Consider the following 57,671-nt stretch of genomic DNA (forward strand, 5'->3'; position numbering starts at 1 on the left):
CAGCCCCATTCTCAAGAACCAACGGTAAGCGACGTTAACTTCGATTTCTTTGATGAGTTTACGCTCACTTGGAATACCAAAAAGGTAACCCAATAACATGATTTTGAAGAGTCTGACGGGGTCGACCGGTGGGCGACCATTATTAGGGCAATAGAGGTGGGCAACTTCGTCACGAATAAACTCAAAATCAACGGACTTATCGATGAGACGAACGAGGTGATTTTTGGGAACAAGTTCCTCAAGGGTCACCATTTCTAATTCATATTGTTGTGGACTAGGCTCTCGAAGCATGATGATAAACTTGGTTATTATCTGTACTTCTATTAGATCAAAGCCCTAGACGAATGTCTAGGGCTTTGTCAGCAGTCTGAACAGCGCCTATGGCGCTGTTTTTTTTTATTTCTTTGTATTGATTAAAGATGGTATTGATTAAAGATGGTATTGATTAAACACCGTATTGATTAAACGTGGTATTTTACAGATATCGGATAACTGTTAATCATCACTAAGTGATTTTGAATACTTTTAATAAGTGATTTTAAATACTTTTAATAATTTACGATAGCCAACGATAATCCATTAAAATAGCATCTTCTTTTACCTTAGTTTCAGCTGCTAAAGCTTGTTGATTATCAGCGTTTACAATAGCGCAGGGGTAGTAATTCTTACGTCTTCCCGTTTCAACAAAACCTACTTTCTCATACAAGTATTTAGCCGACTCATTAGACTCGCGCACTTCCAGCATGACCACCACAGCATCATGACTTTTTGCATCTGAAAGCACATGATTAAGCAATTGCTTGCCTAAGCCTTTTCCTTGACGATCAGACGACACACAAATATCTAATAAGGTCACTTCATCAACAATTTGTTGAATCACAGCAAACCCCAATAACTTAGACTCTTCAAATATCCCAAATACGCGATATAAGCGGCCAAAACAGTCTTTTAAGCTCGATAAGCTCCAAGGATGACTATGGGCATCAGATTCTATTGTAAACATCTCAGATACTGAATCTTCGGCTAAGACTTTGATCGTAAATGAATCGCAAGCAGATTGAATTGAGGTCATTAAGGATAGTTTCCAGAAGGTATTAACGTAAGTATGCACTGACAATAAAACAAATAGTGTTTTGCTTGTTTATCGTTTTTAGCTTTTCGTTATTGTGCTTTCGATATTGTGTTTTCGCCAGTGTAAGAGTAAGTGTAAGTGTATTCACAAGCTTTTTATTGGCTTTAAATACACTAAGCCGCTGTTTTATCTTGGTGTAAACAAAGCTGTTGCCATAACTCTCGCTTAGCTTTGTGACCGATTTCAAGCTCTTTTAATGGCGCGGACACCAGCCAAGCAACGCGAGGGCGAACGCGTAACTTACGCATATCCCACACCACTTGCATACCTTTAACCATCTCAGTATCAAAATCACAGTCGGCAAGTTCAATGTTAAGCAAAGCTAAAATATGGGAAACAATCGGATGCTGGCTAATATCAGATTCAGTATCATGAATGATCAAATAAGGTTTTCCTTTTGCATCAGCACTGCGCCAACGAGTCACGCCCATAGCATCTAAAAAAGCTGACTTTTCCAAAAGAGTTCTCCCACTTTGAAAGGTTTGATTAACACGACTTGATAACAGAACAAGTAGAATAGCAGCTCATGAACGGGATTGTTAACCAAAAATAAAGCGATTGACGCTTTTCAGCGTAATCGCTTTATCTATGTTCAATTATGATTATTTAATGAATCAATATTTAAGAGTCATTGTTTAAGAATCAGCGCCCAAGAATAATTGCCCAAGAATAATTGCTTAAGAATAATAGCTTAGCCGTAAAATTAAATCACCACCGATTCAGCATCATTTTTGGCTACGACATCGGCATAATTGCATACTTGGTTACGACCAGTATCTTTAGCAAGATACATGGCATTATCGGCATGGCCAGTTAACGCTTCAAGGCTGTAACCTGACTGGTGACTATCTGTCACCCCAAAGCTTGCAGTGATCGGGAAAGTATTACCACTTGGCGCGCTATCAATCTCAGCAATCGCTTTACGATAATCTTCTGCAATTTTCATCGCCGTATTGGCATCACAACGAGACAAGATAATACAAAACTCTTCACCACCTAAACGGGCAAAGATATCATTCTTACGGCCAATACTTTTACAAGTGCTAGCAACGGTTTTTAACACCCTATCACCACATGCATGACCGTAATCATCATTAATAGTTTTAAATTTATCTAAATCAAACAAGATACAACTAATGTCATCTTGGTTAGTTTGACAAGCTACCATCGCATCTTGTGCAGCAGAGGTGAAATGACCACGATTATATATTTGAGTCAAAGAGTCGTACTCAGCTAAATGTCTTAGGCGCTTTTGATTGCGATTAGAACGAATGGCCGCAATAGCAAGCAAGCTGATCACCATGATTAATAACGCCATAAACAAGCGGTTATTTTCGGTTTCACTGTCAGCTAGACGCTGGCTCGCTTTTAGTAATTTATTTTGTTTATTCAGCAGTTCAATTTGAACTTTTTGCTCAACCGCTTTGTGCTGCGCAAGCTGGAAAGCGAGGTATTTGGTTTTTAAATCATCAAAGTAAGTTTTATCAGCTTCTGCAAATTTTATATAATATTTTAATGCATCTTCAAAGTCATTACTTTCTACTGCAACTTTATAAAGAGCCTCATAGGCAATCATTTCAGGCTCCATATTATTCATTCCAGAGCTCAATGCTATTGTCTTTAGCCCAAAATCTTTTGCTTTTGTATATTCACGCTCTTCAATATAACTACTCGCGAGTAATGAGTAATAATGTGAAAGCGTTGGAACATAGTTAATATCCTCAATTGGTGCTAGGTTATCTTGCAAAAGTTTAATGGCTAGATCACTATCCCCATTATCAAGATGTAAGCGTGCCATAAAAGTATAAATAACACTCAACCAAACTATTTCATTATCTATAGTACAGGCTGAAATAGCAGAATTTATTTCAGGGGAATTTAATTGAAGGGCATTTAAATAAAATTTTGACTCCAAGATTAGTTCTTCCGCAACACAACTTCCTTGTCCTTGAAGGTTAATAGCATTCAACTTCTGAGCGTATTGAAGAGCCAATTCATACTGACCAATTTTATTATAAAAGTATGAAATAACTGAAATTGCCATTTGACTGAGAGCAGGATCTTTAACCAAATGTAAATCAGCCAGTAATTTTTCTATATAAGTTAAACCTTTGCTCCATTGTTTTGATAACGCCATAGTATTTAAAAGTGAAACATTTGCTCTCAGTTTTACTTCTATAGTAGTGTTCGACTCACTTAGGCTTTGCCAGATTTTTTGAGCCTCAACAAAATTACCTTTAAAAGCAATTTGATATGCTTTTAAATACTGAAAGTAATCACTTTGTTCTGGAGTAAAGCTAGGTTCGAGGTAGTCTAGATCGAGTAAAAGCTTATTAAATTGGATAGCATCTCGACTTCTTACGGAATCAGCTTGTGACAAAGCTTTATCCACATCAACCCTGCCATCAGCCCAACTTGGGGCTATGACAAGGAGTAATAATGCAAAAATCAGATAAATAACTAATTTCATTTTTATATAAATTTATAGAGAAATTTCTGACTTATCTTCAGATGGAGCTTCCTCAGACTCTTCGTTTTCATTTTCATCCGCAGGGAAAAGTAAGCAGTATATATCAGGGCAAACATCCATTTGTTTAATCACAGCATTTGTATCTTTGTTCATTAAAGCTGTTTTTAATTCAGAGCTTAAATTAGTTTCATTAATTGCTGAATGGAACTCTGTTAAGTTAGTTAAAATTGCATCATTTCCCATTCGTTCTAATAATTTAATAATTGTTGACATCTTGTCTCCTTAAGTTTGCTAAAGTGCCGATTTAACGACGTTTTTTTTAGTTATAATGCAGCAATTGCCATATGCTAATACACTATTTAACTGCGTGATATCCTACTACGCTAATTCTTGTTCAATTTCAGCCAAACGTGCTACAAGCTTTTCATTTGGCAGCATTTTTTCACTAGGTGGAATAACTAGAGTTGTGTGCATATGAATATCTGCACCCACTAACTCTGAAAGCGAGATTGTTTCAATACGAATATTGTCAATTGGCAATACTGCAGCTTCATATAAAATAACTTGATGCTCTAAAGGATATTTTTCAGATAGTAACTCTATCAATACCAGTCTGTAGGCAGCACCTGTAGAAAATTTTGTTAAAGATCTGTCACCCGCCGATCCAATTTGCCACAAAATCAGATAGCTTGAAGGATCATACTGGCGCTTATAAAACATAAACTGGCTTGCTTCGAATTGTTGACATCCAAAACGACCAGGGTCTATACCTAAATCTGCGATTAGACAATCTTCAGCAGATATGCCAGGAATCATTTTGGCAGGAAACCCTTCAGCCTTTGCCATTGCAATAGACTTATGGGGAGCTTGTGCAAACACTCCTGGATGACCGTAAAAAGCACCGACAACTTTTTTGCCAGCCCTGACTTCGGTCATCATCGCAGTAACCATTTCGTTATAGGTTATTTGGCGTGATTTACCTTCTTGATAATACTTTTGTAAACTACGTACATCTTGATGCATTTCTTGCAACCATAACTCAGTAATACCATGAGATACAGCAGAGAAAACAACATCAGCTTGTTCTATATAGCTCTTACTCAGAGGACAAATGTGTGCACCAAGAGTCATACCGATACCTACACAAGCTAAACTTCCAGACATATTGAATCTCTTATTCAAGTAAGTGACATACCCACAGCTCAACAAAAAAGACTAACCATTTACCAACAAAGTCACAACAAAAAACTTTCAGATTAGAGCATAAATATATGTAAACATAAATGTTTAACTAATTTAAGTTTAAACTTTGAATAGTTATTTTTTCTGAACAGAATAAGTTAGATTATCGTCATCATTAATTACCAATTTCTTAAAACCAGATAGTCGCAATACTCTTTGTGGAGCGTAATTTTTGAGACTACACTTAGCATAGATAGTTTGTATGCTTAAATGGTTAAACCCATATTCGATAAGCCCAACTAATGCTTCAACAGCGTTGCCTTTTCCATGAGAAAGCCTATCTAATATCAAACCAGCTTCCGCTTCGCCCTCTTGATAGTATTGAAAATTCAAACTTTCAATACCTAAAAATTTATGTTCACTTTTTGAATATATTGCCCAAATCATCATTTCAAAATTTTTCTTTGAATACTTGACCAAAGTAGCTTCAAACATTCTATCTGAAAATTCAAATGTTAATGGTTCTGCAATATTTTTCATAATCTTAGGGTCAGTATATAACTTATTAAAACTAGCTCTATCTTTGTTATTTATAAGCCTGATAATCAAGTTTTCAGTTTCAAACTCATGCATAGAGAAATTACCTTCAGAAATTAATTGCTAACATGTTTGCTCAGCAAATCGAATTACGCCCGTTTCATGAGCTGAGCGATCAAATATCACATAATAGTCATTCAATAATGGCGTTCCTAATAAGCATTGATTCGGCCATTGAGGTAATTGACTTAAAATTTTAAAACACGCCTTACCAGGTTTTGGGGAATTGAGCTGCCAGTAATGCTCTGGCTTGCAACTGATGGTTATCGCTTTATCGATGACTTCGTTTTTTCTATCAGGACATTCGTGGGTGATTTCACCATCAAAAGTGAAGTGCAGTGTCGGCCAATGGCTTAAATCATCTGGGTGGTGGCCAGTCATGTCTCGGCCTTTAAATAGCTCAGTCATATCAATCCCCTCTTCTTGCAAGCGGATATCTTTAAACGGGGTGACTAACTCCACAAACTCTTCTGACACATTGTTAAAGCCTTTCAACATCGCTTCATACAATAAGTTGGTGAGCAAAATCCCTGAAACACCGGTATCAATAATGGCGTTACTTTTATGGGAAGCAATGTACTTTTCTTGTAATGCTGGGGCGGCTACAGGCTGTTGGTCGCCGACACTCATGGAATACAATTTGACGTTGTAATAGCGATTATGAATCACATCAATGGTCTTAAATTTACCTTGGTACAGCTCGGTGTGCTCTTTGCCACCGCCTAAAATCAACCAGCCTTTGTTAAGTGGATCGGCTGCGATTTGCTCTTGAGTATAATCATCTTTGGCAATATGAATACTTGAACGCTTTGAGTGAAAAGCAAAACGATTATCCGTTAAGCCATTATTTTTCAAACGGGTAAAATACGGTACGACGGTCTGCTGAGGCTGCTTTTTAAGAAACTTCCTAAAGCGTTTTAAATCTTCGCCACTAAAGCGTTCTTGCTCGTCAGTTTCATAGCTCTTCGCTTCATGATCACTATGTGCTGGGCACACAGAATTTGGCTCAGAAAATGGCCATGGGAATGTCGATGCTGGATTGATTTTATGCTCTTCAATATAGGCTGTTAAATCGTAGCTCTTGTTCAAGCCATAATAAGCCAGACCCAATATTCCATCTGCATCGGCAAAAGTTTTTTGATGTTCTAATGAGGGTACAATTGCTACCGGGCAGCCTTCTAAATCAAGCGGCTGATGAGCAAGGTTAAGATGCGGCAAATGGGTTGTTGTATTTTTATCTAAGGAATCTTGCGCTAACAAATCATGTTTTAGCCCATCTTGGCTAACACTCACCTTAGTATGCACTAAAGGGCCGTCCCAGCCACCAGCGCCATAAATGACCTGCTGTGCAAAAGTGCTAGGTTCTAAGTATTCATCTTGATGTGGTTGATACACCTGCTTTTTAACTACTAAAGTACTGCTACCAGTATCAACGATTAGATTTGCAGGGCTAGCTTCACTGCCAAGGCGCATTTGCACGCAGTAACCGCCTTTGGCAAACACGTTCACTAGGGGTAACTTTACTGTACGGGTTTGAGTTCTAACGGTATCAGTAGCTGTATCAATAGCATGAGCAAATTCAGTTTCAAGCACTGAATTAACTGCAGATTTAGCAGTCTGTTTAGCATCTTCAAGATGCTGCTGCATTTGATTATGATGATGACAGTGGCCTAATAAGTGTTGATGATGATCATCATTTGAGGCTTGAATAGCGGCTTGCTGATTGAGCGCTTGCTCTTCTAATATTGCTGTTTCTTCAGCGAGGGAAACCCTGTTATTGTCTTGCTCACTCATTAAGCTTTTGCTTCCTTGCTATTGATACATTTTCTACTGTATCGATAGATATATCACCATATTAAAATTTACGGCATGTAATTCATTACGTTAGGCCCTTTACTTTAAATTAACATTGTTACAGTTGTCACGAAATAGATCAGTAGAATAGCAATTTTTATCTCTCACTTTCACTAGCCAGCTGTAAATTTATCGCGCCAAATAAACTGAAAACTGCCAAGAGTTAAAATTCAGGCATAAAAAAAGCCTCAACAATAAGGCTTATTAGGGAATTTAATTGCAAGCATATACAAGCAAAAATTTAACAGTGCGTATTCAGAATAGCCAGACACAACTAAAAGCGAGTTTGATCTATTTCTAAAACGTAATGGGAGAATTGAGTTAAAGTTAAATGAGATTGAAAATATTGGTGAGAAATTTCATTGCGCTTAGCATGATACATCGCAATATCTGCATTCTTCATAAGTGACTTTCTGTCTTGACCGTCTTTTGGGTATTGGGCAATGCCAATGCTGGCGCCAATAATAATCATATGGCCTGAACAAGGTATATCAATTAATAGTGCTTGCTCGATTTCTTTGGCTATTTTAGAAATGTCACGCTCTTGTGCATCAGGAATAATAATCGCTAATTCATCACCACCAATACGTGCAGCAAGCGCATCAGTTGGTAATACGCTTTCTACCCGTTCTGCTACGATTTGCAGCACACGATCTCCCTCAGCGTGACCAAAGGTATCGTTAATCATTTTAAAATTATTAATATCTAACATTAGGCAATAAAAAGAGTCAGGTTTTTGCGCGATGATTTTATCCATATGACGATAATATTGCTGTCGATTAGGCAAACCCGTTAATAAGTCGTGATTTGCTTGATGGTTTTTCTCTTGCAGTAGGCTGTCCATACTCGAGATAGTTTGCTTACTCAAACGAGTCACTAAGTACACAAACCACCCTCCCGCAAAAAAAATACCCGCCACAACTAATTGAATAAAATTAATCGCTTGCTGGCTTTTTAGCAGTAAAGATAAGTAACTTAAATAGCTCACAATAAATAATACGATTAGCATCAATAATGTCAGCCAACCTTTACTACTAAATTGAGAATAGGCACAAATTTGATAGGCAGGTTTTAAAGAAAGGCTGAGCCCAATTAGCCCCAAGAGCACTAATATTGATGCTGATAAATCCATTGGCTTTCCACTTTCATTTAATAACAAAGGGTAGTTATTTTATATTAATTAGTATTAATTTGAATATCACCTCAATAACACAAGTGCTTAGGGCCTGTTGATCTTTGCTGGTTAAGTTTTGTTCGAAATAAAAGCGTTTTAATTGAGGCGGATGGATTGATGCCTAGTCATCTAAGCGGCTTTTATTCACAACGCTGCATCCAACAAAGAGTAAAACGCTTTTAGTCGAACCCTTTGGGCAGCGTTTGTTGGCCATTTTTACTGCGTTATCGACTTTTTATGTAGAATAATTACACCACAAAGTCTCTGCCTTGTATAAATGACCAACAATTCGCTGCAAAAACAACCTTGAAAGTTCAATAGGTCCTATTCATTTTTAGTGTAGCAGTTACATGATGATTTGCCTTTAAAGACACCCATTTAGATTCTAAACCGTTTATAAGGCAGGGTTAATCTTTACTCTTAAGCACTCTCGTTTTTCCACTCAAAAACAGTTAACATAAAATCAACAACCAAAATTAAATATTGTTCAATCACAATAAAACAAAAAGAACTAAACAAAACAATAAGAACATGGAACGATCAAAGACATGATAAAGACCTACCAAAAGCTGCTTATCACTTGTATCTGTTTAGCCAGTTTTCCTGCACTGAGTCAAAGCCAATTAATCAGTAATATTCACGGTTATACTGTTCAAGATAATCGTCTAATTCAATTTAAAGCTTTGCAGTTTAATGGCGATACCATCGAAAAAATTTATACCGAACAAGATAACCTCCCATATAAAACCGAGGCCAATATTAATCATATCGATGGTAAAGGCCGCACTTTATTACCTGGACTCATTGATGCCCACGGGCATGTACTAAGTTACGGTTTAAGCTTAATGCGCGCTCAATTACGTGATAGTGAATCAGAAGATCACGCTGTCAGAATGGTCGACAAATTTAGACAACAGCAATCATCTCTTGACTGGGTTCAAGGACGAGGTTGGAACCAAGTTTTATGGCCTAGTAAGCAATTTCCTAGCGCAGCTTCACTTGATGAGGTTTTTCCTAACACTCCGGTATGGTTAGTGCGCATTGATGGTCATGCTGGTTGGGCTAACTCGGCTGCAATGAAAGTAGCAGGCGTAAATGCTAGTTCAAAAAGTCCGTCAGGTGGCGAGATCATTCGAGATTCAAATGGTGAACCTACTGGTGTGTTTATTGATAATGCGATGAGCTTGATCACCAATAACATCCCTAAGCTTTCTATTGATGAACAACAAGCCGTGTTAGAAACAGCATTAACGTCTTTAGCGCAACTTGGTTTAACGAGTGTTCATGATGCTGGGATCCAATCCGATACGATTGCAGCCTATAAAGCGTTAGATTTACGCAGTCAATTACCAATTCGTGTTTACGCTATGGTAGATGCTGAAGATCCAAAGTTTGATGAAATCATGGCTGCTGGCCCTTATCGTATCAATACCGATAAGTTGCGTGTCAGCAGCGTAAAAATATCTGCCGATGGCGCATTAGGTAGCCGTGGTGCTGCGTTAATTGAAGATTATAGTGACTTAAAAGGTCACAAAGGCTTGTTGTTATATTCTAAGAAAACCTTGGGCGAAACGATTGAGAAAGCGATGCAAGCGGGTTTTCAAGTTAATACCCATGCCATTGGCGATCATGCAAACCAGATTGTACTGGACCATTACCAATCGTTAATTGCCGCCAGCAAAAGCCGTCATTTACGTCACCGCATCGAACACGCCCAAGTGCTGCAGCTCAGTGATATCTCGCGATTTTCAGAGCTTAATATCATTGCTTCAATGCAGGCAACCCATGCCACTAGCGATAAAAACATGGCGGTAGACAGAGTTGGCAACGCGCGTATTGAAGGAGCTTATGCTTGGAGAAAACTGATCAATGCCGGTGCGGTTATTGCTGCTGGTTCTGATTTTCCTATTGAATCGCCTAACCCTTTTTATGGCTTACATGCATCTGTGACCAGACAAGATCATGATAATCAGCCGCTTGATGGCTGGTACCGCAAAGAAAGCATGACATTAACTGAGGCCCTCGCCAGCTTTACTAGTAATGCCGCTTTTGCTGCTCATCAAGAGAAAGAGATTGGACAACTTATACCTGGAATGAAAGCAGACTTTATCTTGGTCGAGTCTGATATTTTTTCGATGCCTGCTGAAGAGATTTGGAAAACCAAGGTCAGTGAAACTTGGGTTAATGGCCAACGAGTCTATTAAGCTAAACATTAACTACCATAAATCAGCCACTAACCACCCATTATTCAAAAGATGGCATGGCAACACAGTTACCTATATGAGTCGACAGGCTAAGTCTTATGTCGACTCATCCCTCTCTTGTTTGTCCTTAGCTGAAGCTATGATTTAAATAACTAAAGTAAAAACTAAAATAAAATATGAAATAAATAACCCTTTTTCAATTTGCTTGCGTTTATAGCAATAACACCGAATCAATTTACCGTTATTGCTGGAGCATTTATGACTCGTTTAAACAAAACTATTCCCCTAATAAACAAAGCTAATCCCCTAAAAAAAACCATCTTAAATACATTAATTGCATCTGGGCTACTTATTGGTTTTGCTGCTAATAGTGCTGTTGCTGCTAATTATGATTTCCCACACTTAGAAACCGTTGGTACCAGCCAAGTTAATATTGCACCTGACATGGCTGAAATCTCAGTTCAAGTTAGCTTAAGTAAAGATAATGCTAAAGAGGCTAAGACTGCGGTTGATGAAGCTGTGAGCAAGTTTATCAAGCGCTTAAACCAAGCTGGGGTCAACAAACAAGACATTCAAAGTGCCAACTTGCACATTCAACCTCAATATCACTATCCATCAAACCAGCCTAAAGAATTAACAGGCTACAGCGCGAGTAGACAAATTACAGTGAGTGTTAAGGACTTAGCAAAGCTGAATGACATTCTTGATTCCGCCTTGGAAGAAGGCATTAATCGTGTTCAAAACATTGCCCTAAAATCATCTGACGAAACCAAGGCAGTTGAGCAAGCAAGACAAGCCGCAATAAAAGATGCCAAACAAAAAGCCCAATCTTTAGCCCAAGGTTTCGAACGTGAATTGGCAGGTGTTTGGGAAATTCGCTATTTAACTCAGCATCCAGTTCAACCAGTCATGATGCGGATGAATGCCATGCAAAGTGATATGGCAGAAAGCTACCAATATGGTGAAGTGAGCGTACAAGAACGTGTAGAAGTCGTTTATCGCTTAAAGTAGCTAGTAATCACAACTTAACAGCATTAAAGGGTGGCCTAGCCCATGCTGGCCATCTTGTTTGTTTGCTCTAGTTAACACTATTACAATTTTATTATCTCTTTTGCTTTTTTCTTGTTTCTAATCAAAGTCTCTATTGTCTTGCTGAATAAACTATGGCGCAATTTGGCGGTGAACCTTTCTAAAATCTCTTATCACCACAAAGCGGTCGTATTGTTTTATCCATACTAATTCAGTCAAGAGGACGCTTCATGAAAATCGATTTATCCACTCAAATTGCTGGAATACAGTTAGACAGTTATTTGATGAATGCCTCTGGCCCTAAATGTACCACTTGGGATGAACTGCAAACTATTGCTCATTCAGCTTCAGCGGCAGTGGTGACAAAGTCTTGTACTATTGAACCACGGGAAGGAAACCCTGAACCTAGATATCAAAACTTACCTTTAGGTTCTATCCAATCTATGGGGTTACCTAACTTAGGTTACAAAGCCTATTTAGAAATGGTCCCACAATTAAAAGCGCTAGGTAAACCAGTCATCGTCAGCGTTTCAGGTTTCAGTGTTGAAGACAATATTGAAATGGTCAGTGCATTTCAAAACAGTGATGTTGACCTAATTGAAGTCAACTTCTCTTGCCCTAATATTCCCGGCAAGGCTCAAGTGGCTTATGACTTTGAGCAAACCGATAAAGCACTCGCAGCCATTACTGCATTAGGCAATAAGCCTATCGGGATAAAACTAGCACCTTATTTTGATATGTCACACTTTGTGGCTGCGGCAAATGTTATCAAAAAATACCCTGTAAAGTTCATCACTTGCATTAACTCTATTGGTAATACATTGGTGATTGATCCTCATACAGAACAACCTATTATCAAGCCTAAAGGTGGGTTTGGCGGTTTATGTGGCGACTACATTAAACCGATTGGCCTTGCTAATGTGCGCGCATTTCGTGAGTTACTGGATGACGATGTGCAAATCATTGGTGTTGGCGGCATTAAAGCTGGTATCGATGCGTTCGAATATTTACTCGCTGGCGCTGATGCGGTGCAAATAGCCACCTGTTTTGAAAAAGAAGGTGAAGCTTGCTTTGAGCGAATTGAAACTGAACTTGCTGAGTTCATGCAGTCTAAAAACTACTTAAAAATTGCCGATGCAAAAGGTAAGTTAAAACCGCTATAACCCCACTTTAGCAAATCAATTTACATTTAGGGCCTGTTGATCTTTCAAGGTTATTTTTGCAGCGAATTGTTGGCCATTTGTACAAGGCAGAGACTTTGTGGTGTAGTTATTCTACTTAAAAAGTCGATAACGCAGTAAAAATAGCCAACAAACGCTGCCCATAGGGTTCGTCTAAAAACGTTTTACTCTTTGTTGTATGAACTTTGCTTAGATGACTAGGCATCAATTCATCCGCCTCGATTAAAACGTTTTTAACTCGAACAAAATTCAACCAGCAAAAATCATCAGGCCCTAATAGCCAGTTCATGTGTCCTGGCTATTTTTAAGGCCAATAACAAGTAACTATCACCAATACCTACCACCAATATTCCTCATTCCTCACCATTTAATTAGCATTTGCTAAGCTAATTTATCGCTAAAAATTATTCTACAAAATATGCCTAATCAATAATAAGACTGTTAATATTGATTTAAATTAACAGCTTCACTACTTAAAACCTGTTAATTGATAAACTTTCAGTAACCTACCATGCAATAAATACAGCGCTTAATGAGCCTTAAGACTCAAACGCCGCAGGCACAACATAATAAATGGATACGACACGTGTTTAAAAAATTACTTGCGATGACCAGTTCAACCCAAATGTTAATAGCCATGTTTGTTGGCTTTGCTGTGGGCATTTTTTTCGGTGAATCAGTTGGATGGCTGAGTACTATAGGTAATGGCGTTATCTTATTAATGCAGATGACCGTATTGCCTTATATTGTGGTTTCGCTCATCGGCGGTATTGGTAAACTGCAAAAAAGCACTGCTATTTTAATATTCAGTCGTGCTGGATTGATCATGTTATTGCTCTGGCTTGTGGGTCTAGTGCTAACAGCATTAATGCCTCTGTCCTTTCCCTTTGTAGAGTCGGCATCATTTTTTAGTACCAGTATTATTGAGCCGGTAGAGCCAATTAATTACTTCAAACTCTATATTCCCTCAAACCCATTTGAGTCTATGGCTGCCGGCTACGTCCCTGCGATGGTGGTGTTTAGTATTGCAATGGGCTTAGCGTTAATTGGGATGGAAGGTGATAACAAGTCCCAAGTGCTGTCTTTTATGCACACGATTACAGAAACGTTCTCTCGCATCACTCAAGGCTTAGTTAAAGTTTTACCTATTGGTATTTTCGCCATGTCAGCCGCGGCGGCTGGCACCATGGGCGTAGATGAATTTGCCAGTATGCAGGTTTATTTAATCAGTTATTTTGTACTGTGTTTATTGCTCACCTTTGTTATTTTGCCTTGGATTGTGTGCTCATTAACCCCTATTACTTATGCGCAAACCGTTAGAATTACTAAAGCAAGCTTAGTGACCGCTTTCGCTACGGGTAACATCTTTATCGTTATTCCCGTGATTATCGAAGAGTGTAAGCAAATTATGCGTGAGCATAATAATCTCAGTGAAGATGGCTTAACCCTAATCGAAATCTTAGTTCCAATCGCCTTTACCTTCCCTAATATTGGCAAGTTAACCGTTATTCTGTTTGTCTATTTTGCAGGTTGGTTTAATGGCACGCCTGTCGATCTTAGTGCCATACCTTCATTATCTATCAGTGGACTGCTGTCTTTGTTCGGCAGTGTTTATGTCGCCATCCCCTTTATGCTCGACTTAGTGCATTTACCTTCTGATTTATTCCAGCTATTTGTCATGTCAGGGTTTATTACGGGTAAGTTTAATTCGATTGCAGCGGTGATGAACTTATTCGCGCTGACATTATTAACAGTTTGTTTATTCCAAGGCTGCCTAAAGCTACGTGCGCCGCAGCTGATAAAAATGTCAGGTGGTTTGCTCGTCAGCACTGTGGTTACCATTTTAGTCTGTCGCATTGGGATGGGAGTGTTTATTACTAGCCCAGAAATAACCAGCGGTGTGATTGCCAATATGAAAGTGGCAGATAAAGTCCCCACTAAGGTGAGCCGCCAATTTCCTGAAGTTGGTAAAACGCCAAACCAACCGATTGCTGACGTACAAAGTATCCGCAAACGTGGGGTACTGAAAGTAGGCTATATCCCAAGTAATGTTCCATTTAGCTACTATAACAATGCTGGTCAATTGGTTGGTTTTGACTCAGCAATGGCGACAAAATTGGCTGAAGATTTAGGTGTCGAGATAGAGTTCATTCCCTTTCATAAAGATAAACTTGCAGTTTCACTGCAAGCTGGGTTCTTTGACGTGGCCATGTCTGGGCTTGCAATGGATATTAAACAAATGGATCGTTTAAGTTACAGCGATCCAGTGCTTGAACTTAATATTGCTATTGCAACCAAAGATCATCGCGTCAACAGCTTTAAGTCTAATGAATCTTTAATGGCCATGGAAAATACCACTGTGGCTTATGTGGAGCACGATGACAAAATTAAAGAAGCCAAAAAGCAGTTACCTCATCTTACATTCGTCAAAATAGACGGCTACAAAGACTTCTTTAGACAGAAAAAAGATAAATACGATGCAGTAGTGATTAGCGCTGAAGCAGGTTCGGCTTGGACCTTGTTTTTCCCAGGTTATGGCATTGCAATTTTAGAAGATAAAAACCGTTATCCTGTGGCTTATGCTGTGGCTCAATCAAACCAGTCACTGCTTAACTACATCAATAACTGGCAGAAACTGCGTAAAGTCGATGGTCATCAGCAAGAATTTTACGATTATTGGATGTTAGGCAAAGGCGCCACCACGCCTCAACCTCGCTGGTCAATCATTAGAGATGTTTTGCACTGGGTTAAATAGACACCTCTTGCAAGTTTAAGCCGAGCAAAAAGCCTAATAACTCTGACTTTATTAGGCTTTTTTCTCGCTAACTTTTATGCCTCATAAACCCAAATATTGCCACACCTTAAGTTGTCACAAAGCCTGTTTACAGTACAAAATTATGATTTTTGGCAGATCTCGCCTATTTTTCATTATTCTGATTGTAAAATTAGACTAATTGATAGAAACGAAAAGTTTGCAACATTCATTCAGTTAACCTAAAAGTAACCCATTGAATACATATTTTTAAACTCAACACCATCCTTAAACGTATATGTGTTGTACTCAAATTAGTAAGGATACTAGTTACGAATGATGAATAAGTTACGTATAGGGATAGTCTGCCACCCAAGCATTGGTGGCTCTGGGTTAGTGGCCACTCAATTAGGTATTGGACTAGCGAGATTAGGCCATGAAGTGCATTTTATTGCCCATAAACGTCCTTTTAAATTATTAAGTCACCATGACAACGTCTTCTTTCACCAAGTGGATGAAGTGAACTATCCACTATTTGAAGGGCCGTTACATACTTATTCGTTAACCGCTAAAATTGTAGAGGTGGTTGAACAAGCCAAATTAGATTTAGTGCATGCACACTACTCTATCCCTCATTCTCTTTGTGCATTTTTAGCCAGCAACATCTGCAAATATTCATTTCCGATTGTTACCACTATTCACGGCACTGATGTCACCATAGTAGGCCAAGACGATGCGATTAAACGCCTGAATACCTTTAGCATGAATCAAAGCACACTGCTCACAACCGTCTCTCATTTTCAGCGGCAATATATCCAACAAGAATTTGAGGTTAACCAGCCAATTAATGTGGTTCATAACTTTATCGATACGGATGACTTCACGCCCAAATTAGTCGATAAAACGCTGCGAAAAACGCTTGCTGATGATGATGAAAAAATCTTGATGCACGTGTCTAATTTCAGAGCGCTAAAAAATACTCAAACTGTTGTGAACGCCTTTAGCCAGCTAAGTGATGATACTAAATCAAAGCTAGTTTTAGTCGGCAGCGGCCCTGATATCGACAAAATTAGAACCCAGTGTCGACAACTTAATATTCTCGATAAGGTAACTTTTACCGGCTCGGTTAAGAATGTCGAACGATTCATCGCAAATGCTGATTGTTTAATCCAACCCAGTTATCGAGAGTCATTTTGCATGGTGATTTTAGAAGCAATGGCTTGTGGAGTCCCGACGGTTAGTAGCAATGTAGATGGCATTCCAGAAGTGGTTGATGAAGGCACTACCGGTTTTATGTTTCCGCCAGAAGATGCTGCCAATATGGCTATGGCGATTAATAAGATTTTTGCCGACAACCATTACCAACACCAACTGGGTCAAGCAGGTAGAACGCGTGCTATGAGTCATTTCAATACTGAGGTAAAAATTAGTCAGTATGTGGATTGCTATCACCAAACACTGGCTATCCATGGTCACAGCGCTACAGCGTGTTAGCTCAAAACTTATTTAGCTGATGATAAAGAGAAGTTAACTGAGCATAAAAGAAAAACAGTATAAGAATTTAAAAGGATTAATATGGCAACTGCCACCAAAGGGACACAAAAAAACACTCAACCACCCTCTTCAGAGCCTGCTCAAGAAGCGCCGAAAAAGAAAAAGCTCAGTATGTCGAGTTGGGTGTTGCTGTCGTTTGCAGGCGGTATCATTGCTGGGCTATTTTTCGGTGAAATGCTCGCCTGGATGTCGGTTATTGGTGATGCATTTATCAAGCTGCTGCAAATGACCATTATTCCTTATATCATAGTGTCACTCATCTCTAGCTTAGGTAGCTTAACCCTAGCGCAAGCTAAATCTTTAGGAGTTAAAGTCGGTAAGTTGATGTTAGTCATCTGGCTATTTGGTTTACTGAGTATGTACCTTATCAAGTACACTTTCCCTGATTGGCAAGCCGGTGAGTTTTTCAGTTTAACAGCATTACAAGATCCTAACTCTGTTAACCTTCTCGACTTATATATTCCATCTAACCCATTCTTTTCATTATCAAACAGTTATATCCCTGCCATTGTTCTATTTTGTGTCGCAACAGGGATAGCCCTGATTTCAATTAATGACAAAGAATCGTTAATGCGACCGCTGCAATTGCTCGGTGAGTCGTTTAACAAGGTCACCCAAAGTATTGTTATGCTGATGCCTATAGGCATTTTTGCGATGACCGCAGCCACAGCTGGCACCATGGATTTTGATGAGTTTCAAAAACTGCAGGTTTACTTTGTTGCCCACGTTGTCATGACCATTATTCTGACTTATTGGGTACTGCCAGCAATTATTATGGTTATTACGCCTTTCTCGTACCGTGATATCACAGGGATTGCCAAAGATGCCATGATTACGGCTTTTGCTGCAGGTAATATTTTCATTATCTTACCGCTACTGATCCAGCGTACTAAAGAGCTTTTTCACAAGTACAAAATTGGTGACTCGCAAACCGACGATTACGCCAACATCATCATTCCCGTGGTATTCAGTTTTCCAAACTTAGGTAAATTACTCACGATTGTTTTCGTGCTATTTGCGGCATGGTTTTCTGGAAAAGAGTTGGATTTCATTAGTTACTTCCCCATGTCAGTCAACGGATTAATTAGTCTATTTGGCAGCGTATATTTAACCATACCAATGTTATTAGACTCACTTGAGTTATCGTCTGATTTATTTCAGCTGTATATGGTGTCTAGCCTGTTCACCAGCCGCTTTACTTCACTTTTAGCTGCAATGAATATCTTTATTCTCGCCATTGGCGGCACTGCGATGCTAGCTGGGATTGCTAAAGTCAGTATGAAACGACTGATTCTATGTAGCGCGATTACACCCGTTGTGTTTGGAGTGACATTACTCGCCACAAGTTGGGTGCTCAGTAGCATAGTAGATACCGAATACAACATGGATGAAGTCGTGGCGCAAATGAGTTCTGCAGCAGAAGTACCTGAAGAAGTCATCACTTATAATTGGTCTGAAGAACTTGAAGTAAACGGCCCAAGAAGCATTGAGCAAATTAAACAAAGCGGCTTATTGCGTGTCGGCTATAACCCGGTGCAAGTGCCTTTCTCATTTTTTAATGCCGAACATGAACTCGTTGGCTTTGATGTCGAATTAATGAAGAAACTAGCAGCTGAGCTTGGGTTGAAAATTGCCTTCATACCTTACAACAGTGGCAATGCACTTGAGTCGATTAATAATGGCTTATTTGATATTACTATTTCAGGTTTGCAAATGACCACCACTCGAATTGGCTTAGTCGATTTCACTAATCCCGTGCTTAATCTGCATTACTCATTTGTAGTGAAAGATTATCGCGCAGATGAATTTAAATCTGATGAGTTAATTCATCAAGCAGAACAAATACGAATAGCCTCTGTGGGTGATTACTCCATTATTCCTTACCTAAAAGAGAAGTTTGATAATCTCGAATTTACCACGATTGACTCTGATAAAGCCTTCTTCGAGGATGATGGAAAAACCTGGGATGGTCTGCTTATTAGCCTTGAAGCGGGTAAAACCTGGACGATTCTTTACCCTGAATATACGACCTTATATAACCGTGAAGAAATAAAATCCTTTCCAGCCTCCTACGCCGTAGCAAAAGGGAATACTTCACTGCACACCTTCTTAAATAGTTGGCTGTCGATTCAACAATCATCAGGTTATGTTGATACCCTTTATAGCTATTGGATTTTGGGAGAAAACGCCCAACCTAAAAAGCCAAGATGGTCTGTCATCAAGGATGTTTTACATTGGGTAGAATAAGCCTCAAATGATATTCAAACGAGATAAAAAACCTTACTTAGTCAGTAAGGTTTTTTCATGCCTTAGCTTTACAGCTCACTATGCTTTTCAATGACTAGGGCGTGTTGATCTTTGCTGGTTGAATTTTGTTCGAGATAAAAGTGTTTTAATTGAGGCGGATAGATTGATGCCTAGTCATCTAAGCGAAATTCATCCAACAAAGAGTAAAACACTTTTAGTCGAACCCTTTGGGCAGCGTTTGTTGGCCATTTTTACTGCGTTATCGACTTTTTATGTAGAATAACTACACCACAAAGTCTCTGCCTTGTATCAATGGCCAACAATTCGCTGCAAAAACAACCTTGAAAGATCAACACGCCCTGACCATTAGTCAGTCTTTTCGCGTAAATCCATCCGCCTTTTTAAAGCACAAGTTTAACGCTTGTGTACAGCTCCAGACTTCATTACAAACTGCACATCAAGTAATGCATCAATTTGTCTTAATGGGCTCATTTTCATCGCGATCACATCAGCTTGCTTACCTGTTTCAAGGGTGCCTAAACTGTCAGACATACCGATTAAGTCAGCGCCATTAATGGTGGCAGAGATAAGAATATCCTGATTAGACATACCCGCTTGATGCATCAACACTGCCTCTTTGGCATTGTCACCATGACGAGACACTCCGCTATCGGTGCCAAATGCGATATTAACTCCTTGTTTGTACGCATTACCAAAGTTGTTTTGCATATCATTACCCACACGAATCGCTTTCGCTTTAATCGCATCAGACATAAAATTGCCTTTCGATTTCGCCATTTGCACTACAGTATCACCAGCCAATAAAGTCGGCACTAAATAAGCGCCAGACTGTTTAAATAACTTAATTGACTCTTTATTGGCGTAGCTACCGTGCTCAATACTATCGACCCCGGCTCTTAGTGCTGCATTAATCCCTTCAGCGGCATGCGCATGGCTGGCAACTTTTCGACCTAACGCATGGGCGGCATCAATCACTTCTTTTAATTCATCGTTAGCCATTTGCTGACCAGTGCCGGTATTGGTATCAGACAACACCCCACCAGTAGAGGTTATCTTAATCACATCTGCGCCGTATTTTATCGCTCGGCGAGTGGCTCGGCGACAATCATAAGGCCCATCACAAATAGTTTTTGACGTCAGCATATCAAGCAAATCGGGACTCTTACCGTCCACATCGCCATGACCACCAGTAACCGAGACCCCGCCAGAAGCAATAATTCGAGGCCCACTCAACCACCCTTTCGCAATAGCATCACGAAGCGCATATATTTGCTCAGGCTTAGCACCTAAATCTCTGACGGTAGTAAAGCCTGCCATTAAAGTTTTATTGGCAAAATAAGCACTTTTCATCGCGACATCGGCATCAGACATTCGCAATGATTCACTGTCATTTTTGGGGCCGAGCTCACCTTGTAAATGCACATGCATATCCATCAAACCCGCCATGACGAAACTGTCTTTTAAGTCGATATATTCAACAGTATCCGTTGATAACACTTGCTGTTCAGACAATGTGAGGTAGCCCTTTTTAACCTCTGTAATTTTTTCATCAATAATCACTAACGAATATTGCTGCAGCGGTTTCTCACTGGCATCTGTTAGCAACTCCCCTGCATGAATAACCTTATAATCAGCAGCTTGAGCATGGAATATCATAGTGGCTAATGGAAGTGTGCAAAACAATGTTAATGCTTTGGTAAATGAAGTTTTCGGTGATGTTCTGCAAGATAATTGCGACATAATATTCCCTGAAGTTATTATTTCCTTATGTCTAACATGCCTAAATTATTCGATAGTTACAATATCGCAACACACCCATTTGTCGATAAAATCCATTTGCGAGCGAAAACTGATAACGTCTTAGACAATTTTTAGAAGTTACAAATAAATTCAGCGGATTAAAAAGTAAAATCAATTCCCCAATACACTTGCTCGGCATCATTAACAGATAAAGAAATCGCATCGATTGTTTGACCTGAAGAGGTAAAATTATGCTTTAAATAGCGAAATCCAATTTCTGATGTAAAGGCATTGCCAAAATCAAACATCAAACCAGTTTGGCCGCCGTATACGTAACAAGTGTTTGAGTCATAATAGGTTTGATCAATGTCAGTCATTTGAAATTCATGGTCACTTAACCCAGCAGATGCCCCTATAAACCAACTGATTTGGTGGCTTTCATCTAAAGAAAACAATCGATCATAAGACACCAATAGCCCTTCATGCTGAATCATATCTTCAGAATTAAACGAGTAAGTGCCATAAAGTCGGCTTACATCACTCAGCTTAAAACCATTTTTTATTTGATAATTAATGCCACGCTCTTGAGCACTGGATAAACCTGAAGCCGATGAAGCCCCGTGAGTTTGATAACCCACTGTTCCTCCAATAATGGTATCTGCTGCATGTGAAACACCAGGAAGTAAACACATCACGATTACGTTTGTTAGTAAGGTTAATCGAGCCATTTATCCTCCGGCTTTAGCAATAACTACTTTATTATTTACCGAACTAAGTTAAGAAAATGCCGTTTAGCTCAAACTTTCACCTTATTAAATACCCAAAAAGTAAAATTGATCGCAAATTGTGATCTGCTTAAAACTTGTTCAATGGCAACCGTAATGTAATTGACTTAATTTCTTTGAGACACAAAAAAGCCGCCTATCAAGTTTAGATGGCGGCTTTAAAACAATAACGATTGTTATAAATCAAACAATAGCATTAGCTTAGTTTGCGATTTTTAAGTCAGCTTTGTCTGAAATTAGATTTAAGTCAAAATCAAACTCATCAACACGAATAGCACGTTCACGCTTTAGATTATAATCTTGTAATTGCTTGTGCTCATCACCTGTAATGACATTAGCTTCAAGAGCATTATCAAGTGTAATAGAGAAGCGAACACCCGCTTTAAACACACGTTGTTTAAGCGCTTTTTTCACTTTTGAAAGTAATGGTAAACACGCCATTTTAGCAAGATAAGCTTGCTCATTAATGTAGTTACCATCACCTGCAACAGGTTTAATCAAATGAGTCAGTTGCTTCTTAAACGCGGTATCAAGTTGAGCTTGCTCAGCAAGTTCGCGCACTAAGTCATCATTCACTTTTACCATTTTACCTGAGTAAGTCATGGTGATTAAACGCATGAAGTGACGAGTTGGCTTAGATGGGAAGTTTTCTAAAAACGCCAATATGGCTTCTTCAGCTTTACATAATGACCAACGAGTAGCGTACTCAAAATATGGCTTAGCTTGGCTACGCTCGCCAGCAGACACTTTTTGCTCGTAAAAACGAATCGATGCCATTGCTGCATATAAGTAACTCATCACATCACCTAAACGGGCAGATAGCATTTCAGCCTGCTTAAGTTTACCGCCAAGTACCAGTAGCGAGAAATCGGCATAAACAGCCAATTTTGATGCAAGCTTATGAACAGATTTTTCATAGCTAATCACTTCTGGGAGTTTTGACTGAGCAGGCGCTGTAAATGGCAATAAACCTAATTTAAATGCGCGTAAGCTGTTACCCACACTGTAGCCGATAGTTTGTCTAAAGATGCGGTTGAAGGTTTTATCTGCATCACTTGCATCGCTATGGATAGACTCAACCATGCTTTGTAAGTGTGGATGACAACGCATTACTCCTTGACCAAAAATCATTAAGTTACGCGTAAGGATGTTGGCACCCTCAACCGTAATAGCAATTGGCTGAGCAACATAACCTGAAGCTAAAGTATTTTGTGGACCACGTTGAATCGCTTTACCCGCTTGAATATCCATCGCCGAATCTAAAATATCACGACCCAGTTCAGTCATGTGGTACTTAGCAATCGCGGTAACAACAGACGGCTTTAATCCTAAACCTAAACCTTCGGTAGTTAACACGCGCATGGCTTCTTGCAAGTATGTTTTACCTGCAATATCAGCAAGCTTTTCTTGGATACCTTCAAACTTACCAATAGATAAACCAAATTGTTCACGCACTGCAGCATATTCAGCAGAAGACTTAAATGAACACTGACTGACTGAAACACCCAATGCAGGTAATGAAATACCACGGCCAGCACCTAGACAGCTCACTAGCATCTGCCAACCACGACCAATTTTCTCTTGGCCACCAATAATAAAGTCCATTGGAATAAATACGTTTTCACCGCGAGTCGTACCGTTATAAAAACGACAGCCCATAGGATCATGACGGTTACCCAATTGCACACCAGGATGCGCTTTAGGGATCAACGCACAAGTAATACCAAGTTGTTCTTTACCGCCTAGTAACCCTTGTGGATCTTCAACTTTAAACGCTAAGCCTAATACGGTCGCGATAGGCGCTAAGGTAATGTAACGCTTGTCCCACGTGACCGATAAACCTAATACTTCTTTGCCTTCGTATTCGCCCATGGTGACAGTCCCGATATCAGGGATACCACCAGCATCTGAGCCTGCTTCAGGACTGGTAAGCGCAAAACAAGGGATTTCTAAACCATTAGCTAAACGAGGTAGCCAAAAATCGCGTTGGCTATCTAAACCGTAATGCATCAATAACTCACCTGGTCCTAGGGAGTTAGGTACCATTACGGTAACTGCTACAGCTGAACTTTTGGCAGCAATAGTCGCTACAATCGTTGAGTTCGCGTAAGGGCTAAACTCTAATCCGCCGTATGATTTAGGAATAATTAGCGAGAAGAATTTATTTTCTTTGAGGAAGGTCAGTACATCATCTGGCAAGTGCTTACCATTTTGAATATCAAAATCATCGACCATTTCAATCAATGTTTGCACAGGACCATCTAAGAAAGCTTGTTCATCAAGACTCAATGTTGCATTTGGAATATCACGCAATGCAGCGAAGTCTGGAATACCTTGATAAATTGAGCCTTCTAACCAAACATCTCCCGCATCAAGCGCTTCTTGTTCAGTCGTTGAAATACTCGGCAATACTTTTTTAAATGTTGTTCTTATGCTCATAGTTCTACACTCATCAGACCAGAATAATAGTGTGCATTACGTCACAAAAATTAAATTAGATCAAATATTCTAATTGAGAAATAAAGCTAATATTTACAGTAACAAAGCACACCATAAAAATAATTATCGCCAATTCATGAACTTACACATGTACGCTGAAGATAAAAATAATTAAAAAATTTATACGCTCGTTTGAATTTTTATAAAAAATAACCAAAAATGACATCAATTTCGAATAAATTGCTTCAATGTTTTTCGTAAAAAACGGTTAAATTATGAGGTTAAATTTTTGGCGTATAATCAATAGTCATTCAATATGTGTAAAAGCTAATAATAAAAAAGAAGGTTTTACTATGTGCGGTAGAATGGAAGTATTACTGGGTGGAATGAAAGGCTTGCTTGACCAAGTGTTTGATGAACCTTTAAGTATCCAAACTAACCTTGATTTAAGACCCACTGATCCTGTTACTGCTCTGAGTTCTTCAGAAGGCAAACTTATTGCCACTCAACAAAGCTGGGGCATACAACCCACATGGTCTAAAAAACTTATCATTAATGCACAAGCTGAAACCGTTGCCGATAAAACCACTTTTGCCAGCGCTTTTGAGCAACATCGATGTATAGTGCCTTGCAGTGGTTGGTTTGAATGGCGGGATGAAGGACAAGCTAAAAAACAAAAATATCGTTTTTCACATGCTGCCGATAAGCCTTTGTTCATGGCTGGTGTTATTTACCCAGAGCTACAGCAATTGGTTACCCTAACGATTACCCCGAATGAAAAGTGCGCCCAATATCATCATCGCATGCCTTTGTTTATTCCTTCTACCGCCATTAATACTTGGCTTAATGACAAGCCACAGCAACTTGCCCCATTAATGCAAGCCCTACCCGATAAATGGATTAAGGTGACAGCCGTCTAAGTCATTATTGTCAATTGCGTTCATCTTGTGTTCATCTAATGACACATATACTGCTTTTACTCTTAGATGATGTCGTGTTTTTCGCGATCGTCAAAACCAATTTAAAAAAATTAGAATTTTATTAAGCAGATCACAACCTTGAGAATTATCTATGTTAGAAAATGCAAAAAGGTGGCTTTAAGCGCTAAATTAAGTTCCAATTAACATAAATCAATAATATGGTATTTAAGTAAAGTAATTTTATATTTGAAGATCTGTCCTTTCAAATTTAAAGCTGCGTTACATATACTAAATTTAAAATGTGCTAACCAATATTCAGTGTCCTTAGTTATTAAGTAACGGATTTCTTTGCATTAAGAGATATGATCATTGAGTCAGCGCGAGTTGTTAGGTTATTACACCTAACATGGGCGATACTGCCCCTTAACTGATGATGGAGTTACTATGAAATATTTAGCTATGATTGCTGCAATTATGTTTGCAAGTTCTGCTTTTGCTGTTGACTGTGTTGATTGTCATAATTCAATCAATGTTGAAGAGCATGTAGAAATGGATGCAAACCTTCAGACATGTGATGATTGTCACGGTTTTACTGACCATCACGAATTAGATGCTGACTTACACACGTCTGATCTAACAATCACTGATTGTGCTGATTGTCACGGTGTAGACTAAATACCTCCGGGTATTTTAGTCCTTTAACCTTGATTTAAGCACTGCATTTGCAGATTGACCATTACCAGATTTGGCCAAGCTAGTTCACTAAATCAAGCGTTAAACTCTCTATAAAGAGAATAAAACCAGTTGTTCGCTCAACTGGTTTTTTTGTACCTGCTATTCAGTAAACCTTTCAGCCTCTAATCACTGGCTAAATTTAGTCTATTGCTTTCACGATGGCATCAAAGCTAGTTTGCGGGTTTGTATAATCTAAAGGAATACCAACTGCTTGACCGTTCACTTCAAGTACCAAAGATGGAAAACCTCTAATTGGCAATTGATGCACTGTCTGTAATTCCGTGATGAATTTTTGATTAAGTTCAGTCGACAATAATCGCGTTTTAAATGCGTGCCCATCCATGCCGATACTCACCGCAGTATAAATCAGTGTATCGATATCTGAAGGGTTTTTAGCTTGTAAATAATAAGCCTGTTGAATGGCTAATATCATTGCTTGCTCAAGTCCAAATTCACGCGCTATTAAACACGCACGGCAAGCAGGATATGTTGAACGTCTCGGCTGACACTCTTGCCAAAATGCGTGGTTAAATTCAGTTCCTAATTGAGCAGAAATCTTATGCCAAGTTTGCGATAAAAACTGCTGCATATCTTGTGGCATCGCAGCATCAGAGTCCGGAGCTAACCCTCCGAGACGATAATCAATTTTCAGCGATGGAATTTGTTCATTTAGCTGTTGCTGCAGCGCAAGCCATGCTGGCTTATAGCCCCAACACCAACTACACATTGGGTCGTAAACATAGATGAGTCGTGCGGATCCAGTGGTCATTTTTCTCTCTTTAGAATCATTTTATGAGTGCAAAAATCAGCATCCATCTTATCCCAATAAAGCAAAATTAACTGACTTTAGCTAAAGCTATATTTATTAATTTCATCTTAATGGCTAGTTACATTTACTCGCTATGGCTTGCAAACAGGGAATCACGTTATAATTAGCGCCAACATTTTTGGAGAGTAACAACATGGCCAGAACAGCCGCAGCATTACACATTTTAGTTAAGCACAGACAACAAGCTGAAGATCTCATTAAACAACTTGAGAATGGTGCAAAGTTTGACGTTCTCGCTAAAAAACACTCTTCATGTCCATCAGGTAAAAGTGGTGGTAACTTAGGTGAGTTCAAAAAAGGTCAAATGGTACCGCAGTTTGATAAAGTCTGCTTTACAGGTGAACTCATCACTCCACATCTTGTTAAAACTAAATTCGGTTGGCATGTTATTAAAGTCTTATACCGCACTTAAATTGAATCTATACATTAAATCAAATGCTTGAATCAAATGATTGAATCAATCTTTTAGCCAAGGCTCTCACCTCAATTTAAGGCTGCTACCCACTGCGATGAATAAAGTGTTTATAATCGGTTTACCAAGAACTGGCACCACGAGTGTGAGTGTCGCTTTACTTGAACAAGGCTTTAAAGTCGCTCACATCGGCCTAACGAAACGCGCTTTTGAAGTGGCAGATGTGGTGTCTGATGTGCCTTGTTTTTGTGATTACCCTCAGCTAGACAAACTTTTTCCACATGCCAAATTTGTGTATGTTGATCGACCAGTCGATGCTTGGGTTAACTCTATACAGATGCTGCTGACAAAAATGGCGCCCAACTTAGCAGATAAAACAGGCACCTTTCATCCTATTTTAAAACGCTGTTTTAAGCAGACATTCGGCGATTTGAAGGCTGATGATTTATTAGATAAAACTCGACTTAAGCAATGTTACCTTTCCCACCAGCAAGCAGTTTTTGACTACTTTGAAGGTCGTAATGATTTGCTCACTATCACGTTAAATGAACCTGATAGTTTACAAACATTATTGCGCTTTATTGGTGTTAGCGACGAAGCAATTAAGCGTAATGACACCGTAGACTTTCCCGTCCTCAACGTAGGTACTCATGTGGCTAGCTGGGGAGAATATAAACACCCGAATAAAGTGAACACCAATTTAGCTGGCCCTGAACATAGAAAGTTCTTCGATTATCAAAAACTAGGCTTAGCCAATTACTGCGCAAATTAATATTTTGTCATTATGTAACTGCCGCTAGATTTGCTATAACTTACTCATAATGACTTAAACCCTGACACAATGCTTAGGTCATTGAAAGTTGTAGCTCATCGCTCAGTAAAAAGTGTAGCTTATCACTCACTGAAAGTTGTAGCTCAGTGCTTACTAAAAACTGTTTAGATGATCGCTAACTGAAAAGTCTGTAGCAGTATACGACTTACTGTATAACGCACCTAACCGTCATAGCCAAAAGAGAACCCCATGAACAGTAGAGCTTTTTTTATCGGACTATTTATTTTATCTATTAGCCCAATGTCGTTTGCGGCAAGTTTACTAGAACTGCCTAATAGCGTTGAGGTTACAGTCTTTAATGGCAAAGCATATGAGAGGAATGACGATATCGCTTTGGAGAAGGGTCAAAACCAAATCGTCTTTCGTTACGTGGTGAATTACCGTGATAACGGCATGCAGACTCTGTTTAATTCAAATGCCGTTGTGCTGACATTCGATGCTGATGATGCTCAATACCAACTTACACTGCCCACCATTCGTAATAAGAATGCCGCCAACAAATTTAATCGAGAACCAGAAGTCAATTTGAGCAGTAATCAAAGTGATTCAGTCCCGCATAAAATTGATGTGTTACGTAAATCAGGCATACAGATAGGCCGAGACTATGTTGAAGAAATGCACACCTACAATCAAACTCAGCAAGTCGCTGCAGTAGCTGCTTTTGCACCCGCTTTAACAGCTCCAACGGCTACAACAGGAGTAACTTCTACAACGGCTCCTGCTGTGGCAGTTGCTCCCATTGCGACAACATCTACTGCCGCAGTAACAAGCCAGCCTAAGGTCGTAACACCTAAAACCATTGCTGAAGATCAGGCTGAAATTAGCGAGATGCTAGATTACTGGTATAACAAAGCTAACCAAGACACTAAGGCGAAGTTTAAAGCTAAAATTAATCAGTAAGGCTTAGCTGCTCAATCCTGAGCGCTTTAAGAGCGCTCAGATAGCTCAATGCTAAGTAATTAGTATGTTGCCATTCACTAAATAGCCATTCACTTAATAGCTATTCACTTAATAACATCGAGCTTTAATGTTCGTCCTAACTTAGAGCAAGCATCACCTCAAGCTGCAACTAACCAATTCATTCTGCATTACTTTTTATCATTTAAATTCAAAAACCACTTTTAACATTTCGGTAACCTTGGTTATGATAGCCAAGTCATTCCAATGGGTAACTCAACATGTCTTTCAGCCTGACTAAGGTTTTACAATCAAAACTAACCAAGTACACGCTTGCCACCATACTGCTATTGTCTTCAGGGCTCATCTTAGCAGTGTACTGTATTTTAAGACTCAGTATGCCAAGCTTATCCACTACAGTTAACAGCTCAGACATTGCCAAACCCGTCACCATTGAACGGGATACCTTAGGCACCGCGATAATTACCGCCAGCAACCGTATTGATGCATCTTATGCCATGGGTTATGCCCATAGCCAAGACCGATTTTTTCAAATGGATTTGCTTCGCCGAAATTCAGCAGGTGAGTTATCAGAAATATTTGGTAAAGCGGCGTTAGACCTAGATAAAAGCCGTCGATTCCACCAGCTTAGAAAACGTGCTCAAACGATTTTCGAAAATCTGCCACAACAAGATAAAGCCTCCCTAAGTGCATACACTAAAGGGGTAAATCAAGCATTAGCAGATCAAACAGTATTATCTTTTGAATACTTGCTGACAAACTCAACACCTCGCGAATGGCATGAAACTGACAGTTTATTAGTGATTTACAGCATGTACCTTGATTTACAAGGCAACACGATTAAGCGTGATATGGCACTCACTCAACTTCAGCAAGCTTTTGGTAATGAAATGCTCGATTTCTTAATCCAGCCAAGTCATCACCAAGCCGCATTAGATGATAGCCAAATCCCACTCTATCAAGGTGGTATCCCTGAGTTAGAAGAGCAAATACTTATCAGTGCGCTCAAACAAGATATTAAAGAACCTGTAGAAGTCGGCAGTAATAACTGGGCTGTGACAGGAGAATTAACCCAGTCAGGAAGAGCAATGTTGTCTGATGACATGCATCTATCATTTGCGGTGCCTATTATTTGGTACCGTGCCCAGCTCAACTTTCCAGACTCATCAAATAGCAACAGCACTGAAGAAATGTTGCAAATTACAGGAGTATCATTACCCGGTGCTCCCGCTATTGTTGTCGGCTCTAATGGTAAGTTGGCTTGGGGCTTTACCAACAGTTATATCGATACTGCGGACTGGATTGAAATCAGTTCAGATACTGAAATAGATCTTGAATACGAACCGATCAATTTACCTGAAGGCCAAATTAATTATACCGTTCAAGTATCAAAATACGGCCCAGTGAAAACCGTTGCCGGCATTAGCTACGCATTATCTTGGGTCGGTCACACAGACTATGCGGTCAATATGGCTCTACTATCATTAGAGACCGCAGACAGCGTTGATCAAGCCGCAGAGCTTGCCACGCAATTGGGTATTCCAGCACAAAATATGCTCCTAGCTGATGATCAAGGCAATGCAGGCTGGAAAATCGCTGGCGCAGTTCCTTCACGTACCAACCCATCTGATACGGCTCAATCAACTAAAGGTTACCAAGACAGTAACTGGCAGCAACAGCAACCAATCATGCCAGAAGTCATCAACCCTGAGAGCCAACGTATTTGGACAGCAAACTCAAGAGTACTCTCTGCCGAAGAGCAATTAAGGTTCGGCGATGGAGGTTATGCTCTCGGTGCAAGGTCAGCTCAAATTCGCGATAGGTTGATGGAAAAAAACAGCTTTAATGAAGATAATTTTTATCAATTACAGCTTGATAACGAGGCATTGTTTTTAGCACCTTGGCAGCAATATTTACTTGAAGTATTAAGTGAGCAGCCCGTCGTATTTGCAGAGGATATCAAACTGATAGCAAACTGGGGCAATTGCGCCTGTGCAGACTCTGTCGGTTACACCTTAGTTAGACACTTTAGAACGGCATTAATTGATCAAACATTTGCCCCCATTGAAACTGAACTAAAAGAGCGTGATAGCGGCTTATCAGTTATAAAACGTTATTTAGAAACACCTATGTGGCAGCTTATTAAGCAGCAGCCAAGCAGTTGGCTCCCGCGTGAGCACACTAATTGGCAAGCGTTTGCCATTAGTGCATATCAAGACTCAATAAAGTCACTACTGGAGAAACATAGTAAAAAACGCAAATTAGCAGATTTACGCTGGGGCAAAGTGAATCAACTTCAAATACAGCACCCCTTTTCAAAACAGTTACCACAATTAAGCCGTTGGTTAGATATGCCTACCATAGAAGGCTTTGGTGATAGCTTTATGCCCGCAGTGCAACGCAAATCATTTGGCGCATCGCAGCGCTTTATTGTTCAACCCGGCGCTGAGCAAGATGCCATTATGTCGATACCTGGCGGACAATCAGGCCATCCATTATCCCCTTATTATCGCAATGGCTTTGACCAATATGTAAAACAACAACACACGCCGTTGTTACCGACTGAAATTGAACATACTTTAATCATCAAGCCGCTCATTGATAATCAAGTAAAGCTTTCTAATACAGAAATGAAAGTACCTTAAGTAGCTCATAATATATGAATCCATATTTAAAATATAAACTCAACTTTTAAGAAGGAACTTAAAGTGAAAATTAAACTTATCGCCATACTATTGATGGCAACGGGCTGCGCCTCAAACGAACCTACATCCATTCAATCTCCATCGGTAATCTCCAACACTATGAGCATTATTGCCAGTGCTTCTGAAGCTGCCCCTAACGGCGTTCTTGGTGAGTATCAACTCAATATTAAAGCTGCCGGTACTCAAAGAGGGGTGGTTTTTCTAAATACCGAACTAGATTACCGCGATCAACGCTGCGTTACAGTCACTCTATCACCATCGATAAGCGCGCAACTTGCTTCGAAATACGGTCAATCACCTCAAGCATTTTTCATCAACAAATCCATCATGGTGAAAGGCCAAGCTAAAAGGCAAAAAATAGACTTTTACTCTAAAGGGAAGAGAACCGATAAGTATTATTATCAAACCCATATTTTAGTTAAAGACTTATCTCAAATAGAAGTTATAGTTGATAAAGCTTATACCCAAACAACTTGAAGATACGTGTTTCAGAGCTTCACCGTGTTTTCAATACTAGGCGCGTTAATGCGGTAATGTAGATACCTTATAAATTAGCGCAACAACGTAGTGGGAACACGGTGAAACTCCCTGAGGGCAAGTTTTACACGCGTTTATGCTGCGTTATTGATTTTGAAAAGGGAATAACCATTACCCGCAATCAATGCCTTGCCTAAACGCGTGTAAATTCTTGCTGAAATCGAGCATCTTCAGGTTGTTTGGGTATAAATCCAACTTCCCTTTCTTAATCACCATCTAAAACGCCATAAGGAATCACTTATCTCAAAGCACATTATTATCTTTGATGGCGTTTGTAACCTATGCAATGGCGCAGTTAACTTCATCATTAAACGTGACCACCAAGATGTGTTTGCTTTTACACCGATGCAAAGTGAAACAGCGCAAGCGTTAATGACAGAATATCAATTGGAAGATATTGGATTTGATTCGTTTATTTTAATAAAAGATGGAAAGTATTTACTAAGAAGTGATGCCGCTTTAGAGATAACAAAAGATCTATCTGGACTGTGGTTTTTATGTAGAGTATTTAAGGTATTACCCACTGGATTTCGAGATTACTTTTACCGCGTTTTAGCTAACAATCGTTACCGTATTTTTGGTAAATCTGAAACCTGTATGCTTCCTACTCCTCAGCTGAAAAACAAATTTTTAGAATAGTGACTTTATCAACTATCAGCGACTACATCCCAGCTACTAAATCTCAGCTACTAAATCTCAGCTACTACATTTCAGCTACTACCTCTCATACATCTCAGCAAAGTAAATGAAATTAAATCGCTTACTGATTCTCAGCCGCTTTTACCGTTATACGTTCTTGATTTGATAAGCGGATTTGAATGCCATCAACGGTAGTAATACGCTGCGCTTCAATGTCTTTTTTACGCACTTGATAACTAGCTGACATGGCTTCGACAGGCGATGATATCGTCACCTCTACGACAGTATTATCGTCATACCAAGTCCAGCCCCAGAAACCCGCAGATGCAATCATCGACACTGCTATCATGGCATAAATAACTGCACGGCTTAAAAATGGCGAGCTTTCAACAGCAAGTGCTTCACTGCGACTCACTTTACTGCCTCGACCACTGCGCAAATACGCAAAAGCACCTACTATCACTAAAAGTGTGACTAGAATTTTTGTCAGCACGTCATCTTCCACCCGTCATTAATTAAACTCGATTATAACTAATCTAGATTAATTTAACGTTATCTAGCCCACATCACCAGTGCATGGTTGAGTTGATATGCGAACATGCATTGTCTTGGATAACAAAACCTATGAAGCCGATTCTGAAATCGCATCTTGGATCAATTGTTGTATTTGCTCTGGGTGGTCAAGTGTAGCGTCATGACCGCACTGCTCCACTTGCAGTAATGGGGTATGATAAAAGTCCGCTAATGCTTGGCTGCACTTAGGGTTCGCCAATTTGTCTTGATTAGCGCCGATAATGCTCACACTACAATGACCAAACCAAGTACATTGATAACGTGCTGCGGCGTAAGTCTGTCTCGCACCATTGATTATGCTGGTGTGCAGTTGACTACGCATCTTGCCCCAATCGCTAATAACACTTTCATCATGAGCTTTCGTCACTGTGGTGTAATTGAGAACACACGACTCAATAAAACTTAAATTAGCAGCTTTGTGTCGATACCAAATCGAACTGATGAGTGGTGTTAATTGAAAACGCTGATACCAAGGCGATAAATTACCAGCACTGGAATTAATTAGAACGACATGACGCACTTGTTTATGGCGTTGTCTGGCCATCTCTAGCGCTATCATGCCACCCATCGACACGCCAATAATCACTAACTCTCGGCTAAAATCTGGATTATCGTTAAGGCCTTTATCAATTTGCTGCCAAATATCATCGCTGTAATTACCAATCGTTAAATGGCTTGGCTTTGAAGCTAAAGTTCCATTGCCTGTCGCATCAGGGGTTAATACGTCTATTCCATCGTCTCGCAGCTGAGCGTCAAAACCATACCAGTGACGGCTATCTCGCATTAATCCACGTAATAACACCCAAGTTGCCATCAGAATACTCCTTTGCTTCGACTGCGAATTTAGCGGTTGCTATCAAGATGCTTAGGGCTTTTTAGCCCAATATCGCTCAGCGTCAGTTTGTAAACGCTCAAATTGTGCTTGGTTAATGTTTTCAAGCACGTTAGCGTATGCCGCTTCAATTAAGAACTGCATTAATACCACGTGTCGGCGTAATATTCGATGGTGTCGATGTGTTTTTTGCGGATTAAAATAACCTGAGAAATTAAAAATTTGCCGTGGGTTCTTCTTTACCCATGCCCATGAGCCCATCTCAAGCGTTAATGGAATAAAAGGTGTTTCAGTTTGATTAGTTTTCGCAAGATAGTCCCAGATATCACCATGAGTCTGATAAAAATGACTCTGAGGCGACAGCTTGTAATGACCATGATGAGGGTAGCCTCGATCAAATAATTGCTTCAAATGATAGATATAACCCATCCCTTCGAAAGGCTTGCGGGTATGGGCATAAGGGAACCATATATGATCGCTGAGGCCAAACCCAGAATGAGCATCTAACGCAATCACACTGGTGCTACTTTGTTGTAGTTCATGAACGTAATCAACCAGCACTTGGGTTTCATCTTCCATGCCTTTGTTACCACGAAACCAGGGGAGTTTATTACTAATGCGGTGACCGCCAACAAGAAAGGTCACCTTTTCTTCTGCATCTATAGGGGCATTGCGCATTAAGTCGACATCATTGCCATTACTGCGTGAACCTTGTAAAAAGCCGACAGGATTGGCGACAGGTACAAACGCAAGTCGCACCTCTTTTAACAAGCTTTGTAGATGTTTATCCCACGACATGCGATTAAGTAAACTGCCTAAAAATGACAACACCACCTGCGCACCAATGCGCTCGACACCATGGACGCCACCAACAAACAACACCGTAGGGCAAGATTTATCTTGTTGACCTAACTCTATAGCAGTCACAGACAAAGGTTCGCCGCGGTAATGTAAATCGAGCAAAGATTGGTGGCGAAATAGCCCTTGGTGTTGGGCAATCAATCGTTTAAGCGTATCAATTTCAAAACTGTGTTCGAATGAAAACTTTGCCATTAACCTCGCCTATTCACTCACTAAGATTAAGCCTGAACCTATTCTCCCAATAATTAACTTAATACTTAAATAAGACAGCCTTATGACAAGTTTATAAACAAAAAAAGCAACCCTCAGTACATGACCAAATGGGTTGCTTTAGTGGGTTATTAATGATGATGCAAGTAATGCACTACCAATAGCTACAGTCAGTAATAATAAAGACACAAAAGCGTTGGTCGCCCCACCCGTATAGAAAAGCCAAGTCGCCCAGAATAAGGTATCAAGTATTAAAGTTGTGAAGAGTATCGAGGGGGTATTAATGCATTGAAAACGAAATCGATAACAAAAGGCCACATAAATAGCTTCAAGGATTAGCACATAACTAAGCTCTTCAGGTGGTCTCGTTAAATCGAATAACTCTTTAGCAAATAATATTAGCTATAATTTTTAAAGCCAGTTAACTAAGCTTAATAAGACAAGCTGCCCTTTGTTTTTCTCCCAATTGTTATTCGCCCCTTATTCAATTATTTATCTGGTTCTGCTTATTTTGCAATTATGCACACGGTCACTTTTATCTCAACAGCTCAAACACATCCAGTTATTTAATCACAATTTAAATAATAAAAAAGTGTTCTCAACCAGCTTATTGCAACAGCCTTAATGTGCTACTTGGCCAATATTTTGAAAGTAAACATATGTAATATAAATAACATACAAAGGTTGCCAAAAAATCTACACTACCCCTGATAAAATTGCGTTTAAAGAGCAAGACAAAAAACATTACAATTTTTAAGGTTAATATATCTCAAGTTAATACATTTCATGTCGATAACATGATTAGTGAGTATTTAAAAAAGATAATCATACGTCTATAACCACCTCCTTCAAACTTAGCTCCCCAGCTACGTAAGCCTGCACCCAAAACACCATAACCCCATAAATTAATTGAACTTTTAACTATTAAACTCTTGATTTACGATTGTATTCATTGTTGTTTACACATATAATCCACCCACAAAAGTGAAACATAAAACAAACTCAACCCCAACAATTACAACATTGCATTAAGATGATTTATGACCAGAATTTCTAAATTTCTTTTGACTATATTGAGTTTCTTAATGATGCTTTATGTGCTTTTGGTAATAAGCTTTAGCCAAGGGTTAGAAACAATTCATAGCGATAACTTTCACCATAAAATCACTTCCGTCGATGTTAGTAATGTGGTTAATGCCAATGCAGGTTGGGAAACATTGCTGTTTTTAGAAAGTGATATAGTCAAATCAAATCAACATTATTTTGCAGTATTAGAACGCACTGAACAGAACTTAAATGTGGTACGAGTTAAAGATGTCTTTAGCGAGATGATGATGTTCAGTAATATACCGTTATTACTGATGGTGTTATTAGCTTATGCCATTCCATTTTATATTAAATCTCGAATTTCCCGTAAAAACAATGCATCGTTAGATTTCATCAGTATCGAAACGGATAAGCTGCTGACGAGTTTTAATATCCAATTACCACAAAGTAAACAGCCTAATACCTTATCGCAAATAAGTATCGCCCTGAATGAGCTCAACAAGCACGTAAAGGCTCAAAATATACAAACCCAGCTAAGTATTTATCAAGATAAACTGACTGGTCTTATAGACAGGCATGCATACCTTGAACACCTTGAAAAACAACTACAAAAAGCAGAAGAAACCGGAACTAGACAAGCATTACTTTTTATCGATTTAGACGGTTTTAAGCAGGTAAACGATTCATTTGGTCATAGTTTTGGTGATGAAATACTCATCCAAGTTGCCCACAGACTTAAAACCGTTGTGCGCAATAACGGTCTCAGCAGAGTCAGTGAGTCATTTGGATTAGAGCTTAACTTATCGCGTTTAGGTGGTGATGAGTTCTCTATTTTTATTGAAAATATTCCAGATAACTTGCAGGCTGTAGAAGTGTCGAAAAATGTTTTACAAGAAATTGAACGCGACTTTGTACTGGGTAATAAAGTGATAAAAATAGGCGCCAGTATTGGTATAGCCACTTATCCAGATAGCGCTTCAAACCCTAATAATTTATTACAAATGGCCGATGTAGCCATGTATCGAGCCAAAACTGATGGCCGAGGTATCTTCCGTGTTTACTCGCCCGAAATGGGCAGTAAAATTCGCCGCTTTCATTACCTTTTAGAAGAACTGCGTCTTGCTATCGCTAGCCAAAATTTCACTTTATCTTTCCAGCCTATCGTTAATGTTGACGACTGCAGCATCGATTACTTTGAATCGCTAGTGCGTTGGAATCATCCAGTTGAAGGCCCTATTTCACCAGCTGAATTTATTCCTATTGCTGAAGATTCAAATCTTATCCTAGAGCTCGGAAATTGGATTTTATTCGAAGCTTGCCGCCAAATGTCTGCTTGGCATAATGCAGGAATGAATAAGGTGAGAATGTCAGTTAACATCTCTGGTGTGCAACTGAAGCATTTACCTATTTATGACTGGGTAATGGACACCTTGGCAAAAACGGGGTTGCCCGCTCGAGCCTTACTGCTTGAAATCACTGAGTCTTGTTTATTCCACGCATCGGAAAAAATCATTCAAGACCTAGAAAATTTGCGCAAACAAGGCGTATTGATTGCAATTGATGACTTCGGGACTGGTTTTAGTTCGTTATCAACTCTGGGGAATTTACCGGTAGACATTATTAAAATTGATAAGCTATTTATTGACCAAGCAACGATCAACCCTAAATATGAAAAGATTTTAAATTCAATTAGTGATTTAGGTAAAACCCTCGATTTGAAAGTGGTTGCTGAAGGGGTTGAAGTGGCTTCTCAGTTTGAACTCGTCAAAAATCTTGGGATCCATTGTGTTCAAGGTTACCTTATTAGCCGTCCCGAGTCCTCATATCACGTGGGATCAAACGTGATTAAAAAGAACCTCAATCACATCGCACTAACAGGCACAGGTGTTTGTACGCCGTCTAAAACGACATAAGTCGACGTTCTTAATCTTAATCCTTGAGTAGTGTCCCCTTTCTGCTCAAGGGAGATAATAGTATTTAAATATTCGTCAGCTACTATGACTAACGATTAAGGTACTAATTAGTAATGATATTAACGGTAGTAACGTAAGCTCGAATACCTTCTATTGCCCCCATTACTTTTCCCCTTTGCTAACGCTTTAACCACTTACAATAAATGATCAGGACACAAAATGAAGAAAGTACTATTTTTCGATTCAATGTTAACCCCTAAAATTATCACCATCGTATATTGGATTTTACTCGTGGCAGCCGTTATTTCAGGAATTGCAGCCATGTTCAACGGTTACGGCGGGTTTACCATCGTCTCACTTGTAACGGGCATTTGTATCGCAATCGCGAGTGCAGTCGGAGCAAGAATATGGTGTGAATTAATGATTGTCCTGTTCAAAATACACGAAAACCTACAGAAACTTGTCGACAAATCAGACGCTTAGTTTTTTTTATTCTTATTGCCAAATAAGATATAAGCATTAAACCAAAAGGTTTTAGACATAAAAAAGGACTGCTATTGCAGTCCTTTTTAAATTAAAGCCGTCTTTTATTGAGCAACGGCTTTTCGCTTATTATGGGTAATAATAAGTCCAACTAAACACACAATACCTGTTGCAATACCCACTGGCTGACCAAACGATTGCGGTAAGCCAATACCAATACCTGCAGTCATAATATAAGACACTGTGACACACGTGCCGATAATGGCTGGTAAACTTACAATCCAATGGAAGGCACCACGGTCAAACAAGTACTTAGTTGCTAGCCACAATACACTGGTTGAAAGCAGCATATTTGAGAAGGCAAAGTAGCGCCAGATCAGCGAGAAATCAATCTTAGTCATAAAGTATGCAATCACTAAAATTGGGATTGCCACTAACAGACGGTTGCGCATTGTTTGCGGAATATTAAACGCATCAATGATGGTTAAACGCAGTGAGCGGAAAGCGGTATCACCAGAAGTAATCGGGAAGATAGCTACTGCTATAATCGCCATAATACCGCCTGCGACACCTAAGTAAGTACTGGCTACTTGATTAACAACTAGTCCAGGTCCACCTGCATCAAGAATACTCTTAAGCTCGACATATCCGCCAGGAAATGCAGCGATACCCGCTAATGCCCATACACAAGCCACAATACCTTCAGACATCATTGCACCATAGTACACAGGGCGAACGTATTTTTCGTTAGTTAAACAACGCGCCATGATAGGTGCTTGAGTAGAATGGAAACCACTGATTGCACCACAGGTAATGGTCACAAATAGTAATGGCCATACAGGTAGTCCATCAGGGTTAGGCTCAAGTAAGTCATTGTTGTAATGGCTATGGTCGAAGTAAGCAAAAATATCACCCATTTCAGGCAATTGAGGCGCACTAATTAATAATGCCACTGCGATTGAAGTGGTCATCACAATCATCAACAAGCCAAATAATGGATAAAGCTTGGTAATGATTTTATCGATAGGCAATAAAGTTGCTAAGAAGTAGTAGCCTAAAATTAAAACAACCCAAAACACATTATTAGCAAGGATAGTACCTTCGAAATAATCAAGGTTACTTAATAATCCTGCTGGGCTCATGATGAATACCACACCCACGAAGAACAATAACATCGCGGTGAAAACCAGCATCACACCTTTAAAGTAGATATTAAAGTATTTCCCCGCGATTTCAGGCAAGCTTTTGCCGTCATTTTTGATACTCAATACACCAGAGAAATAATCGTGTACCGCACCACCAATAATATTACCCAGTACAATCCAAACTAAGGCAATAGGACCGTACAGAGCCCCCAAAATAGGGCCAAAAATTGGGCCTACACCAGCAACGTTTAGAAATTGAATAAGATACGCTTTAACAGGATGGACTTCGACATAGTCGACCCCATCTTCGAAACGTTTTTGGGGTGTTTTTACGTTGGGGTCAATGCCTGCTTGGCGTTCTACAAATGGGCTGTAAAACTTGTAAGCGAGGATCAACAACGCAAGACAAATGAAGAAAATAAGCATGTTTTTGTGCCATCCATAACTATATAGGGTATTAGAATAGCCTAGAGTGTCAGCCACTATGCCCCCTTGGTCAAGTACCATTGTGTTATACCAAAGTAGGGGTTGTCAGCCTAAAGCCCTTAATGCAGGTGGGATGTTAGATATGTGTAAATACTCAAAAACCGTTTTATTCCAAGTATCAAGAAATTGCCAGAGATAAACACCAGCCTTATTGCTTTTACTAGCGACTTTAATAACTTGCTATGATATTTCGCTAAAAGCAGAGCGAGAAATGTTAATACAAAATACTTTCAAAACAGTAAGTTTTCCATCCAGATATAAAATTTATAATCCAGTTAATAAATAATCAAAAATGAGAGTTAGCTCATACCTTAAAGAGTCTAAATATCACTTACCTCTTACATTTCTCCCTCGAGCCATACATGAAATAAATGTTCATGGCTGAATAAGTATTTGTTAGCTCATTTCTAATTACCAGCGGAGTTTTACTATCAGGGCAGCTCACGTCAAGGTTCTCCTCCAAAAGTCGTCGATAAGTTTTAAGTTTTCGGCCCCCAAACCTACCTTACCAATTTAAACTACTACCCTATATCGTATTTAATGCATATATTTTAGCCAATACTTATATAGATAGATGAAAAAGGTATAAGAATTATGTAGCTTAGTAACTAAATTTTGACAACTTATATATTCATTCAAATACAACAACTTATTATTTTTTCATTTATAGATAAAATTTAAGTGTCAAAACAATATTACCAATTTACAATCTTTACACTCAAATCAGTTTTACAAATTGGTAACAAGATCGTATAACCAATAGCACCTAATGCTTCAAATAGTGTATTACATTACTGAGGTCATTTTATGTATTAGGCAGCAACAGCTTATTCAGTTGCCATTCACTAGTCATAGAATGATCAGATCAAACTGCTGAGATAAAGCAGTCGGTCTTGCTGAATAAGTTGTTAACTCAAATGGGGAAACGACCTAAGGTATAAAAATGATAAAAAATCATAAAAAGCATAAACTTGCTACTATTCTAGCGACTGCTATCACCACCAGTTTAACCAGCGGTTGCATCAATGCTGAAACTATCAGTATTACTAATCCTAGTTTCGAAAATAGCTTTGACGGCTGGACTGATATTGATCCTTCATCAATATCAGGTGTGGCTTATCAAGGCAGTAAGTCTGCAAAAATGTCAGGCAGTAACGGTAGAGTTGAGCAAAACCTCAATATTAATAGCAACACTACTTACACTTTAACTGCCTACGTTATAGGTGGAGGAAAGCTAGGAGTATCGGCCAGCGGTGTTAACGAATCAACCAACATCAGTAGCAGCGATTGGCAACAGGCCAGCGTAACGTTTAATAGTGGCTCAGCAACTAGCGTTACCATATATGGGGAATACTTTGGTAATGAAGGCCGTTTTGACTCTTTCGAACTCACAACATCATCTGACACAACTGAACCTTCTGAGCCGACTTCACCTGTCACTTGTACAGGTAGCAGCGCCCTATCCGTTGTAGCCGCAACAGATAACGGCACTAACGATGGTCACGGTCCGAGCAATACCATTGATAACAGCTACGATACTGAATCTCGTTGGTCATCTAATGGAGAAGGTAAAACCATTACCTATGATTTAGGCGTACAGTCTGAAGTGAAATCAGTGTCTGTTGCTTGGTTTAAAGGTAATGAGCGCGCGTCGTACTTTGATATGGAAACCTCAGCAGATGGTAGCAATTGGACATCAGTCCTATCTTCAGGTCAATCAAGTGGCAGTAATGCAGGACTAGAAGAATACGATGTCACGGATACCAGTGCTCAGTTAGTTAGAATAACGGGCTACGGTAATTCATCTAATACTTGGAATAGTATTGTTGAAACCAAAATTAATGGTTGCTCAGATGGCTCTGCACCAACGGACCCAACAGATCCAACCGAACCCAGTAACCCTGTCGGTAACTTAGATCCTGACTTACCGCCATCAGGAAACTTCGAATTAGTGGATTGGACCCTAGGTGTCCCTGTTGATGAAAACAATGATGGAAAATCTGACACAATCAAAGAAATAGAGTTATCGAGTGGCTATAGCCGCTCTCCATATTTCTTTACAGCTGCAGATGGTGGCATGGTATTTAGATGCCCTATTGATGCCCCAAAAACTTCAACCAACACCAGCTACGCCCGTACTGAGTTACGTGAAATGTTACGCCGCGGAGATACCAGTTATAGCACTCAAGGTGTGGGTGGCAACAACTGGGTATTTAGTAGCGCACCTTCATCAGATCAAAATGCTGCGGGCGGTGTTGATGGCACCCTAGAAGCAACGCTCGCCGTCAACTATGTCACCACCACGGGTGATAGTAGCCAAGTGGGGCGTGTGATTGTCGGTCAGATTCATGCTAACGATGATGAGCCACTTCGTCTTTACTACCGTAAGCTGCCATCTAACAGTAAAGGGTCAATTTATATTGCCCATGAACCCATTACAGGATCGGAGCAATACTATGAAATGATTGGGTCTCGTAGCAGCTCAGCTTCAGATCCTGCCGATGGTATAAGCCTTGATGAGAAGTTCAGCTACCAAGTCAAAGTAATGGGTAATACTTTAACCATCACGATCATGCGCGAAGGTAAAACTGATGTTGTTGAAGAAGTCGATATGAGCGGTAGCTCTTATGATGCTGGCGATCAATACATGTACTTCAAAGCTGGTGTTTATAACCAAAACAATACAGGTGACGCAGATGACTATGTTCAAGCAACATTTTATAGTTTGAGCAATAAGCATAATGGCTATGCGTATTAATCGATAACTAACTAAAAGCTGACTCATTAATATAAAGAGCATATAGAAAGGTAAAACTCGCATAACAATACAAACGCTCTGTCCTCCCTGGCTTCGAACGTTTGTATTACTGCTTACTTCAATGAATCAAGCTTACTTATTCACAGCCATAGTCATATCATCAAAGCCAACAAGATCATTTGTTGGCTTTTATTACGTTAAGCCCGAAGGAAAAACGCAAAAAGCCGATGTTTGATATACACTTACTTGTAACGCCAATGTTAATGCAGCGGCAATAAAACCCTAACATCACAAAGCAAAATGTAAAAGCCAAGTAAGAAACGCGATATATTAATAATATGCACCAGCTAGCTGTTGGAAAAACAACATTTAAAAAGAAGTGCTTAGATGACTAGGCATCAATCCATCCACCTCAATTAAAACGCTTTTATTTCGAATAAAACTTAATCAACAAAGATCAACAGGCCCTAATATCATCACTAAAAACAGTATCGATACTCGAGGCCTTATCCCGATGCGGCTAGCGGTAACCAAGTAAATATTGACGCTAATCTTCAATATACCGGCGGTTTGTCATGTGATTACCTGCAAGGGTTTATGTTTTCAGTCCCTCTAACTAAAACTGATTTTTGTGAGCGCTATGTTGCTAGGCCTGACATTCCGCGCTCAATAAACAGTTAACTTCAAATTAAACAATCTGAATTCGGCTTAAAAAGTATCTTTAGCTGCAATTTTCCTTACTTCTGGGTTAAAACCTTGCATTAGACCTGCTATTTACGCGAAATACGCCTGAATGATGAAACAAACAAACCACGTAAATAAAGTTTCACATTTTTATCCCATAAACCATAAGGTAATCACAGTGTAAACAGGGATACCTAATATCACATTGAACGGGAAAGTAATCCCCAATGATGCACTAATCGACAAGCTATGATTGGCTTGAGGCAATACCACTCTCATTGCAGCTGGTACTGCAATGTAAGAAGCACTCGCACCAAGTACCGCAATTAAAATGACCCCACCAGTTGAAAGTCCCATCAACATGCCTAAGCCACAACCTAAAAAACCACCTATTAATGGCATAGCCACACTAAACGCTAATATGAAGCTGCCAGCTCGCTTTATATCACTCAAACGACTGGCCGCTACCATACCCATTTCTAATAAAAATAATGCTAGCACCCCATTAAATAAATCGAAAAATAGTGGTGCGATAGAATAGGTTTTTTCTGCAGCTAAAAAACCGATAATTAAACTGCCCACCATAAGCACAATGCCTTGATTGAAAAACATTTCATGAAGCAATTTTTTAGATGAAGATAGTTTTAGAACAAGCTGCTTAATATTGGGCGCTTTAATTACTGGCTGTGAAAAACCGGATACTTCACCATCAGCACTCATACTTGGAGTTGATGGCTTAGCCAACATAATACCCACTACAATCGCAGGCATTTCTAGCAACACAACAAACAATGGAATATAGGCTTCGTAAGCAATATTTTTACTCTCTAAATAAGCCACCGCCACCGCGTAAGTCCCAACACTTACCGAGCCATAATGTGCAGCTATTGACGCTGCATCATGACGTTCAAAAAGACCGATATAATGCAAAATCGGGAAGGCAATAAAAGGCAGTAATAGACCAAACAACAGAATATAAATTGACTGAGATAATAAGGCCCAAGAAGCATGCTCAGCAAGAGCAACACCGCCCTTGAGGCCTATAGCAATCATTAAAAATAACATTAATGCTTGGTATAGGCTTTTAGGAAATTCAATTTTAGCACCAGCTAAAACAGCCACGACCCCTAACAAGAAAAAGCCAATGCTGACATCTATCTGCACGAGTTATCTCCTACTGACACTGTTTGGGTCAGAGTAGTACTATGGCGAGCTTTTCTTTTCCCCACCCTAAATGACATTAATGTCAGCAGTGATAATCCGCTCCCTAGCGCGACTAGCCCTAGACCTGCCGAATCACTTTTAGCCACCAGCCCACCTAAAAGCACCAAAGTAAATGCTACAACGAGATTAAAAATGAGTTGTCTATAAAGCATGGGGATCTCCGCGCGATGTATTAATTCCGATAAACCGATAGCGAGATTATGACAATTATAATAAATAGATAAAAATTGATATTACCTATAGGATATATAGATATAAATCTATATAAGTATTTTGTAGCCTATCGTTATAAAATACCTAACCTGCACGAAAAAAGGTTGATATTAGAGAGCCTTCGAATCAGTAGTGCATACCAATAAATAATCCTGAGCCGCGATAAATAACGCTAAGAACCAGTAAATAAATGGGAATATGTAAATAAGTGAGAGTCAAAAGATGGAATCTAGATTACACGCCCATATAGGCACAATTAGACAACTGGAAATTTTACTCGCCGTTCACGATAGGGGCGGGATCAATGAAGCCGCAAAAGCACTATTTCTTACTCAACCCACGGTATCAATTCAGATGAAAAAGCTGGCCGAAGCCGTTGGTGAGCCTATCTATCGCTTCAGTAATAGAAAGTTAGTTTTTACTGAAATTGGTCTAGAAATGGTCAAAACTGCAGTAGAAGTATTAGACAGTTTTGCTCGTTTGGATATGTCCTTAGGTAAAATGCGTCAAGGGCAATCTGGCACGCTTCGTATTGCTGTTGTCACCACGTCAAAATACTTTATCCCCCATTTATTAGGCCCTTTTTGCGAACAATATCCAGACATCGATATTCAGCTCAATGTAGGCAATCGCGAGCAAACCATAGAGCGACTCAAACAAGGTATTGATGACTTTTATGTGTTTAGTCACCCTCCCATTGATAGTGACTCAGACAGTATTGAGCTACTGCAAAACCCATTAGTAGCAATTGCACACCAAGCTCACCCACTGGCTCAACACAAACAGGTCAGTCTTGAGCAGCTTTGCCAGGCGCCGTTTCTTATTAGAGAGAAAGGCTCAGGCACTCGTCACGCTATAGAAGCATTCTTTAAAGATCATGAGCTTAATCCTAACGTAAAGATGACCATTGAAAGTAACGAGGCCATTAAACATTGCGTAATGGCTAAGTTAGGGATATCAATACTGTCTGCTCACACCCTGACTTATGGCGGTCAGAATGACTTAATCCGTCTGCCGATTAAAGAGCTGCCTATCAATGCAAAATGGTTTTTTGTGTGGTCTAAGTCTAAAAGGCACACTTTGGTTGCTAACCAGTTTTTAGAACATATCCAAACCAATGGCAGACAATTATTGGAGCAAGAATTACAACGAAATGGTATAGAATCATAACGAGTAAGCTTTGCAGCTAGCCTAAATAACACTGTAGCCTTTACCTTCAAGGCATGCTGCTCGAGCTTGATAAAAATTTTGCTCGCCTTGGGTATTTGCCGTTTGAACTTGAGCCTGTTGTTGCGCAGCTTGCTGCTGAGCGGCTTGTTGTTGCTGTTCAGCTTGTTGAATATTACTGCGGCGACTTTGACGTCTTGCTGCGACAGCACCAATGGCAGCACCAGTTTGTGCAGCATCACTACGATCATCATCACCGAATTCTGCAATCATAGCGCCAGCAGCAGCGCCAGCCATCGCACCTCGCATGCCAGAGCCTCTATCAGCAGAGTCATTACCATCAGGTGTAACTTGAGTTGTTGCCGTTGATGTTGATGTTGATGTTGATGCAGCGACAGTTAGTGGCTGACTTGGGTTATAGCCTGTTTGCGATACCGCCCAACTGGCGCAACTCGCTTCATCAGCAGCTTGCTGTTCACTTGTCTGATTTTGCTGTGGAAATACATACTGCGCAGCATAACTGTCATTCACTGCAGAGAAATTAATCATTATTGCGATAGTAAAAATTGATAATATTCTAGCTCGTTTAGATAACGAGTTATTGGTATATATAGGCATCTTACTCCCTTTCCAGTGAAGAACTTGGTGAACAAATAATCACCTACAACCAATACAGATAGTTACCAAATCGCGCCAAATAAAAATCTAACTGCCTAGGGGTGGTTTATCTTAGTCGGTCATGTTTCGTTTTAACTAGAATCCTTTTTAATTGAGGCGAGTTGATTGCTGCCTAGCAAACTAGGCGAGTTAAATTCACAAAAATCCGTTAAACAATAAATAAAGCAATTTGGACACCCCTTCGAAGCGGTTGAGCCTAAACTATTTAGTCACCTATCCATCTTTAAGTAAAGCCACATAAAACCTAATAATCGCCATTGATAGAAAAACGATAACCAAAAGATTAAGTGATAACGTCACATCATAAATAGGCGTCAAATGCATTGCATTCATCGTCATTACCATCAATATGTTACCACCCAATACTTTCTGAATACCGAGTTTAGGTGTAGAACATACGCGCCAAATCAAGAATAAATTAATGAAATAAAACAAAGCAAGTTGCCATACTTCAGTTAGGGTTGGCATGATAAGAACATATTCAGTCAACACTATCGCACCAAAGATTAACACGCCGATTAAGGCATCATTTACCATCTGTTTGGGCATAGACACAATAGTAAAAGACAAAACAGTGCTAATTAAAGGAAATAAAATACCAATAGGTAATGGAATAAAAATCCACATAGCAAAACATGTAGCAATAACCATCATGACGATTAATGCATCTTTTAACCGAGCTTTAAACGGCATTAAAGGAGCTATTTCAGCTGATAACTGCTTCCATGAAGTGTTGACTTTTAATGCTGTGACACTTTGCATTTCTTTACCTTGATTTGACAACAGCAGCCTTTCTTCCGCTATCAATTCTAAAGCTTGAGAAACAGTCTGTAACTGCTCCAAATGACGAAGTCTAATTTCATGTTGCTCAATATTACCTATATTAGTATTAGTTTCTTTACTCAATACATCCAATAAGGTCAACAGAGACTCATAATAAATGGTTACATGCTTTTTCCAGTGGGACTTGTGCTGATACAACAAGTAGTTACCAGACAAAGGTAAGTTAAGTATGGGCTGTACAGCCTCTATGACTTTGAGAGTATCATTAAGTTTTTTTTCTACGGCTTGCGACTTTTCTTGCGCTAAACCATGATCTGATTTCAGAAACTGAGTTATTTCAGTACAAGATTGGGATAAATTTTCATTCACTAAATCTAGACCTTGTAGAAATGATTTTTCACTATTTTTAGGCCAAATAAAACGAAACACGATTGAAAATACAATCACACCTAGTAACGTTTCCTGTACTCTCAATATGATTGTATTGAAAGAAACGACATCACTAAAACTTCCAACTGCGCAAATTAATGCACACACAACAAAACCAATTTTGAAGATGTAACCGTAGCGAACATTATAAGATAGGAACGCACATATACCGGCTAATAATAGATAAACAGCAATGAATAACCCAGGTTCTTGGCTAAACAAAGCAATCATTATAATGGCAACAAATGAGCCTAATAACGTACCCAAAACCCTGTTACGAGCAATTTTAATTGAGTGGCTGTATGATTCATTCGCCGCTAATGTCACCACTGTTACTGCAGACCAATATGGCCTGTCCCATCCAAAAGCTAATGCGAGGACAATTGCGATTGAGCAAGCAAAAGCAACCTTTATTGCATCTTTTGTTGCATCACTTAAAGCATGAATAAACATAGTAAGTCGCCTGACTAATGGAATGGAAACGAGCAAGCTAGAGCACCGTTAGTACTTAACTAAAGGTGCTTAAACAAGGGTACTGAAAATTAATGATAATTCTTATGATTTAAAAATCTTGACTGATGCAGTCAGCCCGACACGCAACTGAACAGCTTCTGGTACATTATTTATACGAATTTTAACTGGCACTCGCTGTGCTAAACGAATCCATTGAAAATTAGGGTTAACATTAGGTAACAAGGTATTGCCGGTACTTCCATCTGACTTTGCAATGCCATAACCAATGCTGTCGACTTCAGCATCGATGATTTCATCCGGATTCATCATTAACGCAACAGTGGCTTTATTGCCCGCTTTAACGCCCTCTAAATCCGTCTCTTTAAAAAAGCCTTCAATCCAAAAGCTGTTTTCATCAATTAATGCCACGACCGGATTATTGGCTACCACTTGCGCCCCGATTCTCAGGTTCAAGTTAGTAATAAATCCATCTGTCGGCGCAATCACCTTAGTAAAATCTAAGTTTAATTGAGCTTGCTCTACAACAGCTTTGACTGAAGCTAGATTAGCTTTAGCTGTTTGAACTGCATTTTCATAGTTATTCAAATCTAAAACCGACACAGTGCCATGAGTTCTGCTTTCCAATGCTTGAGCACGGTTATTCTCATTCAATGCTTTTTCAAGTAACGCCTGAGCTTGAAGCTCCTTAGCGAGGGCGTTATTTAAGTCTGCAATGTAAAGACTCGGTTCAATTTCAAAAAGTATATCTCCCTGCTTAACCTGGCTATTGTCATCGATATATACCTTAGTTACAGGGCCTGTCACTCTTGGCGTTATTTGAACAATGTGCGCTCTGACTTGCCCGTCGCGAGTCCATGGGTTTTCTGTGTAGTTTTGGTACTGAATAAACATTCCAAAGCCAGCAATAGCAACAATAATCAATGTTGTTAGGTATCTAAACATCATCAAATTTCCTGTGTAAAACGAATAAATAAATTGTTGAGTACTGCTAGGTGATAGCAATAAACTGGCTTAATACCAAAGCAAAAATCGCAATAACGCTAATTTCTACAATGGCTGGGGCAACAACAGTGCGATGCCAACCCAAACGATTCGCAATAAACATCACCACGACTGTAAGAAGGTAAGCGCAAACGATAACCACCATCAGTGGTGGGCAGTAGACTTCACCTAGTGCAATTTCATGAGGCATAGCAATCCTGTGTGGGTATTTATTGATGTGGCCATGGTAATGCTGTCAACTGGAAATAAATAATCGCTTTTGATGGATCAAACCCATCACAAATAAGATTATTGATGTAAACTATAAGAAAGAATTAGTTAAACCAATGTATTAACTATCAAAAATGAACTTAACAGTATTACGGGGGGACAATGAACTTTAGTCTGGAACAACTGCGTGCTTTTGTCGCTGTATACGAGCAACGCTCTTTCAGCAAAGCAGCAGTAAAACTTGAGAAACACCGCACCACAATCGGCCAAGTGATTACTAATTTAGAAGATCAAGTCGCGGTAGAGTTATTCGAACGAGTAGGCAGAGCTGTAGAACCTACAACTGATGGAGAGTTGCTTTATCATTATGCTAAACAAACTGTTCAGCAAGCAATGACATTTGATAAAGTGGCTTTAAGCCTTTCTTTTGGCGGCTTTGAATCGATTACCATTGCATATTGCAGCTTTATGCCGCCTCAATTGTTATCGGAGATACGTTTGAACTTGGACGTTGAGTTTCCTAACATGAAGGTCAACTTTATTATTCGAAACAAGTCTGACATCAAAAAGGGAATTGTTGATGGAACAATACATTTTGCATTTGTTAATATTTACCGTAGCGATGTGATCAACAGTATTGATTCAAGTTACCTTAAAAATATTGATTTCAGTTTATGTGTTGGTAAAAGAAACCCTATCGCGTCAATGAATGCGGGCGAAACTTTTAACGCAATGAAGTCCTCTAGACAACTCATTCTCAAGTCACTAATTGAAGATGAGATGAGTGAAAAAGTCATTTTATCAGCAGAATATGAAGTCATTGATCAACTTGCTTTACTCATTAACTTTTTGGAAAAAAATATTGGATGGTCTGTCCTGCCAAGCAGTATCATGCGAAATCAATACATTGATGAAAAACTCACAGTATTTGAATGTGACCAATTGCAAGAAAAGCTGCAAGTCCCCATTTCGTTATGGAGCCCTCACTCAAAGCAAACGACACCTATTAGAAAAAATATTATTAATACTTTCAACCAATCAGATTTATAGTTCAGTTAATTTGGTATAAAAATAATAAAAATGTCATATAAACTTATCCTCTATGGACATTAGATTACTTTGTATGAAACTGGAGCGATTTTATAACTAGGTGAAGACTTTAATGCTTTGCATCCATATCAGTTCGCGTATCTCTAGCTAACTTAACTCATGATGAATACGAGTTAATTTGCCGCGAAACTCGCGCTGTATTAGATGAGTACTTTACTGGACTCCAAGCAACGCAAGCTTAGTGAAATATTGGCTTAGCAGTATAACTTGATTAAAACGCCAATCATTTGATTGGCGTTTTGTTAACTGAATTCTTGCATCTATATGGTTAAAATCAATTATAACGATTCAAGATCACAGACTATTATAAGTATTATTGAAATCTTATAGTTAAGCGCTTATAAGCTAAAGGTGAATTAGCATGTTAATCACTAATACGATAATAGTGCTCTAAGGCGCTGCTACACTTTAATCTTCACTACATTATTCAATAAAAAATAGGTCATCAATGAAAGGTATTATTTCAATTCAGTCCCACGTGGTTTTTGGTCATGCTGGCAATAGCTCTGCCGTGTTTCCACTGCAACGTATGGGGATGGAAGTTTGGCCTATTCATACCGTGCAATTTTCTAATCACACCCAGTACCAACAAGGTTGGCGTGGTCGTGCGTTTTCAGCCAATGACATTAATGAGCTAGTGACAGGTATTGAAAACATAGAAAAACTTGCCGACTGCCAAGCGGTGTTATCTGGTTACCAAGGTAGCGCCGAGCAATGCCAAGTGATTATTAAGACCGTCAAAAAAGTTAAACAACACAATCCTGCAGCGTTATATGTATGCGATCCTGTCATGGGTGATCCTGAAAAGGGCTGTATTCTCGCCGATGGTATTACTGAACAACTCATCAATGATGTCATGCCAATTGCTGATGTTATTGTGCCTAATCAATTTGAGTTAACTCAGTTTACCCAAATGGAAATAACCAACCTTGAACAAGCAAAAGCCGCTTGTGAAAAAGCCTTATCGTTAGGGCCAAAAATGGTGTTAGTGAAACATTTACACTCTATTGCCGATGATACCTTCACCATGATGCTGGCAACGCAACAAGGCTGCTATATCAGCCAACGACCTCAACTTGAATTTGCTAAACAACCTGTCGGTGTCGGCGACTTAATTTCAGCGTTATTTACTGGTGGATTATTAACAGGAATGTCGCCAGTTGCTGCATTTGAACACGCTACCAATGCCAGTTACGGCGTGCTTAAGGAAACTCAAGTTCGCCAACAGTGGGAACTGCAAACAATTGCGGCACAAAACGAGTTAGTCTCACCAAGTGAGTGCTTCACTGCTAAGCCAGTTTAAATAGCGATATGATTCTGTTGTAAGTTATTTCTTTAAATTTTAGACAAAAAAGCCTGAAATTTAAATTTCAGGCTTTTACGACAAATAAATAAAACGGCGTTTTTTTGGTCATTAAAGTGTAAATAGCGGATTCATAATCACCAGATGCAACAAGAGCTGGCAGATTACAGTAACTCTCGTTTAATCAGCTTTAACAGAAACGTTTCACGTTCGATAGATAAACCTTTCTTATTACTATTGGCTATCGTATCAAGGTTATGTTGAATCGCTTCATCAATATCTATCCAAACTGGTTTCATGCCATTATTGATTTCGTGACTTTCAAAGCGTGTTTCGCCTAGTTCACTATCGATATCGCAGGTATAACAATACGACAGCATATGGATTAGCGTCATGCCATCACGCGCCCAAGGGCGATATTCTTCATAAAGGCCAAACTCATTGATATTGCGAATCGATTTAGCGCCCGTTTCTTCTTGCAGCTCGCGAACTAAGCCTTCTTCAATCTCTTCATGCTCATCGACTCCACCACCCGGTAAAGTGTAATCATGATAACGCTCGGTATAGAGCATCAAGATGTTATTCCCATCAAGCACTATTGCTCTAGCCGCTCGACGAGTCAGCATAGTGCCTTGCTGCTGAGCGACCAATTCAAATGGCGTATCAGGATGATGGCTGGTTTTTAAATGCCGCATTACAAGTTCTATTTAATTCAAAAAGCGCATCATACGCTAAATTATCCCAAATAACTTTCTCTCAGCCTTTACCCTAACCCTGAAAATCAACCTAATCGCTCTTACCGCATTCACTTTATTAGCAATAACCCGCCAGCTGTCAGCTGAACGGATAACCACGCAGTTCACTTTAAACCCCGCTAATTTAGCCTTTACATTAAAAACACTTCGATATACATCAATTAAACATAAAACACTGAAAACAAAAGAATTTTGATACAGAACCACACAATAGTTAACAAAAAGTAACCACCAATTATGTGCATTTCCTATATTGACCGACAAGGATGTAAATATGAAACCACTCAAATCTCAGCCTCTCAAACTGGCATCAGCGATTGCTATTAGCTTTTTGGCTTTTTCTGCTCAAGCTAGTGATACACAAACATCTGAGAATAATAGCTTCCAGCACGATACTAGTGCTTCATATATCACTGATACAGACAACAGCGACAATGCTTACCTATTTGCCAGTTATCGATACTACTTTAATGCAGTGAGTACTGATTTAGGTCCTTGGGCACTAAGCACCTTTTTGGCCCAATCTTCAAATTTTGGCTTTAACTACCTTAAATCAGATTTATTCGAGACCAGCAGTTACCAAGTTGATGGTACTTATGTTTTTGACTCAAAATGGTTTGTTGGCGCAAATTATCAACAAATAAACGATGATAGCGACTACGGTCCGTGGCCATATGATTACGACGAGTCACTTTATGGTCTTAAGCTAGGTTATTACTTTAACGAAAGCTCGCAAATATCCCTTTTTTACCAAAACCAAAGTGGATCAGATAGCTATCAACACACAAGTGGCAGTGGTCAAAATTTTCAAATTGGCTTACTCGCTGCTAATTTTGATAATCAATCCGATACCTTTGGTCTAGAGGCTCAAAGTTATATACCCATGGAGTCAATTAGTGGTGTGAACTTGTTGGCCCGTTGGCAGTACACCGATGCTAGCCAATATTATTATTTTCGGCTTGCACAAGATGGGTTTATGCCAGAGCGTGACTTCACTACTGATATTGATAATACACTCAACCACATTTATCTAGCCGCTGATTTTTATATCAACAAATCATGGTCAATTGGCGCACACTACACTTGGCAGGATATTGATTTAAAGGAATTTATAAGTAGTAGTAATTATTCCCCTGAAGGTGAAACAATCGAACTCTCTGATAGTTTCAATAATTACGGCCTTAACACGGCTTACTGGTGGCAAATAACACAAAATTTTTCCGCTAAATTTAGCGCCAGTAAATTGTTAAATGATGATGCTAATGTCGAAGACGGGCTACTTTTAGGATTGGATATCAATGCTCGCTTTTAACTGATTTACACTTTATTAGTGCATCAAACAGTATGATTAAGTGCTGTTTGATGCACTAATAAATATCCTATTTAAATCTAATGACAACTTAAATTTATCAGGGTAACAGAGGTCAGATACTGAGTTAATCACCCATTCTCACCACATCAACATCCATGGATGTTGATGTCCAATCTCTGTCAATTTCGCCCAATAAAGTGAGTTTAGTATCAGGTGTAGCACTAATTCCTTTCCACTCATCATTATCTATTTCAACAATGATCTCACCGCTCTCATCTTTAAAAAGGTATTCCTCATCCCCTAAAGACTCAACGATATAACCCGTTAAGACTGCAGGTGTGTCATCTTTTGCTTCAAGTGCTTTTGCTGCGCTATAAACTTCTCCGCGGCCTGGCCCTGTAAAGCCACCAGCTTGCTTAACTGCAGGTTTAATCAATGCTGACTCTGTATAAACTTCCGGCTGACTAGCAATGGCAGTTGTTGAAGCGAACAGCACTCCGCAGACTAATAACTTCTTCATTTGATGACCTCAAGGTAGATAACTTTTTAATAAAAACATCATACGATAAGTTAGCTGAATATAAGCTTACATTTACAATGGTTAATATTAATTATCGTTAACGGTTAACATGTTAAACCCATGGTGATATTTACAAGCCCAGTTTATTTGAAGAGGTATCTTGGCAATGACTGAATCGTAAAGTCTTCCAATCTTAATCATTCACCATCGACTCACACTCAAACCCTTGGCGCATCGAATCAAATCGACATTTAGAGCCGCATTGCCAAGGTGCATTATTGTATTTGGCAGATACAGTTTGGGCATGGGCTTTACAGGATTCATAGTCAGTAAAGTCCGTTTCCATTTCATACTTTGCTGAGTTATAGCCATTTTTATACACAAATGAGTTCCATATCACTGGACCTTCGTGTTGATTTGATAGGTTAATCATCACTACAGATGTAATAACAGCGATCAGTAATCCGATAATGACAATAAGTGAAATGAGATTTGATTGTTTGGCAGTAGTCATATTAGCAGTAGCATTAGAATCAATTGAGTTAGCATAAGGCTATCTCGTTGAAATGCAATCTTGTTAGAACTTTCTCACCTTAAAAATCAAAGCGGTTAGATTAAGTTAAAGCAGCCCCGTATTGAGGCTGCTGTATTGACCAAATTAAAATGATTGCCTCCTGAGTAATTGACTTAAATGTGAATGAGTTTAGTTGTTAAACCCTAGATTCTGTATTTCTTAACTCCTTAACATTTGCTCGGATCAGTTTGTATTTCATAAACCGGTAAACCTGTTGTACTGGTTGCCTCCTTATACACTAACTTACATTCTGCTGGTGCTCCTTTTTGCCAAATAGTGGCTTGCTTGGGCGTCAAATCATATATTGTCCACTCAGCTCCTCTATCAATTGAAATCGTTGGATCTGTTGCTGATACTGCAATATTAAAATCATTTTGAAGGACGTTAGCTAAGTCCATCTCTGTCGCAAGGGCATAACCGTAAGCGGTATATAAATCTCCACCTGTACCAATATCTAAGTCAGTACCATTTGCATCTTTTTCAATACCAGCGAGACTGGCTTTTGAGTAAACCAAGGTATTGCCACTTTGAATAGCCGCTTTCATACCTGAAAGGGAACTGACTCGAGCATCACCTTGTAAATTGATGAACTTCGGGGCTGCGACTACCGCTAAAATACCGAGAATAATGATGACAACGACCAGTTCTATTAAGGTAAAGCCACCTTGCTTTGACGATTGGTTTGACGATAGTGCAGTAGGACGATTTACAGAATTAAATATATTCATATTGACCTCGAGATTCTCTTACAATGAAGGCTCTCTGAAAGGTGTTACGCAAACAGAAAGAGCCAAAGTGCCTTCCTAGCGTTGGGATTTTTAAATCGGTTGCTCTTATCATTCTTATAAAAGATCTGATAAGTAGCCTTATCTAATTAGCTTATTAAATGATTTATCTCACCTGTGATTCAATGCAGCTATGGAACAGCTAAAGCCATAAACTAGCTAAATAGTCTTATATCGATAAAACAATTAGAGCAAAAACTCTATTTAACCGTAGGCTCATTTTTCATCTTCTGCAAATTAATTAAAGTTAACCAAAATCCATCTATACTCAGCTACAACAACTCAATCCCTCAAGATGATTATCAATTAATTCTATAAAGTGATTCTGCCTCTTTGGCCATTATCTCTTTACCATTAAGTGTTAATCTTATTCTATTAAATAATATGTAAGCGCCTCATATTGAAGCACTCTCTTTTGATTAGTTAGGAAGACAACATGCAAAAAACTATTCTTGTAACAGGTTCAACAGACGGTATTGGTTTAGAAACTGCGAAGATGCTTCTCGCTGAAGGTCACACTGTCCTTTTGCATGGCAGAAATCCTGACAAGCTTGCCAGCGTTAAGCAACAACTCGAATCATTGAGTAGTAGTGAGCAAGTTGAAAGCTATGTGGCAGACCTTTCGAGCATGAGTGATGTAAAAAAATTAGCCACACAAGTCAAAGCTAACCATGACAAACTTGATGTGTTAATTAATAATGCTGGGGTTTATAACCCAACGACTTTAGTCACTGTTGATGGCCTAGATTCACGCTATGCAGTTAACACATACGCACCCTATTTACTCAGCCAATTACTGATGCCAATAATGGATAGCAGCAGTCGCATTGTGAATTTATCTTCAGCAGCCCAAGCTGCTTTCTTAGCAACAGATATGGCGCAACCAAGTCAGTTATCTGATGGTACAGTTTATGCCCAGAGTAAACTTGCGCTGACCATGTGGTCACGTGATTTAGCCTTATCAGTTCAAGGAACGGGGCCTATGATTGTGGCGGTTAATCCAGCTTCAATGCTTGGTAGTAAAATGGTCAAGCAAGCATACGGGGTATCTGGCGGTGATTTATCTATCGGGGCTGACATCTTAACCCGCGCAGCATTATCAGATGAGTTTGCTCAAGCGACAGGGCAATACTTTGATAACGACAGAGGCCAATTTGCATCACCTCACCCTGATGCACTTGATGTGGCTAAAACAGCCAAGGTCGTTAGTGTGCTTGAGCAGGTATTATCTGAGTTAAGCTAACCCCCTAAA

48 protein-coding genes and 1 pseudogene are annotated in these 57,671 nt (G+C 39.3%); 23 read left to right on the top strand and 26 right to left on the bottom strand.

Features of this window, described 5'->3' with window-relative positions; all coding sequences use genetic code 11:
* The 9 genes from L2735_RS02730 to L2735_RS02770 all read right to left on the bottom strand — a co-directional run.
* Positions 1-291, bottom strand: a 291-nt coding sequence (locus tag L2735_RS02730; RefSeq protein WP_248983243.1) for a transposase, incomplete at its 3' end; no start/stop codon positions are given.
* 265 nt (positions 292-556) lie between these two features.
* Positions 557-1,072 (bottom strand): ribosomal protein S18-alanine N-acetyltransferase, encoded by a 516-nt coding sequence (rimI, locus tag L2735_RS02735; protein ID WP_248983244.1) that lies wholly within the window; start codon positions 1,070-1,072, stop codon positions 557-559.
* 173 nt (positions 1,073-1,245) lie between these two features.
* On the bottom strand, positions 1,246-1,590 hold the full coding sequence (locus L2735_RS02740; protein WP_248983245.1) for a hypothetical protein: 345 nt from the start codon (positions 1,588-1,590) through the stop codon (positions 1,246-1,248).
* A 245-nt stretch (positions 1,591-1,835) separates the two neighbouring features.
* Complete coding sequence (locus L2735_RS02745) at positions 1,836-3,602, bottom strand: tetratricopeptide repeat-containing diguanylate cyclase (protein WP_248983246.1); 1,767 nt, start codon at positions 3,600-3,602, stop codon at positions 1,836-1,838.
* A 12-nt stretch (positions 3,603-3,614) separates the two neighbouring features.
* The gene (locus L2735_RS02750) at positions 3,615-3,875 is read right to left on the bottom strand and encodes a hypothetical protein (RefSeq protein ID WP_248983247.1); all 261 of its coding nucleotides are present in this window, start codon (positions 3,873-3,875) and stop codon (positions 3,615-3,617) included.
* A 105-nt stretch (positions 3,876-3,980) separates the two neighbouring features.
* Positions 3,981-4,766 carry an SAM-dependent methyltransferase gene (locus L2735_RS02755; protein ID WP_248983248.1) on the bottom strand — a complete coding sequence of 262 codons (786 nt, stop codon included), beginning with the start codon at positions 4,764-4,766 and terminating at the stop codon, positions 3,981-3,983.
* A 153-nt stretch (positions 4,767-4,919) separates the two neighbouring features.
* Complete coding sequence (locus L2735_RS02760) at positions 4,920-5,417, bottom strand: GNAT family N-acetyltransferase (protein WP_248983249.1); 498 nt, start codon at positions 5,415-5,417, stop codon at positions 4,920-4,922.
* 27 nt (positions 5,418-5,444) lie between these two features.
* Entirely contained in the window at positions 5,445-7,175 is a 1,731-nt protein-coding gene (locus L2735_RS02765) for a pepsin-like aspartic protease (RefSeq protein ID WP_248983250.1), read from the bottom strand.
* A 334-nt stretch (positions 7,176-7,509) separates the two neighbouring features.
* On the bottom strand, positions 7,510-8,367 hold the full coding sequence (locus tag L2735_RS02770) for a GGDEF domain-containing protein (protein ID WP_248983251.1): 858 nt from the start codon (positions 8,365-8,367) through the stop codon (positions 7,510-7,512).
* Positions 8,368-8,957: 590 nt separating this feature from the next.
* Here L2735_RS02770 and L2735_RS02775 point away from each other — a divergent pair.
* The 7 genes and pseudogenes from L2735_RS02775 (at position 8,958) to L2735_RS20145 (ending at position 19,746) form a co-directional block, all read left to right on the top strand.
* Positions 8,958-10,613, top strand: a complete 1,656-nt coding sequence (locus L2735_RS02775) for an amidohydrolase (protein WP_248983252.1) — start codon at positions 8,958-8,960, stop codon at positions 10,611-10,613.
* A gap of 258 nt (positions 10,614-10,871) precedes the next feature.
* A complete protein-coding gene (locus tag L2735_RS02780) occupies positions 10,872-11,624 on the top strand; it encodes an oxidative stress defense protein (protein ID WP_248983253.1) in 753 nt (250 codons plus the stop codon).
* A gap of 248 nt (positions 11,625-11,872) precedes the next feature.
* Positions 11,873-12,805, top strand: a complete 933-nt coding sequence (locus tag L2735_RS02785) for a dihydroorotate oxidase (RefSeq protein WP_248983254.1) — start codon at positions 11,873-11,875, stop codon at positions 12,803-12,805.
* A 604-nt stretch (positions 12,806-13,409) separates the two neighbouring features.
* Positions 13,410-15,578: a cation:dicarboxylate symporter family transporter gene (locus L2735_RS02795; protein WP_248983255.1), complete on the top strand. Its 2,169-nt coding sequence runs from the start codon at positions 13,410-13,412 to the stop codon at positions 15,576-15,578.
* Positions 15,579-15,911: 333 nt separating this feature from the next.
* Positions 15,912-17,069 carry an N-acetyl-alpha-D-glucosaminyl L-malate synthase BshA gene (bshA, locus tag L2735_RS02800; protein ID WP_248983256.1) on the top strand — a complete coding sequence of 386 codons (1,158 nt, stop codon included), beginning with the start codon at positions 15,912-15,914 and terminating at the stop codon, positions 17,067-17,069.
* Positions 17,070-17,150: 81 nt separating this feature from the next.
* Complete coding sequence (locus tag L2735_RS02805) at positions 17,151-19,376, top strand: cation:dicarboxylate symporter family transporter (RefSeq protein ID WP_248983257.1); 2,226 nt, start codon at positions 17,151-17,153, stop codon at positions 19,374-19,376.
* 166 nt (positions 19,377-19,542) lie between these two features.
* Positions 19,543-19,746: pseudogene (locus tag L2735_RS20145) on the top strand (hypothetical protein).
* 44 nt (positions 19,747-19,790) lie between these two features.
* On the opposite strand, the gene L2735_RS02815 reads toward L2735_RS20145, so the two are convergent.
* From L2735_RS02815 to L2735_RS02825, 3 genes are all read right to left on the bottom strand, one after another.
* Entirely contained in the window at positions 19,791-21,053 is a 1,263-nt protein-coding gene (locus L2735_RS02815; RefSeq protein ID WP_248983428.1) for a metal-dependent hydrolase family protein, read from the bottom strand.
* Between the two features lie 242 nt (positions 21,054-21,295).
* Positions 21,296-21,865 carry a hypothetical protein gene (locus L2735_RS02820; RefSeq protein WP_248983258.1) on the bottom strand — a complete coding sequence of 190 codons (570 nt, stop codon included), beginning with the start codon at positions 21,863-21,865 and terminating at the stop codon, positions 21,296-21,298.
* Positions 21,866-22,123: 258 nt separating this feature from the next.
* Positions 22,124-24,361 (bottom strand): acyl-CoA dehydrogenase, encoded by a 2,238-nt coding sequence (locus L2735_RS02825; protein ID WP_248983259.1) that lies wholly within the window; start codon positions 24,359-24,361, stop codon positions 22,124-22,126.
* A 353-nt stretch (positions 24,362-24,714) separates the two neighbouring features.
* Between L2735_RS02825 and L2735_RS02830 the strand changes: the two genes are divergently transcribed.
* A complete protein-coding gene (locus tag L2735_RS02830) occupies positions 24,715-25,281 on the top strand; it encodes an SOS response-associated peptidase (RefSeq protein WP_248983260.1) in 567 nt (188 codons plus the stop codon).
* A 444-nt stretch (positions 25,282-25,725) separates the two neighbouring features.
* Entirely contained in the window at positions 25,726-25,956 is a 231-nt protein-coding gene (locus tag L2735_RS02835; protein ID WP_248983261.1) for a hypothetical protein, read from the top strand.
* 199 nt (positions 25,957-26,155) lie between these two features.
* Here L2735_RS02835 and L2735_RS02840 read toward each other — a convergent pair whose 3' ends face one another.
* The gene (locus L2735_RS02840; RefSeq protein WP_248983262.1) at positions 26,156-26,785 is read right to left on the bottom strand and encodes a DsbA family protein; all 630 of its coding nucleotides are present in this window, start codon (positions 26,783-26,785) and stop codon (positions 26,156-26,158) included.
* 193 nt (positions 26,786-26,978) lie between these two features.
* Between L2735_RS02840 and ppiC the strand changes: the two genes are divergently transcribed.
* The 6 genes from ppiC (at position 26,979) to L2735_RS02870 (ending at position 32,888) form a co-directional block, all read left to right on the top strand.
* On the top strand, positions 26,979-27,257 hold the full coding sequence (gene ppiC, locus L2735_RS02845; RefSeq protein ID WP_248983263.1) for a peptidylprolyl isomerase PpiC: 279 nt from the start codon (positions 26,979-26,981) through the stop codon (positions 27,255-27,257).
* Positions 27,258-27,354: 97 nt separating this feature from the next.
* On the top strand, positions 27,355-28,029 hold the full coding sequence (locus L2735_RS02850; protein WP_248983264.1) for a sulfotransferase family protein: 675 nt from the start codon (positions 27,355-27,357) through the stop codon (positions 28,027-28,029).
* Between the two features lie 249 nt (positions 28,030-28,278).
* On the top strand, positions 28,279-28,989 hold the full coding sequence (locus L2735_RS02855; protein ID WP_248983265.1) for a YccT family protein: 711 nt from the start codon (positions 28,279-28,281) through the stop codon (positions 28,987-28,989).
* Positions 28,990-29,267: 278 nt separating this feature from the next.
* On the top strand, positions 29,268-31,652 hold the full coding sequence (locus L2735_RS02860) for a penicillin acylase family protein (RefSeq protein WP_248983266.1): 2,385 nt from the start codon (positions 29,268-29,270) through the stop codon (positions 31,650-31,652).
* 63 nt (positions 31,653-31,715) lie between these two features.
* Complete coding sequence (locus L2735_RS02865; protein ID WP_248983267.1) at positions 31,716-32,189, top strand: hypothetical protein; 474 nt, start codon at positions 31,716-31,718, stop codon at positions 32,187-32,189.
* Positions 32,190-32,507: 318 nt separating this feature from the next.
* Complete coding sequence (locus L2735_RS02870) at positions 32,508-32,888, top strand: thiol-disulfide oxidoreductase DCC family protein (protein WP_346348120.1); 381 nt, start codon at positions 32,508-32,510, stop codon at positions 32,886-32,888.
* 121 nt (positions 32,889-33,009) lie between these two features.
* On the opposite strand, the gene L2735_RS02875 is transcribed toward L2735_RS02870, so the two are convergent.
* From L2735_RS02875 to L2735_RS02885, 3 genes are all read right to left on the bottom strand, one after another.
* Positions 33,010-33,381 carry a hypothetical protein gene (locus L2735_RS02875; protein ID WP_248983268.1) on the bottom strand — a complete coding sequence of 124 codons (372 nt, stop codon included), beginning with the start codon at positions 33,379-33,381 and terminating at the stop codon, positions 33,010-33,012.
* 129 nt (positions 33,382-33,510) lie between these two features.
* Positions 33,511-34,275 carry an alpha/beta fold hydrolase gene (locus L2735_RS02880; RefSeq protein ID WP_248983269.1) on the bottom strand — a complete coding sequence of 255 codons (765 nt, stop codon included), beginning with the start codon at positions 34,273-34,275 and terminating at the stop codon, positions 33,511-33,513.
* 51 nt (positions 34,276-34,326) lie between these two features.
* Positions 34,327-35,346, bottom strand: coding sequence for a DUF2817 domain-containing protein (locus L2735_RS02885; RefSeq protein WP_248983270.1), 1,020 nt, complete (start codon positions 35,344-35,346; stop codon positions 34,327-34,329).
* A 1,106-nt stretch (positions 35,347-36,452) separates the two neighbouring features.
* Between L2735_RS02885 and L2735_RS02890 the strand changes: the two genes are divergently transcribed.
* Complete coding sequence (locus L2735_RS02890; RefSeq protein WP_248983430.1) at positions 36,453-38,324, top strand: putative bifunctional diguanylate cyclase/phosphodiesterase; 1,872 nt, start codon at positions 36,453-36,455, stop codon at positions 38,322-38,324.
* A 219-nt stretch (positions 38,325-38,543) separates the two neighbouring features.
* Positions 38,544-38,807 (top strand): DUF4282 domain-containing protein, encoded by a 264-nt coding sequence (locus tag L2735_RS02895; RefSeq protein WP_248983271.1) that lies wholly within the window; start codon positions 38,544-38,546, stop codon positions 38,805-38,807.
* Between the two features lie 104 nt (positions 38,808-38,911).
* Here L2735_RS02895 and L2735_RS02900 read toward each other — a convergent pair whose 3' ends face one another.
* Positions 38,912-40,378, bottom strand: coding sequence for a carbon starvation CstA family protein (locus L2735_RS02900; protein WP_248983431.1), 1,467 nt, complete (start codon positions 40,376-40,378; stop codon positions 38,912-38,914).
* A gap of 1,003 nt (positions 40,379-41,381) precedes the next feature.
* Between L2735_RS02900 and L2735_RS02905 the strand changes: the two genes are divergently transcribed.
* Complete coding sequence (locus L2735_RS02905) at positions 41,382-43,196, top strand: polysaccharide lyase family 7 protein (protein ID WP_248983272.1); 1,815 nt, start codon at positions 41,382-41,384, stop codon at positions 43,194-43,196.
* 834 nt (positions 43,197-44,030) lie between these two features.
* On the opposite strand, the gene L2735_RS02910 is transcribed toward L2735_RS02905, so the two are convergent.
* On the bottom strand, positions 44,031-45,044 hold the full coding sequence (locus L2735_RS02910) for a sodium-dependent bicarbonate transport family permease (protein WP_248983273.1): 1,014 nt from the start codon (positions 45,042-45,044) through the stop codon (positions 44,031-44,033).
* Between the two features lie 495 nt (positions 45,045-45,539).
* Here L2735_RS02910 and L2735_RS02915 point away from each other — a divergent pair, with 495 nt between their 5' ends.
* Complete coding sequence (locus L2735_RS02915) at positions 45,540-46,487, top strand: LysR family transcriptional regulator (protein ID WP_248983274.1); 948 nt, start codon at positions 45,540-45,542, stop codon at positions 46,485-46,487.
* Between the two features lie 21 nt (positions 46,488-46,508).
* Here the strand turns inward: L2735_RS02915 and L2735_RS02920 are convergent, their stop codons facing one another.
* The 4 genes from L2735_RS02920 to L2735_RS02935 form a co-directional block, all read right to left on the bottom strand.
* The gene (locus L2735_RS02920) at positions 46,509-47,102 is read right to left on the bottom strand and encodes a hypothetical protein (RefSeq protein ID WP_248983275.1); all 594 of its coding nucleotides are present in this window, start codon (positions 47,100-47,102) and stop codon (positions 46,509-46,511) included.
* A gap of 273 nt (positions 47,103-47,375) precedes the next feature.
* Positions 47,376-48,827 (bottom strand): FUSC family protein, encoded by a 1,452-nt coding sequence (locus L2735_RS02925; protein ID WP_248983276.1) that lies wholly within the window; start codon positions 48,825-48,827, stop codon positions 47,376-47,378.
* A 102-nt stretch (positions 48,828-48,929) separates the two neighbouring features.
* Positions 48,930-49,793, bottom strand: coding sequence for an HlyD family secretion protein (locus L2735_RS02930; protein ID WP_248983277.1), 864 nt, complete (start codon positions 49,791-49,793; stop codon positions 48,930-48,932).
* Between the two features lie 43 nt (positions 49,794-49,836).
* Positions 49,837-50,040 (bottom strand): DUF1656 domain-containing protein, encoded by a 204-nt coding sequence (locus tag L2735_RS02935; RefSeq protein WP_248983278.1) that lies wholly within the window; start codon positions 50,038-50,040, stop codon positions 49,837-49,839.
* A 182-nt stretch (positions 50,041-50,222) separates the two neighbouring features.
* Here L2735_RS02935 and L2735_RS02940 point away from each other — a divergent pair, with 182 nt between their 5' ends.
* Both L2735_RS02940 and pdxY read left to right on the top strand, forming a co-directional pair.
* On the top strand, positions 50,223-51,110 hold the full coding sequence (locus tag L2735_RS02940) for a LysR family transcriptional regulator (RefSeq protein WP_248983279.1): 888 nt from the start codon (positions 50,223-50,225) through the stop codon (positions 51,108-51,110).
* Positions 51,111-51,618: 508 nt separating this feature from the next.
* On the top strand, positions 51,619-52,473 hold the full coding sequence (gene pdxY, locus L2735_RS02945; protein ID WP_248983280.1) for a pyridoxal kinase PdxY: 855 nt from the start codon (positions 51,619-51,621) through the stop codon (positions 52,471-52,473).
* Positions 52,474-52,637: 164 nt separating this feature from the next.
* Here the strand turns inward: pdxY and L2735_RS02950 are convergent, their stop codons facing one another.
* Complete coding sequence (locus tag L2735_RS02950) at positions 52,638-53,168, bottom strand: NUDIX hydrolase (protein ID WP_248983281.1); 531 nt, start codon at positions 53,166-53,168, stop codon at positions 52,638-52,640.
* 334 nt (positions 53,169-53,502) lie between these two features.
* Here L2735_RS02950 and L2735_RS02955 point away from each other — a divergent pair, with 334 nt between their 5' ends.
* Positions 53,503-54,540: a hypothetical protein gene (locus L2735_RS02955; RefSeq protein WP_248983282.1), complete on the top strand. Its 1,038-nt coding sequence runs from the start codon at positions 53,503-53,505 to the stop codon at positions 54,538-54,540.
* Between the two features lie 124 nt (positions 54,541-54,664).
* On the opposite strand, the gene L2735_RS02960 is transcribed toward L2735_RS02955, so the two are convergent.
* The 3 genes from L2735_RS02960 to L2735_RS02970 form a co-directional block, all read right to left on the bottom strand.
* Complete coding sequence (locus L2735_RS02960; protein ID WP_248983283.1) at positions 54,665-55,060, bottom strand: YgiW/YdeI family stress tolerance OB fold protein; 396 nt, start codon at positions 55,058-55,060, stop codon at positions 54,665-54,667.
* Between the two features lie 193 nt (positions 55,061-55,253).
* Positions 55,254-55,574 (bottom strand): hypothetical protein, encoded by a 321-nt coding sequence (locus tag L2735_RS02965; protein WP_248983284.1) that lies wholly within the window; start codon positions 55,572-55,574, stop codon positions 55,254-55,256.
* A gap of 227 nt (positions 55,575-55,801) precedes the next feature.
* Positions 55,802-56,362: a prepilin-type N-terminal cleavage/methylation domain-containing protein gene (locus L2735_RS02970; RefSeq protein ID WP_248983285.1), complete on the bottom strand. Its 561-nt coding sequence runs from the start codon at positions 56,360-56,362 to the stop codon at positions 55,802-55,804.
* 493 nt (positions 56,363-56,855) lie between these two features.
* Between L2735_RS02970 and L2735_RS02975 the strand changes: the two genes are divergently transcribed.
* A complete protein-coding gene (locus L2735_RS02975) occupies positions 56,856-57,662 on the top strand; it encodes an SDR family NAD(P)-dependent oxidoreductase (protein ID WP_248983286.1) in 807 nt (268 codons plus the stop codon).
* Positions 57,663-57,671: the final 9 nt, after the last annotated feature.

The organism is Shewanella olleyana (genome assembly GCF_023283825.1).
GTDB classification, from domain to species: Bacteria; Pseudomonadota; Gammaproteobacteria; order Enterobacterales; family Shewanellaceae; genus Shewanella; species Shewanella olleyana.

What these genes read in the sequence shown, in the direction of transcription:
- rimI (WP_248983244.1), bottom strand. Translation starts at nt 1,072, where the DNA reads ATGACCTCAATTCAATCTGCTTGCGATTCATTTACGATCAAAGTCTTA.
- L2735_RS02745 (WP_248983246.1), bottom strand. Translation starts at nt 3,602, where the DNA reads ATGAAATTAGTTATTTATCTGATTTTTGCATTATTACTCCTTGTCATA.
- L2735_RS02750 (WP_248983247.1), bottom strand. Translation starts at nt 3,875, where the DNA reads ATGTCAACAATTATTAAATTATTAGAACGAATGGGAAATGATGCAATT.
- L2735_RS02755 (WP_248983248.1), bottom strand. Translation starts at nt 4,766, where the DNA reads ATGTCTGGAAGTTTAGCTTGTGTAGGTATCGGTATGACTCTTGGTGCA.
- L2735_RS02760 (WP_248983249.1), bottom strand. Translation starts at nt 5,417, where the DNA reads ATGCATGAGTTTGAAACTGAAAACTTGATTATCAGGCTTATAAATAAC.
- L2735_RS02765 (WP_248983250.1), bottom strand. Translation starts at nt 7,175, where the DNA reads ATGAGTGAGCAAGACAATAACAGGGTTTCCCTCGCTGAAGAAACAGCA.
- L2735_RS02770 (WP_248983251.1), bottom strand. Translation starts at nt 8,367, where the DNA reads ATGGATTTATCAGCATCAATATTAGTGCTCTTGGGGCTAATTGGGCTC.
- L2735_RS02775 (WP_248983252.1), top strand. Translation starts at nt 8,958, where the DNA reads ATGATAAAGACCTACCAAAAGCTGCTTATCACTTGTATCTGTTTAGCC.
- L2735_RS02780 (WP_248983253.1), top strand. Translation starts at nt 10,872, where the DNA reads ATGACTCGTTTAAACAAAACTATTCCCCTAATAAACAAAGCTAATCCC.
- L2735_RS02785 (WP_248983254.1), top strand. Translation starts at nt 11,873, where the DNA reads ATGAAAATCGATTTATCCACTCAAATTGCTGGAATACAGTTAGACAGT.
- bshA (WP_248983256.1), top strand. Translation starts at nt 15,912, where the DNA reads ATGATGAATAAGTTACGTATAGGGATAGTCTGCCACCCAAGCATTGGT.
- L2735_RS02805 (WP_248983257.1), top strand. Translation starts at nt 17,151, where the DNA reads ATGGCAACTGCCACCAAAGGGACACAAAAAAACACTCAACCACCCTCT.
- L2735_RS02815 (WP_248983428.1), bottom strand. Translation starts at nt 21,053, where the DNA reads ATGATATTCCATGCTCAAGCTGCTGATTATAAGGTTATTCATGCAGGG.
- L2735_RS02820 (WP_248983258.1), bottom strand. Translation starts at nt 21,865, where the DNA reads ATGGCTCGATTAACCTTACTAACAAACGTAATCGTGATGTGTTTACTT.
- L2735_RS02825 (WP_248983259.1), bottom strand. Translation starts at nt 24,361, where the DNA reads ATGAGCATAAGAACAACATTTAAAAAAGTATTGCCGAGTATTTCAACG.
- L2735_RS02830 (WP_248983260.1), top strand. Translation starts at nt 24,715, where the DNA reads ATGTGCGGTAGAATGGAAGTATTACTGGGTGGAATGAAAGGCTTGCTT.
- L2735_RS02835 (WP_248983261.1), top strand. Translation starts at nt 25,726, where the DNA reads ATGAAATATTTAGCTATGATTGCTGCAATTATGTTTGCAAGTTCTGCT.
- L2735_RS02840 (WP_248983262.1), bottom strand. Translation starts at nt 26,785, where the DNA reads ATGACCACTGGATCCGCACGACTCATCTATGTTTACGACCCAATGTGT.
- ppiC (WP_248983263.1), top strand. Translation starts at nt 26,979, where the DNA reads ATGGCCAGAACAGCCGCAGCATTACACATTTTAGTTAAGCACAGACAA.
- L2735_RS02850 (WP_248983264.1), top strand. Translation starts at nt 27,355, where the DNA reads ATGAATAAAGTGTTTATAATCGGTTTACCAAGAACTGGCACCACGAGT.
- L2735_RS02855 (WP_248983265.1), top strand. Translation starts at nt 28,279, where the DNA reads ATGAACAGTAGAGCTTTTTTTATCGGACTATTTATTTTATCTATTAGC.
- L2735_RS02860 (WP_248983266.1), top strand. Translation starts at nt 29,268, where the DNA reads ATGTCTTTCAGCCTGACTAAGGTTTTACAATCAAAACTAACCAAGTAC.
- L2735_RS02880 (WP_248983269.1), bottom strand. Translation starts at nt 34,275, where the DNA reads ATGGCAACTTGGGTGTTATTACGTGGATTAATGCGAGATAGCCGTCAC.
- L2735_RS02885 (WP_248983270.1), bottom strand. Translation starts at nt 35,346, where the DNA reads ATGGCAAAGTTTTCATTCGAACACAGTTTTGAAATTGATACGCTTAAA.
- L2735_RS02890 (WP_248983430.1), top strand. Translation starts at nt 36,453, where the DNA reads ATGCTTTATGTGCTTTTGGTAATAAGCTTTAGCCAAGGGTTAGAAACA.
- L2735_RS02895 (WP_248983271.1), top strand. Translation starts at nt 38,544, where the DNA reads ATGAAGAAAGTACTATTTTTCGATTCAATGTTAACCCCTAAAATTATC.
- L2735_RS02900 (WP_248983431.1), bottom strand. Translation starts at nt 40,378, where the DNA reads ATGCTTATTTTCTTCATTTGTCTTGCGTTGTTGATCCTCGCTTACAAG.
- L2735_RS02905 (WP_248983272.1), top strand. Translation starts at nt 41,382, where the DNA reads ATGATAAAAAATCATAAAAAGCATAAACTTGCTACTATTCTAGCGACT.
- L2735_RS02915 (WP_248983274.1), top strand. Translation starts at nt 45,540, where the DNA reads ATGGAATCTAGATTACACGCCCATATAGGCACAATTAGACAACTGGAA.
- L2735_RS02920 (WP_248983275.1), bottom strand. Translation starts at nt 47,102, where the DNA reads ATGCCTATATATACCAATAACTCGTTATCTAAACGAGCTAGAATATTA.
- L2735_RS02925 (WP_248983276.1), bottom strand. Translation starts at nt 48,827, where the DNA reads ATGTTTATTCATGCTTTAAGTGATGCAACAAAAGATGCAATAAAGGTT.
- L2735_RS02930 (WP_248983277.1), bottom strand. Translation starts at nt 49,793, where the DNA reads ATGATGTTTAGATACCTAACAACATTGATTATTGTTGCTATTGCTGGC.
- L2735_RS02935 (WP_248983278.1), bottom strand. Translation starts at nt 50,040, where the DNA reads ATGCCTCATGAAATTGCACTAGGTGAAGTCTACTGCCCACCACTGATG.
- L2735_RS02940 (WP_248983279.1), top strand. Translation starts at nt 50,223, where the DNA reads ATGAACTTTAGTCTGGAACAACTGCGTGCTTTTGTCGCTGTATACGAG.
- pdxY (WP_248983280.1), top strand. Translation starts at nt 51,619, where the DNA reads ATGAAAGGTATTATTTCAATTCAGTCCCACGTGGTTTTTGGTCATGCT.
- L2735_RS02950 (WP_248983281.1), bottom strand. Translation starts at nt 53,168, where the DNA reads ATGCGGCATTTAAAAACCAGCCATCATCCTGATACGCCATTTGAATTG.
- L2735_RS02955 (WP_248983282.1), top strand. Translation starts at nt 53,503, where the DNA reads ATGAAACCACTCAAATCTCAGCCTCTCAAACTGGCATCAGCGATTGCT.
- L2735_RS02960 (WP_248983283.1), bottom strand. Translation starts at nt 55,060, where the DNA reads ATGAAGAAGTTATTAGTCTGCGGAGTGCTGTTCGCTTCAACAACTGCC.
- L2735_RS02965 (WP_248983284.1), bottom strand. Translation starts at nt 55,574, where the DNA reads ATGACTACTGCCAAACAATCAAATCTCATTTCACTTATTGTCATTATC.
- L2735_RS02970 (WP_248983285.1), bottom strand. Translation starts at nt 56,362, where the DNA reads ATGAATATATTTAATTCTGTAAATCGTCCTACTGCACTATCGTCAAAC.
- L2735_RS02975 (WP_248983286.1), top strand. Translation starts at nt 56,856, where the DNA reads ATGCAAAAAACTATTCTTGTAACAGGTTCAACAGACGGTATTGGTTTA.